54 protein-coding genes, 1 tRNA gene and 1 pseudogene (2 of these 56 cut by a window edge) are annotated in these 56447 nt (G+C 67.5%); 26 read left to right on the top strand and 30 right to left on the bottom strand.

Features of this window, described 5'->3' with window-relative positions:
* The 3 genes from mfd to ACIA8C_RS01520 all read right to left on the bottom strand — a co-directional run.
* A protein-coding gene (mfd, locus tag ACIA8C_RS01530; RefSeq protein WP_397130292.1) for a transcription-repair coupling factor crosses the window boundary here: on the bottom strand, positions 1–1851 show its 5' portion. It extends 1764 nt beyond the left edge of the window; the window shows 1851 of its 3615 coding nt (coding positions 1–1851); it begins with the start codon at positions 1849–1851; the stop codon falls past the left edge of the window.
* 81 nt (positions 1852–1932) lie between these two features.
* Positions 1933–2580: a TetR family transcriptional regulator gene (locus ACIA8C_RS01525; RefSeq protein WP_397130291.1), complete on the bottom strand. Its 648-nt coding sequence runs from the start codon at positions 2578–2580 to the stop codon at positions 1933–1935.
* Positions 2581–2762: 182 nt separating this feature from the next.
* Entirely contained in the window at positions 2763–3377 is a 615-nt protein-coding gene (locus ACIA8C_RS01520) for a TetR/AcrR family transcriptional regulator (RefSeq protein ID WP_396994391.1), read from the bottom strand.
* A gap of 262 nt (positions 3378–3639) precedes the next feature.
* On the opposite strand from ACIA8C_RS01520, the gene ACIA8C_RS01515 reads away from it, so the two are divergent.
* From ACIA8C_RS01515 to ACIA8C_RS01490, 6 genes are all read left to right on the top strand, one after another.
* Positions 3640–3710 (top strand) — tRNA-Gln (locus ACIA8C_RS01515).
* Between the two features lie 111 nt (positions 3711–3821).
* Complete coding sequence (glmU, locus tag ACIA8C_RS01510) at positions 3822–5309, top strand: bifunctional UDP-N-acetylglucosamine diphosphorylase/glucosamine-1-phosphate N-acetyltransferase GlmU (protein ID WP_397130290.1); 1488 nt, start codon at positions 3822–3824, stop codon at positions 5307–5309.
* The gene (locus ACIA8C_RS01505) at positions 5309–6289 is read left to right on the top strand and encodes a ribose-phosphate diphosphokinase (protein WP_357381568.1); all 981 of its coding nucleotides are present in this window, start codon (positions 5309–5311) and stop codon (positions 6287–6289) included. Before glmU ends, ACIA8C_RS01505 begins: the two co-directional genes overlap by 1 nt.
* A gap of 225 nt (positions 6290–6514) precedes the next feature.
* Positions 6515–6775, top strand: coding sequence for a hypothetical protein (locus ACIA8C_RS01500; protein WP_397130289.1), 261 nt, complete (start codon positions 6515–6517; stop codon positions 6773–6775).
* A gap of 162 nt (positions 6776–6937) precedes the next feature.
* Positions 6938–7858 (top strand): hypothetical protein, encoded by a 921-nt coding sequence (locus tag ACIA8C_RS01495; protein WP_397130288.1) that lies wholly within the window; start codon positions 6938–6940, stop codon positions 7856–7858.
* A gap of 27 nt (positions 7859–7885) precedes the next feature.
* Positions 7886–8548, top strand: a complete 663-nt coding sequence (locus tag ACIA8C_RS01490; protein WP_397130287.1) for a DUF2461 domain-containing protein — start codon at positions 7886–7888, stop codon at positions 8546–8548.
* Here ACIA8C_RS01490 and egtD read toward each other — a convergent pair.
* From egtD to egtA, 4 genes are all read right to left on the bottom strand, one after another.
* Positions 8545–9516 (bottom strand): L-histidine N(alpha)-methyltransferase, encoded by a 972-nt coding sequence (egtD, locus tag ACIA8C_RS01485; protein ID WP_397130286.1) that lies wholly within the window; start codon positions 9514–9516, stop codon positions 8545–8547. The two genes, ACIA8C_RS01490 and egtD, sit on opposite strands and share 4 nt — an antisense overlap.
* Positions 9513–10403, bottom strand: a complete 891-nt coding sequence (locus ACIA8C_RS01480) for a class II glutamine amidotransferase (protein WP_397130285.1) — start codon at positions 10401–10403, stop codon at positions 9513–9515. Before ACIA8C_RS01480 ends, egtD begins: the two co-directional genes overlap by 4 nt.
* A gap of 25 nt (positions 10404–10428) precedes the next feature.
* On the bottom strand, positions 10429–11775 hold the full coding sequence (gene egtB, locus ACIA8C_RS01475; RefSeq protein WP_397130284.1) for an ergothioneine biosynthesis protein EgtB: 1347 nt from the start codon (positions 11773–11775) through the stop codon (positions 10429–10431).
* A gap of 136 nt (positions 11776–11911) precedes the next feature.
* Positions 11912–13261: an ergothioneine biosynthesis glutamate--cysteine ligase EgtA gene (gene egtA, locus ACIA8C_RS01470; protein ID WP_397130283.1), complete on the bottom strand. Its 1350-nt coding sequence runs from the start codon at positions 13259–13261 to the stop codon at positions 11912–11914.
* Positions 13262–13464: 203 nt separating this feature from the next.
* Here egtA and ACIA8C_RS01465 point away from each other — a divergent pair, with 203 nt between their 5' ends.
* Entirely contained in the window at positions 13465–14649 is a 1185-nt protein-coding gene (locus tag ACIA8C_RS01465) for an aminotransferase class V-fold PLP-dependent enzyme (protein ID WP_397130282.1), read from the top strand.
* A gap of 85 nt (positions 14650–14734) precedes the next feature.
* Here ACIA8C_RS01465 and ACIA8C_RS01460 read toward each other — a convergent pair whose 3' ends face one another.
* Positions 14735–15286, bottom strand: coding sequence for a TetR/AcrR family transcriptional regulator (locus tag ACIA8C_RS01460; RefSeq protein WP_397130281.1), 552 nt, complete (start codon positions 15284–15286; stop codon positions 14735–14737).
* Positions 15287–15416: 130 nt separating this feature from the next.
* Between ACIA8C_RS01460 and ACIA8C_RS01455 the strand changes: the two genes are divergently transcribed.
* The 3 genes from ACIA8C_RS01455 (at position 15417) to ACIA8C_RS01445 (ending at position 18534) form a co-directional block, all read left to right on the top strand.
* The gene (locus ACIA8C_RS01455; RefSeq protein WP_397130733.1) at positions 15417–16085 is read left to right on the top strand and encodes a lysophospholipid acyltransferase family protein; all 669 of its coding nucleotides are present in this window, start codon (positions 15417–15419) and stop codon (positions 16083–16085) included.
* Positions 16086–16311: 226 nt separating this feature from the next.
* The gene (locus tag ACIA8C_RS01450; protein ID WP_396994272.1) at positions 16312–17958 is read left to right on the top strand and encodes a fatty acyl-AMP ligase; all 1647 of its coding nucleotides are present in this window, start codon (positions 16312–16314) and stop codon (positions 17956–17958) included.
* A gap of 66 nt (positions 17959–18024) precedes the next feature.
* On the top strand, positions 18025–18534 hold the full coding sequence (locus ACIA8C_RS01445) for a pyridoxamine 5'-phosphate oxidase family protein (protein ID WP_397130280.1): 510 nt from the start codon (positions 18025–18027) through the stop codon (positions 18532–18534).
* Positions 18535–18583: 49 nt separating this feature from the next.
* Here the strand turns inward: ACIA8C_RS01445 and pth are convergent, their stop codons facing one another.
* Entirely contained in the window at positions 18584–19165 is a 582-nt protein-coding gene (gene pth, locus ACIA8C_RS01440) for an aminoacyl-tRNA hydrolase (protein ID WP_396994273.1), read from the bottom strand.
* A gap of 23 nt (positions 19166–19188) precedes the next feature.
* The gene (locus ACIA8C_RS01435) at positions 19189–19806 is read right to left on the bottom strand and encodes a 50S ribosomal protein L25/general stress protein Ctc (RefSeq protein ID WP_397130279.1); all 618 of its coding nucleotides are present in this window, start codon (positions 19804–19806) and stop codon (positions 19189–19191) included.
* Between the two features lie 306 nt (positions 19807–20112).
* Between ACIA8C_RS01435 and ACIA8C_RS01430 the strand changes: the two genes are divergently transcribed.
* A complete protein-coding gene (locus tag ACIA8C_RS01430) occupies positions 20113–21732 on the top strand; it encodes a peptide chain release factor 3 (protein ID WP_397130278.1) in 1620 nt (539 codons plus the stop codon).
* A gap of 27 nt (positions 21733–21759) precedes the next feature.
* On the opposite strand, the gene ACIA8C_RS01425 is transcribed toward ACIA8C_RS01430, so the two are convergent.
* Both ACIA8C_RS01425 and ACIA8C_RS01420 read right to left on the bottom strand, forming a co-directional pair.
* On the bottom strand, positions 21760–22281 hold the full coding sequence (locus ACIA8C_RS01425; RefSeq protein ID WP_397130732.1) for a nuclear transport factor 2 family protein: 522 nt from the start codon (positions 22279–22281) through the stop codon (positions 21760–21762).
* A gap of 359 nt (positions 22282–22640) precedes the next feature.
* A complete protein-coding gene (locus ACIA8C_RS01420; protein WP_397130277.1) occupies positions 22641–23534 on the bottom strand; it encodes an Abi-alpha family protein in 894 nt (297 codons plus the stop codon).
* A gap of 21 nt (positions 23535–23555) precedes the next feature.
* Here ACIA8C_RS01420 and ACIA8C_RS01415 point away from each other — a divergent pair, with 21 nt between their 5' ends.
* Both ACIA8C_RS01415 and ACIA8C_RS01410 read left to right on the top strand, forming a co-directional pair.
* Positions 23556–25121, top strand: coding sequence for a hypothetical protein (locus ACIA8C_RS01415; RefSeq protein WP_397130276.1), 1566 nt, complete (start codon positions 23556–23558; stop codon positions 25119–25121).
* Positions 25112–25993: an Abi-alpha family protein gene (locus ACIA8C_RS01410; protein WP_397130275.1), complete on the top strand. Its 882-nt coding sequence runs from the start codon at positions 25112–25114 to the stop codon at positions 25991–25993. Before ACIA8C_RS01415 ends, ACIA8C_RS01410 begins: the two co-directional genes overlap by 10 nt.
* 8 nt (positions 25994–26001) lie before the next feature.
* Here the strand turns inward: ACIA8C_RS01410 and ACIA8C_RS01405 are convergent, their stop codons facing one another.
* On the bottom strand, positions 26002–27783 hold the full coding sequence (locus tag ACIA8C_RS01405) for an ABC-F family ATP-binding cassette domain-containing protein (protein WP_397130274.1): 1782 nt from the start codon (positions 27781–27783) through the stop codon (positions 26002–26004).
* A gap of 285 nt (positions 27784–28068) precedes the next feature.
* Between ACIA8C_RS01405 and ACIA8C_RS01400 the strand changes: the two genes are divergently transcribed.
* Positions 28069–28917 carry an LLM class flavin-dependent oxidoreductase gene (locus ACIA8C_RS01400; protein ID WP_397130273.1) on the top strand — a complete coding sequence of 283 codons (849 nt, stop codon included), beginning with the start codon at positions 28069–28071 and terminating at the stop codon, positions 28915–28917.
* 62 nt (positions 28918–28979) lie between these two features.
* Here ACIA8C_RS01400 and ACIA8C_RS01395 read toward each other — a convergent pair whose 3' ends face one another.
* Together ACIA8C_RS01395 and ACIA8C_RS01390 are read right to left on the bottom strand one after the other, a co-directional pair.
* Positions 28980–29915 (bottom strand): 4-(cytidine 5'-diphospho)-2-C-methyl-D-erythritol kinase, encoded by a 936-nt coding sequence (locus ACIA8C_RS01395; RefSeq protein WP_397130272.1) that lies wholly within the window; start codon positions 29913–29915, stop codon positions 28980–28982.
* A gap of 76 nt (positions 29916–29991) precedes the next feature.
* Positions 29992–30744, bottom strand: coding sequence for an SDR family oxidoreductase (locus ACIA8C_RS01390; protein ID WP_397130271.1), 753 nt, complete (start codon positions 30742–30744; stop codon positions 29992–29994).
* Between the two features lie 78 nt (positions 30745–30822).
* On the opposite strand from ACIA8C_RS01390, the gene ACIA8C_RS01385 reads away from it, so the two are divergent.
* The 5 genes from ACIA8C_RS01385 (at position 30823) to ACIA8C_RS01365 (ending at position 33913) form a co-directional block, all read left to right on the top strand.
* Positions 30823–31446 carry a TetR/AcrR family transcriptional regulator gene (locus ACIA8C_RS01385; protein ID WP_397130270.1) on the top strand — a complete coding sequence of 208 codons (624 nt, stop codon included), beginning with the start codon at positions 30823–30825 and terminating at the stop codon, positions 31444–31446.
* A 52-nt stretch (positions 31447–31498) separates the two neighbouring features.
* The gene (locus ACIA8C_RS01380) at positions 31499–32317 is read left to right on the top strand and encodes a CPBP family intramembrane glutamic endopeptidase (RefSeq protein ID WP_397130269.1); all 819 of its coding nucleotides are present in this window, start codon (positions 31499–31501) and stop codon (positions 32315–32317) included.
* Positions 32318–32418: 101 nt separating this feature from the next.
* Positions 32419–32625, top strand: coding sequence for a heavy-metal-associated domain-containing protein (locus tag ACIA8C_RS01375; protein WP_397130268.1), 207 nt, complete (start codon positions 32419–32421; stop codon positions 32623–32625).
* Positions 32625–33524, top strand: a complete 900-nt coding sequence (locus tag ACIA8C_RS01370; protein ID WP_397130267.1) for a hypothetical protein — start codon at positions 32625–32627, stop codon at positions 33522–33524. Before ACIA8C_RS01375 ends, ACIA8C_RS01370 begins: the two co-directional genes overlap by 1 nt.
* Positions 33525–33571: 47 nt before the next feature.
* The gene (locus ACIA8C_RS01365) at positions 33572–33913 is read left to right on the top strand and encodes a cation transporter (RefSeq protein WP_397130266.1); all 342 of its coding nucleotides are present in this window, start codon (positions 33572–33574) and stop codon (positions 33911–33913) included.
* Between the two features lie 200 nt (positions 33914–34113).
* On the opposite strand, the gene rsmA is transcribed toward ACIA8C_RS01365, so the two are convergent.
* The 4 genes from rsmA to ACIA8C_RS01345 all read right to left on the bottom strand — a co-directional run bounded on the left by rsmA (position 34114) and on the right by ACIA8C_RS01345 (position 38530).
* Positions 34114–34995, bottom strand: a complete 882-nt coding sequence (rsmA, locus tag ACIA8C_RS01360) for a 16S rRNA (adenine(1518)-N(6)/adenine(1519)-N(6))-dimethyltransferase RsmA (protein ID WP_397130265.1) — start codon at positions 34993–34995, stop codon at positions 34114–34116.
* 34 nt (positions 34996–35029) lie between these two features.
* Complete coding sequence (locus ACIA8C_RS01355) at positions 35030–36193, bottom strand: alpha/beta fold hydrolase (RefSeq protein ID WP_397130264.1); 1164 nt, start codon at positions 36191–36193, stop codon at positions 35030–35032.
* 142 nt (positions 36194–36335) lie between these two features.
* Positions 36336–37463 carry a transglycosylase family protein gene (locus ACIA8C_RS01350; RefSeq protein WP_397130731.1) on the bottom strand — a complete coding sequence of 376 codons (1128 nt, stop codon included), beginning with the start codon at positions 37461–37463 and terminating at the stop codon, positions 36336–36338.
* A 242-nt stretch (positions 37464–37705) separates the two neighbouring features.
* Positions 37706–38530 (bottom strand): TatD family hydrolase, encoded by an 825-nt coding sequence (locus ACIA8C_RS01345; RefSeq protein WP_397130263.1) that lies wholly within the window; start codon positions 38528–38530, stop codon positions 37706–37708.
* A gap of 110 nt (positions 38531–38640) precedes the next feature.
* Between ACIA8C_RS01345 and metG the strand changes: the two are divergent.
* Together metG and ACIA8C_RS01335 are read left to right on the top strand one after the other, a co-directional pair.
* Positions 38641–40209, top strand: a pseudogene (metG, locus tag ACIA8C_RS01340) (methionine--tRNA ligase); the annotation flags it as partial.
* Between the two features lie 231 nt (positions 40210–40440).
* Positions 40441–41109: a TetR/AcrR family transcriptional regulator gene (locus ACIA8C_RS01335; protein WP_397130262.1), complete on the top strand. Its 669-nt coding sequence runs from the start codon at positions 40441–40443 to the stop codon at positions 41107–41109.
* Positions 41110–41120: 11 nt separating this feature from the next.
* On the opposite strand, the gene ACIA8C_RS01330 is transcribed toward ACIA8C_RS01335, so the two are convergent.
* Positions 41121–41873: an isocitrate lyase/phosphoenolpyruvate mutase family protein gene (locus tag ACIA8C_RS01330; RefSeq protein WP_397130261.1), complete on the bottom strand. Its 753-nt coding sequence runs from the start codon at positions 41871–41873 to the stop codon at positions 41121–41123.
* A gap of 67 nt (positions 41874–41940) precedes the next feature.
* Positions 41941–42801, bottom strand: coding sequence for a 16S rRNA (cytidine(1402)-2'-O)-methyltransferase (rsmI, locus tag ACIA8C_RS01325; protein ID WP_397130730.1), 861 nt, complete (start codon positions 42799–42801; stop codon positions 41941–41943).
* A 215-nt stretch (positions 42802–43016) separates the two neighbouring features.
* Here rsmI and ACIA8C_RS01320 point away from each other — a divergent pair, with 215 nt between their 5' ends.
* Positions 43017–44639: a dolichyl-phosphate-mannose--protein mannosyltransferase gene (locus ACIA8C_RS01320; RefSeq protein ID WP_397130260.1), complete on the top strand. Its 1623-nt coding sequence runs from the start codon at positions 43017–43019 to the stop codon at positions 44637–44639.
* Here the strand turns inward: ACIA8C_RS01320 and ACIA8C_RS01315 are convergent.
* Positions 44636–44995 (bottom strand): GntR family transcriptional regulator, encoded by a 360-nt coding sequence (locus ACIA8C_RS01315; protein ID WP_397130729.1) that lies wholly within the window; start codon positions 44993–44995, stop codon positions 44636–44638. The two genes, ACIA8C_RS01320 and ACIA8C_RS01315, sit on opposite strands and share 4 nt — an antisense overlap.
* 7 nt (positions 44996–45002) lie before the next feature.
* Positions 45003–46301, bottom strand: coding sequence for an arginine deiminase (gene arcA, locus ACIA8C_RS01310; protein WP_397130259.1), 1299 nt, complete (start codon positions 46299–46301; stop codon positions 45003–45005).
* Between the two features lie 173 nt (positions 46302–46474).
* Here arcA and soxR point away from each other — a divergent pair, with 173 nt between their 5' ends.
* Positions 46475–46960, top strand: coding sequence for a redox-sensitive transcriptional activator SoxR (gene soxR, locus ACIA8C_RS01305; RefSeq protein ID WP_150402090.1), 486 nt, complete (start codon positions 46475–46477; stop codon positions 46958–46960).
* On the opposite strand, the gene ACIA8C_RS01300 is transcribed toward soxR, so the two are convergent.
* The 6 genes from ACIA8C_RS01300 to ACIA8C_RS01275 all read right to left on the bottom strand — a co-directional run bounded on the left by ACIA8C_RS01300 (position 46929) and on the right by ACIA8C_RS01275 (position 52698).
* Positions 46929–47768 (bottom strand): SDR family oxidoreductase, encoded by an 840-nt coding sequence (locus ACIA8C_RS01300; RefSeq protein ID WP_397130258.1) that lies wholly within the window; start codon positions 47766–47768, stop codon positions 46929–46931. The genes soxR and ACIA8C_RS01300 overlap by 32 nt on opposite strands.
* Before the next feature lie 92 nt (positions 47769–47860).
* A complete protein-coding gene (locus tag ACIA8C_RS01295) occupies positions 47861–48988 on the bottom strand; it encodes a glycosyltransferase (RefSeq protein ID WP_397130257.1) in 1128 nt (375 codons plus the stop codon).
* 165 nt (positions 48989–49153) lie between these two features.
* A complete protein-coding gene (locus ACIA8C_RS01290) occupies positions 49154–50971 on the bottom strand; it encodes a putative bifunctional diguanylate cyclase/phosphodiesterase (protein WP_397130728.1) in 1818 nt (605 codons plus the stop codon).
* A 300-nt stretch (positions 50972–51271) separates the two neighbouring features.
* The gene (locus ACIA8C_RS01285; RefSeq protein WP_397130256.1) at positions 51272–51508 is read right to left on the bottom strand and encodes a hypothetical protein; all 237 of its coding nucleotides are present in this window, start codon (positions 51506–51508) and stop codon (positions 51272–51274) included.
* A gap of 253 nt (positions 51509–51761) precedes the next feature.
* Positions 51762–52196 (bottom strand): effector binding domain-containing protein, encoded by a 435-nt coding sequence (locus tag ACIA8C_RS01280; RefSeq protein ID WP_357381642.1) that lies wholly within the window; start codon positions 52194–52196, stop codon positions 51762–51764.
* A gap of 58 nt (positions 52197–52254) precedes the next feature.
* Positions 52255–52698, bottom strand: coding sequence for a GyrI-like domain-containing protein (locus tag ACIA8C_RS01275; protein WP_397130255.1), 444 nt, complete (start codon positions 52696–52698; stop codon positions 52255–52257).
* A gap of 248 nt (positions 52699–52946) precedes the next feature.
* On the opposite strand from ACIA8C_RS01275, the gene ACIA8C_RS01270 reads away from it, so the two are divergent.
* The 3 genes from ACIA8C_RS01270 (at position 52947) to ACIA8C_RS01260 (ending at position 56217) form a co-directional block, all read left to right on the top strand.
* A complete protein-coding gene (locus ACIA8C_RS01270; protein WP_397130254.1) occupies positions 52947–54074 on the top strand; it encodes a M20 family metallopeptidase in 1128 nt (375 codons plus the stop codon).
* 5 nt (positions 54075–54079) lie between these two features.
* Complete coding sequence (locus tag ACIA8C_RS01265; protein WP_397130253.1) at positions 54080–54811, top strand: uracil-DNA glycosylase; 732 nt, start codon at positions 54080–54082, stop codon at positions 54809–54811.
* A gap of 146 nt (positions 54812–54957) precedes the next feature.
* A complete protein-coding gene (locus ACIA8C_RS01260; RefSeq protein WP_397130252.1) occupies positions 54958–56217 on the top strand; it encodes a cation:proton antiporter in 1260 nt (419 codons plus the stop codon).
* On the opposite strand, the gene ACIA8C_RS01255 is transcribed toward ACIA8C_RS01260, so the two are convergent.
* Positions 56194–56447: the final stretch of an epoxide hydrolase family protein gene (locus tag ACIA8C_RS01255; RefSeq protein ID WP_397130251.1), read on the bottom strand. It continues 967 nt past the right edge of the window; 254 of the gene's 1221 nt are visible here — the last part of the coding sequence; its start codon lies beyond the right edge, outside the window; its stop codon occupies positions 56194–56196. The two genes, ACIA8C_RS01260 and ACIA8C_RS01255, sit on opposite strands and share 24 nt — an antisense overlap.

Here is a 56447-nt window from a genome sequence, read left to right as displayed (position 1 = left end):
CGCGTGCCCCGGCGCCGCCTGGCGGGCGGCGTACAGCTGCACCAGCTCGCCGGCGATCTCCCGAACGGCCTTGCGCGCCTTACGTTTCGTGTTCGCCCAGTCGGACCCGCCGAGCTTGGACAGGCTCGGTAGTTCGCCGCCGACGTAGCGGGACAGTTGATCCAGCGACTCCATCGGCACGAACAGCCGGTCGCCCGGCTGGCCGCGCTTGCCCGGCGCGTATTCGATGACCAGGTATTCGCGACGCGCGCCGCCGATGGTGCGCTCGATCATCTCGACGAATCGCCCGATGCCGTGCTGGTCGTGCACCACCATGTCGCCCGCGTTCAACGCGAGCGGGTCGACCTGGTTGCGGCGCTTGGCAGGCAGCCGCTTGCCGTCGCCCGGCGCGGTCATCCGGTTGCCGGTGAGGTCGGATTCGGCGACAACGACAAGGCCCGCGTCGTCGAAGATCAGGCCGTCGTGCAGCGAGCCGCACAGCACGCCGACGACCCCGTTGCTCGGTTCGGCGCCGGGTTCGAGCGTCGCGGCGGGCACGTCGGCGTCGGCGAGTCGTTCCAGAATGCGTTGCGCCGTACCGTGTCCGGCGACGACGACCACGGCGCGGCCGCCGGTGGCCACGTGCGCGCGCAGCGAGGCGAAGATGGTCGCCACGAGTTCGTCGGAGCCGCGGGCGGTGGGCCCGGCCAGCACCGGAAGTACCACCTCGGCGGGGACGCCCGCGGTGAGTGGGCTCAGCGTCCACCAGGGCAGGTCGCGCTCGTCCGCGCTCGCGTGCACGTCGGTCAGCGCCTGATAACCGGACGCGGCCAGATCCAGACCGTGTGCGCCGAGCGGCGCGTCGGCACCGAACGAGGCAGCGGTCCAGGACGCCTCCAGGAACTCCTCGCCGGTGCGCACCAGATCGGCGGCGCGGGTGCGGATCTTCTCCGGATCACACAGCAGCAGATGGGTGCCCTCGGGCAGCACCTCGGTGAGCAGCCGCAGTTCGCCGGGCTTCAGCACCGGAAGCAGCGCCTCCATGCCGTCCACCGGGACGCCATTGGCCAGCTTCTCCAGCATCTCCACCAGGGCCGCGTCGGCCGCGTAGTCGACGGCGACCTCGGCGGCCCGCTCGCGCACCGCCGCGGTGAGCAGCAGTTCGCGACAGGGCGGCGCGACAACGACATCCACCGACACCTCGCTGAGCGAGCGCTGATCGGCGACGGCGAACGGGCGCAGCTCGGTGACCTCGTCACCCCAGAACTCCACGCGCACCGGATGATCGGCGGTCGGCGGGAATAGGTCGAGAATGCCGCCACGCACCGCGAACTCGCCGCGCTTGCCGACCATGTCGACCCGGCTGTAGGCGAATTCGACCAGGCGCGTGAGCAATTCGTCGAAGTCGAGCTCGGCGCCGACGCGCAGCACGATCGGCTCGATGTCGCCGAGGCTGCCCGGCATCGGCTGCATGAGCGACCGCACGGTGGTGACCACCACGCGCAGCGGTTCGGGGAAGGCGGGATCTTCGGGATGGGCCAGCCTGCGCAGCACCTCGAGCCTGCGCCCGACGGTGTCGGCGCCCGGTGACAGCCGCTCGTGCGGCAGGGTCTCCCAGGACGGGAACTGGGCGACCGCGGGGCCGAGCATCTCTTCGAGCTCGACCGTCAGATCGTCCGCCTCGCGCCCGGTCGCGGTCACCACGACCAGCGGCCGTGTCGCCACGATCGTCGCGGCCACGAAGGCCCGCACGCCGGACGGCCCGACCAGCTCGACCGGGGACTTACCGACCAGCTCGGCGACGGTCCGCAGCGCGGCATCGGCACCGGCGACCGCCGCGAGTCCCGCAAGCGGTGGACGATGGGTCGGCATCACAACTCCTGAGCTCAAGCCGGGTATTTCGAGCAGCGAGCCGAGTCTAGTCAGTGCCGCCGACACATCGGGCTTGGGCTGCTAGGGCACGTAGCGACGCAAGCGTCTCGCCGCGAATTCGCGGAAGTAGGCGAGCTTCTCACCGGGGACGATCGACGGGAGCAGGAAGTACCAGACGCGTTCCATCCGGGTCGCCATCTGATCGATCGACTCGGTGCCGACGGCGACGATGTGCACGCCCGCGGTCATCTCCTGCAGCAGCATGCCGATCACCTCGGCGTCGAGCTCGGGCTGCAAATCGCCCTGGGCGATAGCCCTTTCGGAGAGCACGCGGTAGGTGTCGCCCCACGTCTTGGCGATGTTGTCGCCCTGCGCGCCGCGGTAATCACCGATCTGATGGGTCAGCTTGAGCATCGCGCCGACCATCGGATCGTTCATGGATAGGTCGGCAACGACATAGGTGATGCCGATGCACGCCTCGAGCGCGGGCACTCGGGGATCGAAGAAACCCTGACACGAGCTGACCAGCCGCTCGTTGCCCTGGTCGACGACCGCGCGCGCCAGCTCTTCCTTCGAGCCGAAGTGAAAGTACAAGGCGCCCTTGGTCACATTGGACTGCGCGATGATCTCGCTCAGACTCGCGTTCGCGTAACCCAAGCGCAGAAAGACATCGGCAGCGCCCGCAAGAACGGAGTCGCGGGTGATCTCCGCGCGCGCTTGCCTAGCCATCAGATCCGCCTGTCATCCTAAAAACCAGCCATCCTGAAGTAGACCGACATCACGAAGTAGACCGACTTACCGCCCGAACAGCACCCAAAGGATGGGTGAACCGTACCACCAGGCGGGCCCTCGGCAGTCAATTCGAGCATTCGACTGGACCCGCTTCGCAATTCGCTGGTTAACAACCCGAGTCACTCCTCGATACCGGCGCGCCACTCCGAGCTGAGATGTGGGTCGGCCTCCAGATGGCTCAGCCCGTTCCAGCACAGATTCACCAAATGCACGGCGACAACCTCTTTCGACGGTTTGCGTTCGTCCAGCCACCAGGTGGCGGCGGTGGCGACCTGCCCGACCAACGCCTGGGCATAGAGGGTGGCCAGGCTGGTGTCGAAACCGCGGCGCTCGAAATCCCCGGCGAGGATGTGGGCGACCTGGTTCACGGCCTCGTTGAGCAGGCTGGAATAGCGGCCCTCGGCATTGCCCGCCGGCTGATCGCGCACCAGGATGCGGAACCCGTCGGTGCGTTCCTCGATGTAGGTCAGCAGCGCGAGCGCGACCTGTTCGAGCCGGATCCGCGACCTGTTCTGGGTCAGCGACGACACGATCATGTCGAGCAGCATCGACATCTCGCGATCGACGACGACCGCGTACAACCCCTCTTTACCGCCGAAGTGTTCGTACACCACAGGTTTGGAGACTTGGGCCCGCTGCGCGATCTCCTCGATCGAGGTGGCGTCGTAACCGCGCTCGGCGAACAGCGCGCGACCGATCTCGATGAGCTGCTGTCGCCGCTGGGTACCGGTCATCCGTGGACGCGGCACTTTGGGCGGTTCACTAGCCGACATCGCTCCCGCCTCCCTTCACCACACGACCGTCCAGTGCCTTAACTGTTCCAGACAGCTCGCAAGATCGCCCCGTCAACCCCGGGCGTGCCTTCGATCAACTCCGGCCCCGGCGCTCTCGACGCTCCAACTACCGGCAAGAATCGCGGAGAGGCGTGGGTGTATGCGAGGATCTTTCCCGTGCCGTGGCACAGCGGCGGGAGTTCCCGATCCGCCGATGTGGCAATCCGCCGTGGTGTAATGGCAGCACCTCTGATTTTGGTTCAGATAGTTCAGGTTCGAGTCCTGGCGGCGGAGCTCGGCAGCACGATGACCTATCGTTGGCCCGCACATCTGCGCCCAGCACAGCAGGCCCGAGCAGGATGAGCAGAGCCCAGCAGCACGATGACAGGCAGCCGAGGGAGATCCATGCCACAGCAGACCGCCGTCGTCGTTCTCGCAGCCGGTGCCGGGACGCGAATGCGGTCGAAGACCCCCAAAGTGCTGCATTCGCTGGCCGGTCGAAGCATGCTCGCGCACGCGCTGCATGCGGCGAACGAGATCGACCCCGCATATCTGATCACCGTGGTCGGACACGACCGCGAACAGGTCGGCGCCGCAGTCGACGCGGTGGCCACCGACCTCGGCCGTGAGATCACCTCGGCAGTCCAGGAAGAACAGCTCGGCACCGGTCACGCCGTGCAGTGCGCACTGGCCGCGCTGCCCGTCGGCTTCACCGGCGACCTGCTCGTCACCTCCGCCGACGTGCCGCTGCTCGACGGGCACACGCTGTCCGCGCTGCTCGACGAGCACCGCTCGTACGCCGAACGGTCCGCCGTGACGGTGCTGACCTTCGTGCCCGACGACCCGAACGGCTACGGCCGCATCGTCCGCGACGCCGACGGCCGGGTATTCGAGATCGTCGAGCACGCCGACGCTACCCCGGCGCAGTCCGCGATCACCGAGGTCAACTCGGGTGTGTACGCGTTCGACGTGAATGTGCTGCGCACCATGATCAGCCGACTGTCCACCGCCAACGCCCAGCACGAGCTGTACCTGACCGACGTGCTGCGGCTGGCCCGCGAGGCCGGGCATCCGGTGCACGGCGCCCGCCTGGTCGACGCGGCCAAGGTCACCGGCGTGAACGACCGGGTCCAGCTGGCCAACGCGACCAGCAGGCTCAACCGCTACATCCTGGAACGGCACATGCGGGCCGGTGTGACGATCATCGATCCGGCCTCCACCTGGGTGGACGCGAGCGTGCGGATCAGCAGGGACGCGGTGCTGCGCCCCGGCGTTCAGCTGCTCGGCGACACCATGATCGGCGAGGACGCCGAGATCGGGCCGGACAGCACGCTGACCGATGTGGTCGTCGGCGACGGCGCCCGCGTCATCCGGACGCACGGCGAAGGCGCGATGATCGGCCCCGGCGCGACCATCGGCCCGTTCAGCTATCTACGACCGGGCACCGTGGTCGGCAATTCCGGCAAGCTCGGCGCCTTCGTGGAAACCAAGAACGCCTCGATCGGCGCGCACTCCAAGGTGCCGCATCTGACCTACGTGGGCGACGCCACCATCGGCGAGCACAGCAACATCGGCGCTTCCAGTGTTTTCGTGAACTACGACGGAGTGACCAAGCATCACACCACTGTCGGCTCGCATGTGCGAACGGGGAGCGACACGATGTTTGTCGCACCGGTAACGGTGGGTGACGGCGCGTATACGGCGGCGGGTACTGTACTGCGCAGAAGCGTTCCGCCCGGGGCACTCGCGGTTTCCGGCGGGCCGCAGAAGAATATCGAGGGCTGGGTGCAACGTCACCGTCCTGGAACGGCCGCGGCGCGCGCGGCGGCAGAAGCCAACGCCGCCAAAGAGGACTCCGGTCGGGCAATCGAGCAAAAGGATGGCAAACAGTAGTGACCGCGTCATGGATCGATAACCAGAAGAACCTGATGCTCTTCTCGGGACGCGCTCATCCTGAGCTGGCCGAACAGGTCGCCAAGGAACTCGACGTCCACGTCACCCCGCAGACCGCGCGCGACTTCGCCAATGGCGAGATCTTCGTCCGGTTCGAAGAGTCGGTCCGCGGCTCCGACGCGTTCGTGCTGCAGAGCTTCCCCGCGCCGCTGAACCAGTGGCTGATGGAACAGCTCATCATGATCGACGCGCTCAAGCGCGGTTCGGCCAAGCGGATCACCGCCGTGCTGCCGTTCTACCCCTACGCCCGCCAGGACAAGAAGCACCGCGGCCGCGAACCGATCTCGGCTCGCCTGGTCGCCGACCTGCTGAAGACCGCGGGCGCGGACCGCATCATCACCGTCGACCTGCACACCGATCAGATCCAGGGCTTCTTCGACGGCCCGGTCGATCACATGCACGCGCAGCTGCAGCTCGCCGAGTACATCCGCACCAACTACACCCTCGACCACATCACCGTGGTCTCCCCCGACTCGGGCCGTGTGCGCGTCGCCGAGAAGTGGGCCGACTCGCTCGGCGGCTCGCCGCTGGCGTTCATCCACAAGACCCGCGACCCGCTGGTGCCCAACCAGATCAAGGCGAACCGCGTGGTCGGCGATGTCGAGGGCCGCACCTGCATCCTGATCGACGACATGATCGACACCGGTGGCACCATCGCGGGCGCGGTCAAGGTGCTCAAGGATGCCGGCGCCGGTGACGTGGTCATCGCCGCCACGCACGGCGTGCTGAGCGACCCGGCCGCCGAGCGGCTCGCCGCCTGCGGCGCCAAGGAAGTTGTGGTCACCAACACGCTCCCGATCACCGAAGAGAAGAAGTTCGCGCAGCTGACGGTGCTTTCCATCGCGCCGCTGCTGGCCCGCACCATCCGCGAGGTGTTCGAAAACGGCTCCGTCACCGGCCTTTTCAACGGCAACGCTTGAGCTTGCTTGACCGCCTCTCCGAGTATTCAGGCCAGACTCAGGTGCGATTACGGTCGCGTTGGCGGCTGGCGGTGACGTTGTAGGTGGGTTCGCCCGTACCCGGTGAGTTACCCATGTGCTCACGAGATCAGGGCGTATGTATGAAAGCCGCCATGACTACTGTCTTGGCGGCTTTCTCTTTCGCTGGGTCCGTTAGTGATCGCGATCCGCGGGGATACTGGGGGTATGGACCGTGAATCGCTGGACACAGACATGGGGGACGACGACCAGGCCGACGAGATCCGCGCGTACGAGCGCAATATCGAGGATCCGCCGGATGACCTGCGCATTCGCTATCACGAGAACGACGATGACGGCAGGCTCGGCATCGCGGATGAGCTGGCGCAGGAGCCCACTCCGCGCGAACAGCGCGCCGAGAAGGCGCAGGACGACGAGCGGCCCGCCGAGGTGGTGGCCATGGACATCGTGGACGACACCGATCTCTGACGCCCGGTCGAAGCCGAGCCGCGCCACCTAGCGCAATCGGCTATGACAGCTCTACCGCCGTGGTACGCATAACGGACAAGCCGGACGCAGACCGTCCGCCGCGCGCGGACGGTCGCGTCGGAGGTACGCAGCGGTGCCGACCGGACGACACGAGGAGGCGCGATGAGCACGCCGCAGAATCCGAACCCCACCGGCGGTACACCGGAGCCAGCGGGCGAGGCGCCGAGCGAGTCCGGGTCGGCGGATCCCGCGGCGGACGCCGCAGCCGCGCCGACCTCGGGCGACTCCGCGCAGTCCGCGGACGCGAGTGCCGTCCCTTCGTTGTCGAAAGATGTTGGTGCGGCAGAACCTTCGAGTGAGCCGTATGCGGCGCCGGCACCTTCGGCGGGCGAGTGGTGGCAGCCGACAGACGCGCCCGCCGGACCGTTGGGCGGGCAAGCGCAACCAACGGGCGGCCAGCCGTCATCGGGCAGCGGATCCGCCGGGCCGCCTACCGATCACCCTTCGCCGGGTAACGGGCCCGCTGGAGCAGCAGCCGGTAACCAGCCGTCTTGGGGTGCGGATCCGCAGGGGCGGGGTGCGCCGACCGATCAACAGCAATGGGGTGCGCAGCAGCATCCGTCGAATCAGCCGCAGTATCCCGGCAGTGGCCCTCAATACCCGGGCAGCGGACAACCTCAGTACGCGAGCGATCAACCGTACTATCCAGGCAGCGGCCAACCGCTGGATTCTGGTAGCGCGCCGCAGTATCCGCAGGGCGGGGTGTACAACTATCCGCAGGGCGGCGGCTACAGCCAACAGCCCGGCGGCTACGGCAATTACCCGCCACAGTCCTACGAGCCCTACACCACACCGCAGCGGTCGTCCGGCACCCAGGTGTTCTCGATCATCGGTTTCGTCTGCGCGGTGATCGCGGTGCTGTTCTGCCCCATCCTGTTCGGCCCCGCGGGCATCGTGCTCGGCATCGTCGGCCACAGCAAGGGCGAGTCGCTCGGCAAGTGGGCCGCGATCGCGTCGGCTGTCACCATGATCATCGGCTTCCTGGTGGGGTTCCTTATCTTCAACGGAGACCTGAGAACGTAGATTGCTCTGTATGAGCGAGGCACAGTCATGACCAAGTTCGGCGGCTTCCCGCTGGCGGGGCTGGATTTCTACGAGGATCTCGAGGCCGACAACTCGAAGATGTTCTGGACCGCGCACAAGGATGTGTACGAGTCGGCGGTGAAGGCGCCGATGCTCGCGCTGACCGCCGAGCTGGAGCCGGATTTCGGTGCGGCCAAGATCTTCCGGCCGTATCGGGACGTGCGCTTTTCCAAGGACAAGACGCCGTACAAGAATCATCAGGGCGCGTATGTGTCCGTTGCGCCGAGCACCGGCTGGTACGTACAGGTCGGCGCTGCGGGGTTGTACGTCGCGGGTGGTTTCTACGGCGGTTCGTCGGAGCAGATCGCGCAGCTGCGCGCCACCATCGATCACGATGTGCGCGGCCCGGAACTGGTCGCGATTCTGGCGAAGTTGCGCAAGGCGGGTTACACGATCGGCGGCGAGCAGCTCAAGACCAAGCCGAAGGGTTACGACGCCGACCATCCGCGCATCGACCTGCTCCGGCACAAGGCCCTGGTCTGCAACAAGGAGATCGGGGCGCCGCCGTGGCTGGACAAGCCTCGGGCCGCCAAGGAGATCCGCACCGCCTGGGAGACGATGCGGCCCCTGGTCGACTGGCTCGCCGCGGTGGTGACCGGAGCGACTACCCGATCACCGCTGCTCGCTTAATCGCGGGCCGCGAGCACGAGCGCGAAGCGGCTGTCGGGGTCGGTCCACACCTCCTCGGTACTGAACCCGGCGGCGGACAGCTCCGCGTTCAGGCCGTCGACGCGGAACTTGGCGGAGATCTCGGTGCGCATCTGCTCACCGGCCGCGAACCGCACGGTGAGATCGAGGTCGCGAACGTTGACGGTCATGTCTTCGGTTGCCGCCAAGCGCATTTCGATCCACTCGTGCTCGGCGTCCCAGCGCGCGATGTGCTCGAACTTCTCCGGCGCGAAGTCGGCGTTCAGGCGAGAGTTCAAGACGAGCAGCACATTCCGATTGAACTCGGCGGTGACACCGGCGGCGTCGTCGTAGGCGGGAACCAGCACGGCCGGATCGATCACCAGACCGGCACCGAGCAGCAGCTGCTCGCCCGGTTCGAGCACCTCGTAGATGCTGGCGAGGAATTCGGCGCGTTCGGCCGGGACCAGGTTGCCGATGGTGCCGCCGAGGAAGGCGATCATTCGACGCCCGCCGCCGGGCAGGTTGTGCAGGGTGTCGGTGAAGTCGCTGACCACACCGTGCACGGCCAGCCCGGGGAACTCGGCCGCGATCTCGTCCGCCGCGGCCCGCAGCGCCGAGGACGAGACATCCTGCGGGACATAGGTCTTCAACGGACCCTCGGCCGTGAGCGCGGAGAGCAGCAGCCTGGTCTTGGCGGCCGAGCCCGCGCCGAGCTCGACGAGCACCTCGGCCTGCGCGACCCGGGCGATCTCGCCGACCACTCGCTCCAGTAGCGCGCGTTCGGTGCGCGTCGGGTAGTACTCGGGGAGCTCGGTGATCTGCTCGAACAGTTCACTGCCGCGAGCGTCGTAGAACCACTTGGGCGGCAGCCACTTCGGGTCCGCGGTGAGGCCGAGCCTGGCGTCCGCGCGCAATGCCGAGGTGAGGTCGTCGTCGGACAGGTGGATCTCCAGCGTCGGTGCGGTCATCGTGAGGTGCCTTTCGTGCTGTCGGGCAGCGGATCGATGGTGAGCTTGCCTGGACGGGCGGCAACCAGGCTGCGGTCGGGGATCGACTGCCAGTTCGGGTTGTCGTCATAGGGTTCGGAGGAGAGCACGGCGAAGGTGTCGGTGACCAACGCCGACAAGGCGTGCTGCACCGTGGTGGCCCAGAGGGTTTCGCCGTCGCCGAGCAGGAAGTTGAGTCGCGCGGTCGGCGCGTGTTTCAGCACGGCGGTCACGAGCAGCTCGAGGGCGGTACCCGGGGAATCGACGAAACCGTCCGGAGCCACCGCGGTGAGCAACTGCCGCAGCAACACCCAGAGTGTCGCGGCGTCGGTGGGCGATTCGGCGTCGAGCAGCTGAACCGTCTCCAACAGCCGGGTCGCGCCGAATTGGGTGGCGGCCATATCCAAGTCCGACGATGCCGCGGTGACGACCTTGCGCCAGTCGGGCACCGACCCGTTGTGGCTGAACGCCCAGCGGGCGCTGGTGAACGGCGCGCATGCGGCCCGCTCGACGGGCATGCCGACGGTGGCGGACCGGATCGAGGCCAGCACCGCGGTCGAACGAAGTTGCGGCAGTACCTCTTCCACCGCGGGGTCGGTCCAGATGGGGGCGGGGTTGCGGTATCGGCTGGCGAACAGTGTGCTGCCGGCCCCGGCTTCGCCGGGAAATGCACTGGTCGCCAACGGGTTCCGAGTGCCGTCCGAGTCGACGACCCGCCACCAGGCGACGCCGAAACCGTCGGCGTTGATCGTGCCGCCGCCACGCATGTCTCGCGGCGCCCACGCTTGGGTACGCAGGGAATGCGTACCGGCCGTGAGCATCTCGCCGACACTGACCGGCGGACCGACATAACCGAGATGTCTGCACATCAGCGCGCACCTTCCGTTGGTCGGCTCATTCGCCCTCCCCCGGACGCAGGTCGCGGGCGAGCCGGAATCCGGAAAAGATCTGACGGCGGATCGGGTGATCCCAGTTGCGGAAGGTGCTGCGGCAAGCCACCGGGTCGGTGCCGAACGAGCCGCCGCGCAGGACGCGATAGTCGCCGCCGAAGAAGACCTCGGAGTACTCCTTGTATGGGAAGGCGTGGAAGCCCGGGTAAGGGTCGAAACCCGATGCGGTCCACTCCCAGACGTCGCCGATCAGCTGGTGCACACCGGCCGGGGTCGCTCCGGCCGGATAGGCGCCGACGTCGGCCGGTTCCAGGTGGCGCTGGCCGAGATTCGCGGTCGGCGCGTCGGGTTCGGTGTCGCCCCAAGGGAATCGGCGGGCGGCACCGGTGGCCGGGTCGTGCCGCGCGGCCTTTTCCCACTCGGCCTCGGTGGGCAGTCGCTTGCCTGCCCAGTTCGCGAACGCCTCCGCCTCGAACCAGCACACGTGCACCACCGGCTGATGCGGGCGCAGCGGGGTGAGCACGCCGAAGACGCGACGCCACCACTGCCCGGCGGAGTCGCGCTCCCAGAATTGCGGCGCGACCAGGCCCGCCTCCTTCCGGTGCGCCCAACCGCGTTCGGACCACAGCTCTTGGCGGTCGTAACCTCGATCGTCGAGGAAGGCGAGGTACTGCTCGTTGGTTACCGGCGCGGCGTCGATCGCGAAGCCGGGCAACCGAACTCGGTGCGCGGGGCGCTCGTTGTCCAGCGCCCACGGTTCGGTGGAGGTGCCCATGGTGAATTCGCCCGCGGGAACGACGACCTCGCCGGTGACGGGTGCCGCGGTGGCCGGAACGGCGAGCGCCGTCAAAACCGGGGCGCCGGTGCGCAGCTGGTGGGTGGCCAGCATGGTCTCGTCGTGCTGCTGTTCGTGCTGGGCGATCATGCCGAAGGCGAAGCCGCCGTCGACCAGCGGCGAGCCGCGTAAGTCGCTGCGGCCCAGCACATCCCACACCTTGTCGCGGACGGTGCCGACGTATCCCCTGGCCTGGGCCGGGTCGAGCAGTGGCAGGGCGGGGCGGTTGGAGCGGGCGTGCTTGAACGCGTCGTACAGCTCATCGATGTCGGCGCGCACCGCCTCGCGGCCGCCGACATCACGGACCAGCCATAGTTCTTCTTGATTGCCGATGTGTGCGAGATCCCACACCAACGGGCTCATCAGCCGCGAATGCTGCGCGACCAGCTCGGCCTCGTCGATGCAGTCGGTGAGGGTGAGGGTGCGTTGTCTGGCACGAGTTAGTACTTCGGCGATCTGCTCGCGTAACTGCTCGGTGCCGGAATTGTCCGTGGCAGGCGAATGCTGAATGGTCACGTTGGTTCTCCGGTGCTAGTTCTTGTCGGGGTCGGCGCAGCTCTGTACGCCGGGCCGGATCGGCAATGCAGACAAGCTCGTCGCGCGACCGCGCCACGCGGGCGCTCGCGCACGACCCCGTCTCGCCGGGGTTCATTCACGAGACGACTCCGGAACCGCCCGCCCTGGCACCGTCCATGGCGGATTCCGCCACGGGTCCCTGGCCGCTGCGACATCGCTCGGCGGCGGATTCGATCTCCCGGGTGGCCGCTGCCGACGCCGCGTTGGCCGCGGCCAGGCCGAGGAGCTCGACCGCGACGGCCCGGATCTCCAGCTCGGCCAATCCATAGCGAGCGGCATCGAGCCAGCGCCCGGCGAGTGGTGCGGCGACAGCGATCGCCTCGGCCACGACGGTGCGGCTGGACATGAGCGCGTCAAGGACGTGGATGGGGACGGTCCAGCTGTCGCCGGGCTGGGCGTCGATGTAGCGGACCTCCAGATATCCGGACGCGCGTACCGGCGGGAACAGCGTGGTCAGGTGATAGTCGAGGTCGTTGCGGTCTGGTCTGCGGCCGACCTCGTCGTCCAAGGCACCGGAGAGCCAATCGGCGAAGGTGGCTCCCGGCGGCGGGGACCAGCCGGTGTCGGCACCGTGCCCATTCGCGCCGAGCCCGTCACCGTCCGGTCTTCGGACACACAGCAGCGGCACGTCGAGCGCCCATCTGCTGTAGCCGACGATCGGATCCGCCCAATCCATCAGCGGCGGCCTGGTTCTGGCGTTGTCGAGGCGCAGCCAAGCCCGCATCCGCTGGGAGGCCCACTCGCCGGCCGGTGCACCGCGCAAAGCGGGCGAGCAGGCGAAGGCGGCAAGCATGGCCGGGCCGATGGCATAGAGCGCGGTCCAGCGGGCGGCGATGTCGGCGCGATCGGCGCCCGCATCGACGCTGACCTGGGTCGCGGCGGTATTGCACATCATGAGCTTGCCGTACGGGCCGATACCGGCGAAGGTCTGTTCCATGGCGCGATAGCGCGGCAACTGGAGCAGCCGCTTGGGGCGGCGGTCCGCGTCGGCGGCAGCGGAAACGGTTCGGATGGACCGGGATTCGAGAAGTTCCCGCAAGAGGCGGGCATCGTCGCGGAGCGAGGTACTCAGCTGCGCGGCATCAGCGAATGGTGCGCTGGATAGTTCGATCTGACCGCCGGGTTCGATGGTGACCCGGCTGCCCCCTGGTAATGCCTTTTCCGGCGAATCGGGGGCGATGGACCGTGGTGCGTAAGGTCCGAGGGCATCCGCAAGAGCAGTCAATTGCGGACGCGGGGCGGCCGAGGGGCCTGACGCCTGACACTCACCCTGCACGGTGAGCCATTCGAGCTCGGCGCCGATCAGCGTGGGTGGTCCCTGCTTGAAGCAGACACCACCGATATACGCTTCCGCGGCGGCCCGCGAATTGAGATCTCGGTCGTGAATAACCCGACTGACCAGCTCTGATTCCAGCGTGACCGCCATGCCAACCTCCACTGTGCGTCCGAGTTGCTGTGGTTTCGTGTCCGCCGTCGATCTGTCACCACCGCGTGGCCGTGCTGTGATCCGCTCGCGGCGGTCCATCCAGAGTAGCGAGCGGGACCGACAAGAAATCGACAAGAATCCGAACTGGGGACCAGCCAGGGACGGGCGGACTCCGCCCGGCCGTGCCCGTTAAAGTCGAAATCATGCTGGATGAAGAGCGTGTCCGAGCCGACACTCCGGGTTGTGCGTCCAGTGCCGAGCCGGGTTCGGTTTTCCTCGACAGTGCCGGATCGTCACTGCCGCCGCGGGTGGTCCTCGATACCGCCATCGACCATCTGCGGCGCGAAGCCGAGATCGGTGGCTACCGTGCCGCGAACGAACGCCTCGGCGATCTCGCCGCGGTGAAAACCGCGATCGGCACGCTGATCAACGCGGCGCCGAGCAGCATCGCGTTGAGCGACAGCGCGACTCGTGCGTGGGCCGACTTCTTCTACTCGATTCCACTCGCCGCGGGCGACCGGGTATTGATCTCCGAGTCCGACTACGCGAGCAACGCCATCGCGGCGTTGCAGCGGGCCCGCGCCACCGGGGCGACGGTCGAGCGGATCCCGAGCGACGGCACCGGGCAGCTCGATCTCGACGCGCTGACGGCAATGGTCGACGAACGGGTCAAGCTGGTCTCGCTGCTGCACGCGCCGACCAACGGCGGCCTGGTCAACCCGGTCGCCGAGGCCACCAGGATCGCGCATTCGGTGGGTGCGCTGGTGTTGCTGGACGCGTGCCAGTCGACGGGGCAGCTCGCGATCGATGTGGCCGAGCTCGACGTCGACGCGCTGTCGGCCACCGGCCGTAAGTGGCTGCGCGGACCGCGTGGCACCGGATTCCTTTACGTCCGACCGGCATTGGTGGAGTCGCTCGAACCGGGACGCCTCGACCTGCACAGCGCGGAATGGATCGGACCGGACGACTACCGCCTCGCGCCCGACGCCAGACGCTTCGAGTTCTGGGAATGCGACGTGGCCGGGCGCCTCGGCCTCGGCGCGGCCGTGCAATACCTGCTCGACCTCGGCCCGGAAAACGTGTACGACGCCATCGCCGACCGCGCCGCACACCTGCGCAAGGCGCTCCCCGAGATTCCCGGAGTAACGGTGCGCGACATCGGCATTCGGCATAGCGGCATCGTCTCGTTCACCGTCGACGGCATCGACGCCATTACCGTCCGCGATCGGCTGGCCGCCCAGCACATCACGGTAACCGTGAGCCACGCCAGCTCCACCCTGCTTGACATGACCGGCCGCGGACTGCGTTCCGTAGTCCGCGCCTCCCCCCACTGCTTCGTGAGCTTCGACGAGCTAGACCACTTCATCACCACCGTAGCCGCGCTGTAGCCCCATCGACGTGAGTCATATGGTCGTTAAATGCTCTTGTAAAGCGACCATTTGACTCACGTCAACAAGGCGGACGACCTCGCTGTCAGGTGAGGTGTAGGTCGAGGGCTCGGTCTACTAGGGAGCGGGTGTCGGTGGCGGGGGCGACCAGGCGCAGGCTGCGGTTTGCCTGGAGGGCGGCTATGCCGTGGAGGTTTGTCCACAGGGCGATCGCGCGTTCAGCCGGGTCCACGGGTCCGGGCTGGGCGGCCTCATCGACCAGGGCGGCGAATCGCGCGAAGAGCGGGAGTGTGGTGGCTCGCAGGTTTTCGCCGGAGCCTTCGAGGAGGTCGTGGCGGAACATCAGGGTGAACATCTCGGGGCGTTCACCGGCGAATTCGACGTATGCGACGCTCATGCGCGCCAAGCGATCTCGCGGGCTCGTGCCGGGATCGACTGCGGCGAATCGGTCGATCAGATCGACGAATCCGCGCGACGCGATGGCGGCCAGCAGCGCGCGATGGGTCGGGAAATGTCTGCGCGGTGCCCCATGTGAGACACCTGCGGCCCGGGTGATGGCGCGAAGTCCCAATTGCGCCGCGCCGACCTCTTCCAACAGGTCCACACCCGCGTCGACCAGGCGTTCCCGCAGCGGCACTGTTCCGCCTCTCCGTATCAGTTGTCGCGCCCGAACATGACTTTCTCGGCAATATCTCACGGAATCGTAGACACTGTCTACAAGGATGCGGTAGACAGTGTCTACACATTCTTTTTCCCCGGAGGTCTACGTGTGGTACTGGCTCTTCAAGTACGTGTTTCTCGGCCCCATCTTGCGGGTGCTGGGTAGACCGGAAGTCGAAGGGCTCGAACAAGTTCCGCGCACCGGACCGGTGATCGTCGCGGCCAACCACCTCGCGGTGATCGACTCGCTGTACCTCGCGCTCGTGCTGCCCCGTCAGGTCACCTTCCTGGCCAAGCAGGAGTACTTCACCGGGACCGGCCTGCGCGGCCGCTTCAAGCGCTGGTTCTTCTCGGCGGCGGGCCAGGTGCCGGTCGACCGGACCGGCGGCAGCGCCGCGGCCGACGCGCTCGCCGCGGCCACCCGGATTCTCGAGGCGGGCGGTGTGTGGGCCATCCACCCCGAGGGGACTCGTTCGCCGGATGGACGGATTTATCGCGGCCGCACCGGCACCCTGCGGGTAGCGATGGCCACCGGCGCCCCGGTGATCCCGGTCGTGCTCGCGGGCACCGACCGCGTCAACCCCCGCGGCACCCGGCTGCCCCGTTTCGGCAAGGTCCGGATCAGCTTCGGCACTCCGCGCTACTACCTGCCCGCCGAGCAGCGTCATGTCGCGCGCACGAACACCGACGAGCTGATGCGCGAGCTCGCGGCCCGCTCCGGCCGCCACTACGTCGACCAGTACGCCACCACGTTCCGGAGTCCCGCAGCCAAGTAATGCGCTACGCCACCTCGGCGAGATAGATCACTGCCGCACCGATACGCCGGTTCGGCTACTGACCCATCCGCCGCCGCTACTGCCGCGAATAAGCTCATCGAACCCGCTACTTGCGACACTCCAGCAAACATCGACACGCGGGAAAAGGGTTAACGCCACGCCGGAATGGCGGGATAGTTGATTCAGGTCGACAGGCGGCCCGAAGCTGGTGATGAGGGAGTTGACGTTGAGCAGGTTCACCGACGAGATGTATGCGACGGCGCAGGCGTCGACCCGGGGGCTGGTGACCGGCGAGCCGGACGCACCCCGGCGCCAGAGTTGGGGCGAGATCCATCGGATCGCCCGGCGGATGGCGGGCGGCCTCGCGGCGGCGGGTATCGGACACGGTGACGCCGTCGGCGTGCTGGCCGGCATGCCGGTCGATATCGCGCCGGCCTGCCAGGCCATTTGGATGCGCGGGGCGTCGATAACCATGCTGCACCAGCCGACCCCGCGCACCGATCTCGTCGTCTGGGCCCGCGACACCGAGACCGTGCTGACCATGATCGAGGCGCGCGCGGTGGTGCTGGGCGCCCCATTCGAGGCGGCCGAGCCGCTGCTGCGCGAGCGCGGCATCACCGTGGTGCGGATCGACCAGCTGCACGACGGCGCGGACACCGACCCGGTGCCGACGGCCGAGGACGATATCGCCCTGCAGCAGTTGACCTCTGGCTCGACCGGATCGCCCAAGGCGGTGCGGATCACGCACGGCAACTTCTTCGTCAACGCCTACGCCATGTTCGACCGGGTGAAGTTCCAGCTCGACGACGACGTGATGGTCAGCTGGCTGCCGCTGTTCCACGACATGGGCATGGTCGGATTCCTCAGTGTCCCCATGCAAATCGGCGCCGAGGTGGTCTGCGTGACGCCGATCGACTTCCTGATGCGCCCCTTGTTATGGGCTGAGCTGATCGCCAAATATCGCGGAACCGTCACCGCCGCACCGAATTTCGCGTACTCACTGCTGGCTCGCCGGTTGAAGCAGGCCGACGACGGCGCGTTCGATCTGAGCAGCGTCCGCTACATGTGGAACGGCGCGGAGCCGGTCGACCCGGACACCATGGAGACGTTGGCCGCGGCCGGAAAACGCTTCGGGCTCAGCCCGATGGCGCTCACCCCGGTGTACGGCATGGCGGAAACCACACTGGCCGTGTCGATTCCGGATCCAGGCCTGGGCCAGGTGATCGATGTCATCGACGCCGACCTGCTCGAGGCGCTCGGCAAGGCCGTGCCGGTGCCCGACCCGCACGGGCATCCCGGCAATGTCCGCAGGCTGCCGACACTGGGTTACCTAGTCGATCATCTGGAGGGCCGGGTCGTCGACGCGGAACGCCAGGAACTGCCGAGCCGATCCGTCGGCGTCATCGAATTACGCGGCCCGGCAGTCACTTCCGGCTACGTCACGGTTAACGGCTTCCGACCGGCGCAGGACGACGCGGGCTGGCTCGACACCGGCGACATCGGCTACTTCACCGACGAGGGCCTGATCGTGGTGTGCGGCCGGATCAAGGACGTCATCATCATGGGCGGCCGCAACATCTACCCCACCGACATCGAGCGTGCCGCCACCAGGGTGACCGGCGTGCGACCCGGCAACGCGGTCGCCGTGCGCCTCGACGCCGGGCAGAAGCGCGAGAGTTTCGCGGTGGTGGTGGAGAGCAACGAATACCAGAATGCCGAGGCGGTCAAGCGAATCGAGCGCGAGATCGTGCACGCGGTGTTCTCGGAGGTGGGTTCTCGTCCGCGTACCGTGGCCGTACTCGGACCCGGCGCGCTGCCGAAGACCTCCTCCGGCAAGCTCCGGCGCGCCGCCACCGCCGTCCACCTGCGCTGAGCGGCGACCGATGAGCTTCTGTCGCCGGCGTCGTCTGTATTGATATCCAGCGAATAGGAGACAGCTATGCCCGAGCTCGAGCCGACCGTCGAACTGAACGAAGGCTTCAGCAGTCCCGGTGCCACCACACCGGAGTGGTCCGCGGTGCGGGAGGTACTGACCGCGTCGGAAATGTTCTGGCTGAGCACGACTCGGCGCGATGGACGCCCGCATGTCACGCCACTGCCCGCGATCTGGCATGACGGCGCCCTGCACATCTGCACCGGGGCTCAGGAGCAGAAAGCGGTGAACCTGGCCGCGGAGCCGCGCTGCATTCTCACCACCGGCACCAACGAGATGAACTCAGGACTCGACGTGGTGGTCGAGGGCACCGCCGTCCGGATCACCGACCAGGCCACGCTGCGGCAGCTGGCCAAGTTGTGGAAGTCCGAGCTGGACTGGGATTTTGCGGTGGTGGATGACGGATTCGACGACGGTGCGGGACATATCGCCCTCGTCTATGCCATCGCACCGGCCAAGGTGCTGGCCTTCGGCAAAGGCGAGCCGTTCAGCCAAACCCGTTACAGCTTCAGCTGAACGGCGGCGCACAGCGAAAGGCATTGACAGCGCGGCGAATTCGCGGCGCTCAGTGCACCCGGTTCTGCGCGGCTTCCAGCCCGACCCGGAGCAACAGCTCGACGGCGTCCGCGGCCTGCTCGACAATGACCGGCACTTCCTTGCGCTCCGGCGCCGAGAACGGCTTGAGCACGTAGTCGGCCGGATCCTGCCGACCGGGCGGACGGCCGATCCCGATCCGGGTGCGCAGGTAGTCCTTGGTGGTCAGCGCGCTCGACACCGAGCGAAGGCCGTTGTGCCCGCCCTCGCCGCCGCCGCGCTTGAGCCGGATCTCGCCGAACTGCAGGTCGAGCTCGTCGTGCACGACGATCACCTCGGTCGGCGGCACGGAGAAGAACTTCGCCAGCGCGGCGACCGGGCGCCCGGACAGATTCATGAACGAGCGCGGCTTGGCGATCAGCACCTGGCGGCCGTCGAGCCGGGCCTGCAGCAGGTCGGCACCGGACTTCTTGTGCACGGTAAAACGGCCGCCGACGCGCTCCGCGAGCACGTCGGCGACCAAAAACCCCACGTTGTGCCGGGTCCGCTCGTATTCGGTGCCTGGGTTGCCCAGTCCGACAACGAGCGCGGGTCCGGTGGTGGATTCGGTCATCGACAACCGATTCCCGGTACTACTTACTCGGCGCTCGCGGCGTCGGCGGCGGCGGCGGCAGCAGCCTCGGCGGCTTCCTCGACCTCGGCCTCGGACTGCGGGGCGGTGATGACGTTGACGATCAGGGTCTCGGCGTCGACGTTCAGGGTGACGCCCTTGGGCAGGGTGAGCTCGCCCGCGTTGATCTGGGTGCCCGCCTCGACGCCCTCGACCGAGACCTCGATGGAATCGGGAATGTTCATCGCGTCGGACTCGATGGAGATGGTGTTGGCGTCCTGGGTGACCAGGGTACCGGGGGCGGCGTCGCCGGTGACGATGACGTTCACGTCGGCGGTGACCTTCTCGCCCTTCTTGATGATGAGCAGGTCGGCGTGCTCGATGTAGCGGCGAATCGGGTGCACGACAACCGATTTGGTGAGCGCGAGCTGCTTCTTGCCGTCGATGACGAGGCTGAGCACCGCGTTGGTGCCGTGCTCGCGCAGGATGGCGGAGAAGGCGCGGGCGTCGAGCGAGAGGTGCTGCGGGTCGGCCTGGTGGCCGTACAGCACGGCGGGGACGTTGCCCGCGCGACGGGTACGGCGGGCGGCACCCTTACCGAACTCGGTGCGTACGGCGGCTTCGAGAAGGTTGGCGTCGGACATGACTGGATCTACTCCCTACGGCTGTTCCGGGCTGTCAACAGTGCGCCAGGGTCTGTTTCCGCCCTGGCTAGGTTGGTCTACTCGTCCGACGAAAGAACCAACGGGGACGGCCGGAAGCCGAGCCGCGTCGATCACGGTGAACGCAAAATCAGGTCTGCGGTCACCCTCGCCGAGACAACCCGAACACCATACCGCAATGGTTATGCGCAGTTTGAATCGGGTGGTCAGGCACAGGTCGTGTCGTGGCCTTGTCGATCGCGTAGATTAGACAGGTTGCCGATCGGTCGTCTGTGAAAGGTTGTTCCGTTGACCGCCTCCCCTGAGGGACTTCCCGCCGAGGTTTCCCGACGGCGCACGTTCGCGGTGATCTCGCACCCCGACGCCGGCAAGTCGACGCTCACCGAGGCGCTCGCGCTGCACGCCAGGATGATCTCCGAAGCGGGCGCGATCCACGGTAAGGCAGGCCGCCGCTCCACCGTCTCGGACTGGATGGAAATGGAGAAGGCGCGCGGCATCTCGGTCAGTTCGACCGCGCTGCAGTTCAATTACCGCGCCGAGGGCTCCGACGTGGACAGCGTGATCAACCTCGTCGATACGCCCGGCCACTCCGATTTCTCCGAAGACACCTATCGGGTGCTCACCGCCGTCGACGCCGCGGTGATGCTGATCGACGCCGCCAAGGGCTTGGAGCCGCAGACGCTCAAGCTGTTCCAGGTGTGCCGCCACCGCGGCATCCCGGTCATCACCGTGATCAACAAGTGGGACCGGCCCGGCCAGGCGCCGCTGGAACTGCTCGACGAAATCAACGAGCGGATCGGGCTCACCCCGACACCGCTGTTTCTGCCGGTCGGTATCGCCGGTGACTTCCGCGGGCTGCTTCGCCGCGGCGAAGAGGGTGCCCCGCTCGAATACATCCACTTCACCCGCACCGCGGGCGGTGCGACCATCGCGCCGGAGGAGTCGCTGACCCCGGCGCAGGCCGAGGCGCGCGAGGGCGAGCCGTGGACCACCGCGGTCGAGGAGAGCGAGCTGCTCTCGGCCACCGGGCAGGACCACGATCAGGAAATGTTCCTCGCCGGGCAGACCTCGCCGGTCATCTACGCCTCGGCAATGCTGAATTTCGGTGTGCGGCAGTTGCTGGAGGCGCTGGTCTCCTTGGCACCGGCGCCCGGCCCGCGTCCCGACGTGCACGGCGGCGCGCGTGAGATCACCGAACCGTTCAGTGCCGTGGTGTTCAAGGTGCAGGCGGGGATGGATGCCGCGCACCGGGACCGGCTGGCGTTCATGCGAATCGTGTCCGGCGAGTTCGAGCGCGGCATGGTGGTCACGCACGCACAGACCGGTCGGCCGTTCGCGACGAAATACGCGCTGACCGTGTTCGGCCGAGAACGCAACACCGTCGACACCGCCTACCCCGGCGACGTGGTCGGCCTGGTGAACGCGACGGCGCTGGCCCCGGGCCACACGCTGTTCGTGGACAAGAAGGTGGAGTTCCCGCCGATCCCGTCGTTCGCGCCGGAGCACTTCGCGGTGCTGCGCGCCGAAAGCGCGGGCAAGTACAAACAGTTCCGCAAGGCCATCGATCAGCTGGACTCCGAAGGCGTTGTGCAGGTGCTGCGCAACGACATTCGCGGCGACGCGTCCCCCGTGCTCGCGGCCGTCGGCCCGATGCAGTTCGAGGTGGTCACCGCCCGCATGCTGACCGAGTTCAACGTCGAAACCAAGATGGACAACCTGCCCTACACCCTGGCCAGGCGCACCGATGCCGCGTCGGCGGACGAACTCGGCAAGCAACGCGGCGTCGAGGTATTCACCCGCAGCGACGGCGCCCTACTCGCGCTGTTCAGCGACAAATGGCGCCTGCAGTACATCGAAAAAGAATTCCCGAAGCTGACCCTGGAGCCACTGGTCGCGACAGCGGACTAACCGACCGAAGGGGGCCTTCGGCCGGGGTCAGCCTGCTTCTGGTTCGCGCCGCACGGGTGGTGCGCCGGGGTCGCGTTCGACGGAGGAAATGATGCCGTCTTCTCGGGAGATCAGACCCCAGCGACTCGAGGTCAAACGCAGGCTCGGCAGATCGCTCAGCGAGAGCACCACTTCATACGTGCGTTCGTAACCCGTGTGCGAAATGCGCCAGCGGCCGTCGTCGCAGCGCACGTATTCGTCGGAATAGAAGGCCGCGCCGCGCAGCAGCATATTGTGGCCGGGGATGAGCACGGTGTCGGCGAGGTACCAGGTGCCGGTCGCGGAGTCGCCGTCGACGTCGATCTCGGGGTGGTCGCAGCGGTGTTCGGTGATGACGTGCGGGCCGAGGGTGTTGCGCATGAACGCGAGGAAGGCGTCGCGCGACTCGAACTGGAGGTATTCGCTGTAGGTGGCGGTCGCGTCCGGAATCATGGTGTCCGCGAACTCATCCCAGGACTTCGTGTCGAGGCTGCGTAGGTAGCGGAACTTCAATCTGCTGATGGCTGTGATGTCGTCGAGCCCGCGATCGTCGACGCGCGGTTTCCCCTCGCGGCGTTCCTGCTCGCCTGCGTTCGCCCCAGGGTCGCCGCGTTCCAGCCGACCGATGTCGATCCGGGGATTACCCCGCTCCTGCCCGCCACCCGCGCTCGGGTCGCCGCGGCCTTGCCCGCCGGTTCCCTGATCCATACTTAACAATCCCATCCGAAGGCCCATGGCTTCACGAATTGGGAGATTTGTACCCTTCGTGTCTGCTTTCCCGGAGCACGGCGACTCCGGCCAACCGTTGTTCTTAGTGATACGCCCCGCGATGGTTTCCCACAGGTACACGCAGTTGACCTAGGCAGCAGCTCGAATATCCAACTTTTGGTTCAGTTGGCGATGGTGAAGCAGGTGCGGCAGAAGTCCTCGCCGAACTCGGTGAGACGCAGACTCTTGCGCACGATTTTCGGGGCGCGACCGGCCTTCTTCAGCGCGGCCTCGACCACCGGCTGCACCTCGAGCACCATGTATCGGCTCAGCACCACCGGGTCGTCGGAGATCCGCGTCAGCCCGAGCCTGCCGAGATTGATCAAGTAGGGGCGCGACCGGTCCGGGTAGCGGACGCCCGCCTGCTCGGGCACCGAGGTCAGATCGCCTTGGACCAGTTCGGAGCCGATGCCGAGCGGCCGGTTGGTCCGCACATCGACCGAGGGTTGCGGGCCGTTCTGCGCCATGAAGCGCAGGATGCGCGCCTCGTCGGGAGCCAGTTCGTCGAGGATGCGGTCGTAGGCCGGGTGCACATCTTCGGTGAAGTAGACGTCGGCCGAACGCGCGAGCAGCGCGTCGCCGCGGCGGCGTAGCTCATCGATACTCGCCGAACGAAGATAAGAGCCCACGGCGAGCGCCTGCTGCTGCGCGCCGCTGTTGTTGCCCGGCCCGTTCGGCGTCGGCACATAGCTGACGATCTCGCGCACCGAACCTTCGGTGACGCCGAGGGCGCTACGGGCTATAGAACGCAACGCATTTCCGGTTCGCTCCGCGATATCGGCGGACGATTCGCCGTCCAGCGCGGCCTGGGTGATCTCCTTGGTGACCTCGAAGGTGGTGCCGACCGCCCACTGACCGCCGCGCACCACACTGCCCGCCGCGACACCCGCCGCGCGGAATACGCCGCGAATCAACCGTGCCTCGTTGCTGATCTGCCGCTGTTCGACATCCGAGCTGCGCTCAACGGCGCGGGAACCGGCTCGAATGATGTCCTGTCCGGCCCTGTCGTCTGCCACGTCATACTCCGATATCGCCAGGTGAACGAATCCCGCCCCACAGATTACTGCCCCCTGTGTCGGTGGTCATTGTTGCCGTCGGTCTCGGCAGATGCGGCATTCCACTCGAACACTGTGACCGATATCTCGGCATGCGCCACTGTGGCGCCACACACTCGAGGTGGACCCAGCTGTTCCCCTCACAATAAGGTCCCGGTGCCGACATGGTGCTACTTTGATGATCCGGTGAGGCGGCGGTCACCGGTGCGTCGGCAGGAGGGTGTCGTGTTAGAGAGTGTGTTCGGTGTCCACCCAACAATCCTGCTAGAGCTTCTGACTATCCCCCTTTTCACGGGAATCATCGGATACATCACCAACTGGACCGGCGTGCTCATGCTGTTCCAGCCGATCGCGTTCCACGGCTTCCGACTACCCGGACTTCGCGCGCTGTATCCCTTCCTGCCCAAAAGAATTCAGGTGCTTCCGCTACTGAGTTACGACGGGAGATTCGGCTGGCAGGGCATCGTCCCCTCGCGCGCGGACAAGATGGCGAGCATCGCGGTCGACAAGGGCCTGGCGAAACTGGGCAGCGTCGCCGATTTCTATCGCGAGCTGGAGCCGGACAAGCTCGCCGAACATCTCGCGAGCATCGCCGACGAACAGATCGAGACGATCGTCGAAGATATTCTCAAGCGCGAACATCCACAGCTCTGGTACAACCTGCCGAGCCAAGTGCGGGACATGGTGCAGGCCAGGGTTCGTCAGCAACTGCCGGATATTCTGCGCGAGCTGACGGATGAATTAGGCGCGAATATTGATCAACTGCTCGACGTGAAGCAGATGGTGATTCGCTACTTCCAGGGCAGGCCGCAACTGCTCAACACGCTGTTCCAAGTGCTCGGCGCGAAAGAACTGCGGTTCATGATCAATTTCGGCTTCTACTTCGGCGCACCGATGGGCGTCGTATTGGTCGCCATCCTGCATCTGACCGGTTGGTCGACGCTGGCCGTGCTGCCGATCGGCGGCGTAGTGATCGGCTGGGTGGTCAACTGGGTCGGTATCAACATGATCTTCGCGCCCGCCTATCCGAAGTGGTGGTGCCCGTGGCGGCAAGGTCTGCTGATCAAGCGGCAGTCCGAAATCACCGACGGCTACGCCGAATTGGTGTCCAGTCAGGTGCTGACGGTCGCCAATATCGGCGACGAACTGCTCAACGGCCCGCGCTCGGATCGCACCATCCAGATGCTCGAGGACACCCTCCGGCCCGCCGCCGACCTCGCCCTCGGCCCGGCCAGGCCCGCCGTCAAGTTCATGCTCGGCAGCCGCGACTACGACACGCTGCAGGACACCTTCACCGCCGAGGCCATGGCCATCGCCCCGATCGCCTTCGCCGACCCGGAGTTCAACGTCCGCCAGGGCCGCCAGATCAACGCCTACATCGCCAAACAGATGGCGGCACTGCAGCCGCCGGACTTCGTCGACATGCTGCGATCGGCCATCAAGCAAGATGAGTGGCTGCTTTTTCTCCATGGCGGCGTGCTGGGCCTGTTCGCCGGATACGCTCATATTCTGATATTCGGAACAGGAGTGGCGACCACATGGCTGTAGCGAAATCCGGCGACGATGCCGGGGACGTCGAGCACACCGCCGGGGAGGTGGCGCCGTCGACGGAGCTCGCTCGACGGTCCGGCAGCCAAGTCGTCCGCCACAACGAATCACCTTCGCGGGTGCCCTATCCGGTCGCGGGCGTGCGCGCGGCCACCGGCGTCGCCAAGGTGGCCTTGACCGCGGCGACCGGTATGACCGCGTGGAGTCTTGGGACCGCGCTAGGCGTCACCTCGACGGTCGTGCGCCGCAGCATCCAGGGCGTGCCGCCGCGAGAAGTGCTGGCCGAGGCCGAGTCCGAGGTGCGCGACCGGCTGCGCCAGGCACTCGGCTTCACCGAGGCGCCGAATGAGCCTGCCGCGCAAGCCGTTCCCACCCTGCGTGAGCAAGGTGCCGCGCTGCTGCGGTTGTCGGCGAGCACGCACGGTGACGACGAGAACCATCCGGCGTTCGCGGGCATGCTTGCCGAACTGACCCCGGACGAGGCGCGCATCCTGCGGTTCCTGCACCTGGACGGCCCGCAGCCCTCGATCGATATCCGCACCGGCCGCCCGCGCGCGCTCGGCGCGGAACGCGTCGGGTCGATGCTGACGCTGGTCGGCGAGCAGGCCGGGCTGCGCTTTCCGAACCGGATCCAGCAGTACCTGACCAACCTGCGCAGGCTCGGCCTGGTCGAGCACGAGCGCGAGCCGGTCGGCAATCCGCACCGGTACCAGCTGCTGGAGGCGCAGGGCCCGGTGCGCGAGTTGCTGAAACGCGCCGGCTTCGGCACCAAGGTGATCTACCGCAGCGTGGCCCTCACCGGCTTCGGCGCCGACTTCGTGCGGACCTGTCTGCCGGTGACCATCCAGGACCACCGCGCCGCCGGGCACTGACGGACCGGTTACCCGTCCGCCAGCTCCATCCAACGTTCCTCCGCGGCTTCCTTTTCCGCGACCACCTGCTTGAGTTCGGCGTTGAGCTTGACCAGCTTGTCCGGGTCGGTCGCGGCCTCGGCCAGCGCGGCGTGCAACTTGCGCTCGCGCTCGTCGAACTTCTCGATGGACCGTTCCAGTTTGGACAGTTCCTTGCGGGCCGCCCGCTGCGTCGCGGCATCGGTCACCGGGGCGGCCTTCGCATCGCCCGAGCGAACCACGGCACCACCCTGTGCGGCACGCTTTTTCAGGTACTCGTCGATGCCGCCGGGCAGGTTGGTGAGCTTGCCGTCGCCGAACAGCGCCCAGGTCGAATCACAGATGCGCTCGATCAGGTACCGGTCGTGGCTGATCACGACCAGGGTGCCCGCCCAGTTGTCGAGCAGGTCCTCCAGCTGTTGCAGGGTGTCGATGTCAAGGTCGTTGGTCGGCTCGTCGAGCAGCAGCACGTTCGGCTCCGCCATCAGGATGCGGGTCAGCTGCAGCCTGCGCCGCTCACCACCGGACAGGTCGCCGACCGGCGTGCGCTGGCGAGCCGGCGTGAAGCCGAGCCGCTCGGCGAGCTGACCCGCGGATATCTCCTTGTCGCCGAGCATGATTCGCTGCGCGACCTGCTGCACCGCCTCCAGCACGCGCATATTGGTCGGCAGATCGTCGAGTTCCTGACGCAGCCAACCGATCTGCACCGTCTGGCCCTGAATGCGCTTGCCCACCGCCGGTTCCGTCTCGCCGGCCAGCGTGCGGAGCAGCGTGGTCTTGCCGGAGCCGTTCACCCCGACCAGGCCGACCCGCTCCCCCGGCGCGAGCCGCCAGGTCAGGTCGCGCACCAACTCCCGGCCGTCCGGGGTGGTGAGGGTGGTGTCCTCGAGCTCGATAACGACGCGTCCCAAGCGCTTTCGCGCGAACGCGGCCAGCGAGACGCTGTCGCGCGGCGCGGGCACATCGGCGATGAGCGCCTCGGCGGCCTCCACCCGATAGCGCGGCTTGGAGGTGCGGGCCTTCGCGCCGCGACGCAGCCAGGCCAGTTCCTTGCGGGCCAGGTTCGCGCGGCGCGCCTCGGAGGCGTCGGCCTGCCTGGCGCGCTCGGCGCGGGCGAAGATCCAGTCGCCGTAGCCGCCCTCGTAGGTTTCGACCTTGCCGCCGACGACCTCCCAGGTGTTGGTGGCGACGGTGTCGAGGAACCAGCGATCGTGGGTCACCACCACGAGCGAGCTGCGGCGGTTGAGCAGATGCTCGGCCAGCCACTGCACGCCCTCGACGTCGAGGTGGTTGGTCGGCTCGTCGAGCACGAGCAGATCGAGATCGCGGACCAGGGCGGCGGCCAAGGCGACTCGGCGGCGCTCGCCACCGGACAGATTGTCGATCGAGGTTTCCAGGCCGAGCCCGGCGATGCCGATGCCCTCCATCACCGAACGAATACGCGGATTGGCCGCCCACTCATGCTCGGCAACGTCGTCGGTCATCGCGTCATCGGCCAGACCGGCCAGCACGACATCGCCGACTGTCGAACCGGGGGGCAGCACACCGCGCTGCGTCACCGTGGCGATCCGCAGCCCGCCGACCCGGCTGACCCGTCCGCTGTCCGGCGGCTCGAGACCGGTGAGCACCTCGAGCAGCGTGGTTTTACCGCCACCGTTGAGACCGACGACGCCGATACGTTCGCCCGCGTGGACGCCCATCGATACGTTGTCCAGCAGCGGAGTGATCCCAAAGCTCTTGGAGACCTGCTCGAGGTTGATCAGGTTGGACATGAATCCTTCCGGTTCTTGCAGCGGCGGGCGAGTCGCGCGCCCTGAGCCAGCGTACTGAGCTCCCTCGACCCGCTCGTCCACCTCCCCGCGTGCGGAGCTCGACAAGTGCCTCTTGCGGAACGAACGGCGTTCGTCTACATTGTTGTCAACGAACATCGTTCGTTACGAACAAAGTTAGTAAAACAGGTGCTCTCCGGAATAAAGCCGCAGTATGGGAGCCCCACCTCCGAGGCGGAGGTGAGAGGGCGGCACGATCCAATTCGCTTCTCTCATGGAGGTTCTCCCATGCACGTCGGTCTCGGTCTGCCCATCTCCGACCCCACCGTCCTGCTCGACTGGGCCCGCCGCGCCGACGCGGGCCCGTTCTCCACCCTCGGCCTGCTCGACCGGCTCGTCTACGACAATCCCGAACCGCTCGTCGCCCTCGCCATCGCCGCGGGCGCCACCTCCCGGATCAAGCTGCAGACCGAGGTGCTCATCGCGCCGCTGCGCGAGCCGTCGCTGCTCGCCAAGCAGGCCGCGACGCTGGACCGGATGTCCGGCGGGCGCTTCGTGCTCGGCCTCGGCGTCGGCGGTCGCGAGGACGATCACATCGCCTCCGGCACCGACCTGAAAACCCGCGGCCGCCGCCTGGACGAACAGATGGAGATCATGCGCCGCATCTGGTCCGGTGCGCCGTACGGCACCGACTGCGGGCCGATCGGCCCCGCGCCACTGCTTCCCGCAGGCCCCGAGGTCCTGTTCGGCGGCTTCCAACCCGCCGCGCTCGAACGCGTAGGCCGTTGGGGCGGTGGCTTTCTCGCCGCCGCCCCCGCCGCCTGGGCAGGCCGGTTGTTCGACACCGTGCGCAAATCCTGGACCGACAACGGCCGCTCCGGCGCGCCACGCATCGTCGCCCAGGTCAACGTCGTCCTCGGCGACCAGCACCTGATCGACGAGGCCCGCGCCTCGATGGGTGGCTACTACGAATTCAGCGGCCGCGCCGACTACATGCTCGACGGCATGCTCACCACCCCCGACGCAATCCGTTCCGCCATCAAGCAATTCGACGACCTAGGCGCCGACGAAGTCATGCTCTACTGCTACGGCACCGACCCCGACCAGGTCGACCGTCTCGCCGACGTCATCGCCTGAGCCGAACCAACCGACCGACCGAAGGCGACCTTTGGTAGATCCGGCGGGGTGAAGCTGGGCGGTCAGCGTTTGATGGGGGGGTCGCTGGTGAGGACACGGGCGCCGGGGACTGGGCCGCTTGCGGTGCGGATGCTGCGGCAGACGCCCGCGCCGGCCAGTTCGGCCGCCACCGACACCGCGGATTCCTCACTCTCGCACAGGAATGCGCAGGTGGGGCCGGAGCCGGAGACCAAGCCCGCGAGCGCCCCGGCGTTGACGCCTGCGCGCAAGGTACGACGCAACTCCGGTTTCAGCGAAAGCGCGGCCGCCTGCAAGTCGTTACCAAGCAGCGGCGCAAGCTGTTTCGGATCGCCGAAGGCCAAAGCCTGCATCAGCTGTTGCGGTTCGCCGAGCCGCGGCGGTGAACCGTGCTCGCGCAACCGGTCGAGCTCCGCGAACACCGCCGGAGTGGACAGCCCACCCTTGGCCAGCGCAAGCACCCAGTGAAAGCTGTTGCGGGACAACACCGGAAGCAACCGTTCACCGCGTCCGGTGCCGAGCGCGGTGCCGCCGTGCAGCGCGAACGGCACGTCACTGCCGAGCTCGGCTGCCACGGCGGTGAGTTCGTCGCGAGTGAGTCCGAGATCCCACAGTTCATTGAGACCTACCAGCGCCGCCGCGCCGTCGGCGCTACCACCCGCCATCCCGCCCGCCACCGGAATGCCCTTGGCGATAGCGAATTCCACCAGCGGCGCCCGGCCCGCCAGATGCGCGAGCCGCACGGCCGCCTTCCACACCAGATTGGTGCGATCGGTCGGCACGTCGGCGGCGCCTTCGCCGGAGACCCGCACGGCCAGCGAGCTCGCCGGGGTGATCTCCACATCGTCACTGAGCGACAGCGCCTGGAACACCGTTGTCAGGTCGTGAAAGCCATCGGCACGCAGGTCGCCGACTCCGAGGTGGAGGTTCACCTTCGACGGCGCGCGCACGGTGATCGGGCTTGGCACAACTGACAGCACGGTGCCCTAGCCTAATGGGTGGCCCTGACGGTCGCGCGGCGCTACATCGGCCTTTCACTCGATGTGAATCATTCGGTTACAGCAGCCCCCCGCCGGTGGCGTCGATCCACTGCCCGGTCACCCAGCGGGCGTCGTCGGAGGCGAGAAATCCGACGATATCGGCCACGTCGGCGGATTGGCCGAGCTTCTTCAGCGGGGACATGGCCGCCACCGCGGCCACCGTCTCGGCATTGTTCAAGAAGCTGGCGTTCATATCGGTATCGATGATGCCGGGGGCCACCGCGTTCACGGTGATGCCGCGCGCGCCGACCTGCTTGGCCAGCACGCTGGTGAAGGCGTCGATCGCACCCTTGGTCATCGTGTACGCGATCAGCTGCGGCATGTACGCGCCGTGGGTGAGGCCGGTGGAGAGATTGACGATCCGGCCGCCATCGCGCATCCGGTCGAGGCCGAGCTTGGTGACGAAGAACGGCGCCTTGGCATTGACCGCGAAGACCCCGTCGTAGGCCGCCTCGTCGGTGCCTTCGATCGGTTCGCGGATGCCGTCGATGCCCGCGTTGTTGACGAGGATGTCGACCCCGTCGGCGTGCGCGTCGAAGGCCGACCACAGCGTCGCGGCGTCGTCGGGTACGCCGAGTTCGGCACGGATCGCGAAGGCCGAACCGCCCTCGGCCTCGATCACCGCGACGACTTCCTTGGCCGCCTGCTCGTTCCCGTTGTAGTGCACCGCCACCCGCGCCCCGTCCCGGCCGAGCCGTTCAGCGATGCCGCGGCCGATGCCGCGGCTACCGCCGGTCACCAATGCCGTCTTGCCTGTCAGTGCGCCCATAGCGGGCCCCTTTCTCTAGCGATCACTACAGAACTGGGACACTAACACATTATCTAGCGATCGCTATAGAATGATTTGATGAGCACCACGACCCGAGGCAGGCCGCGTTCGTTCGACCGGGACGCCGCGTTGAACAAGGCGATACGGCTGTTCTGGGCACGTGGCTACGAAGCCACCTCGATCGGCGACCTGACTACCGCGATGGGCATCGGCGCGCCGAGCCTCTACGCGGCGTTCGGCGACAAGGCGACGCTGTTCAAGGAAGCGGTCAAGAGCTTCGGTGCGCAGTACGGCAATTTCATCGAGCGCGCACTCACCGAGGCGGCGACCGCCGAGGCGGCGATGCGGCGCACCTTGCACGAAGCGGCGGCGGAGTACACCCGGTCCGACTGCCCGCGCGGCTGCCTGGTGATCAGCGCGGGCCTCAACACGAACAGCGGCGAGGTGGCCGACCTGCTCGGCGAGCTGCGCAGCCGGAATCTCGGGCTGTTCGCGGAACGGATTCAGGCCGATATGGACGCGGGCGTCCTGGTCACCGACGACGACGCGCCGACGCTGGCTCGCTACATCGGCACCGTGCTGCAGGGGATGTCGCACGCCGCCAGAGACGGGGCGAGCCGAGCGGAACTGGAGAAGGTAGCCGAACTGGCTATGTATGGCTGGGGACGGACGCACCAGAAGGATGACGGCCCCGCGCGATAAATGGCCCTGAAGACTGAACCGCCCAATGCCACCACGATGTGACGATTTTTGTGTGATAGCTCAGCCTGAAATTCCCACCAGTCCAGCCGCCGACGCGGCCCGGATCGAGCAGTCGAATTCGGCGCCGCCCGGCCGAATCTTCTGGACATTCATCGGTATCTACGTCCTGACCACCCTGCTCGGCTCGGCCGCAATGCTTGCGCTGCAACCGGTTTCGGGCATCGATCGGGCGGCGTTGTCGCTGGTCCAATTCGCCCCCGCGCTAGGCGCGCTGGCCACCTGGCTCATCGGCCGCAAAGTTCTCGGGCCGCTGTTTCCCGCACCGGTATCCACCCGGCAGGTTCGCGCGAATCTCGGCTACCTGGTGGCGGCCTGCCTGCTGTTGAGCGCCTTGATCGCCTGTGCGACGGCAGTGGCGGGGCACGATCTCGTCGGCGCGGTCCCGGTTGGCGGGGTGCCGTTCGTGGTGTTCTTCGTGGTCCAGCTCGTCGGCGCGACCGGCGAGGAGATCGGGTGGCGTGGCTTCCTGCAACCGCTACTGGAAACGCGACTGCGCCGGTTCGTGGCGATCGCGGTGACCGGCGCGGTGTGGGCGCTGTGGCATGTGCAGTCGTTCGGCGCCGGCCCGGTGGTCGCGGTGTCGTTCTTCGTCTCGACCATGGCGTTCGCCGCATTGCTCGGCACGCTCGGCACCGGCGGTTTCTGGCAGCGAGTGCTGGTCGCGGCGGTCGGGCACTGGTTGATCAATGTCGGGATCTACCTGACGGCCGGTGACGCGACGCTCGACCGGCCGCAGATCGTGATCGTCGCGCTCGGAGCGGTTTTCGTCACGGCGGCGACGCTGGCAGTACGGTCGTTGCGCACGCGATGAGTGGCGATTCGACCACTTGCGCGCAGTACCCAGCGGGGGTACCTTCGCAGTTGTCGGGTACCCCCCGCCCGTATGATGGAGAATGAGCGAAGGAGTCGGAGATGCCCAGTTCCACCTACACCGTCACGGGGATGACCTGCGGGCATTGCGTGAGCTCCGTAAAGACGGAGATCGGCAAGATCGACGGTGTCACCAGCGTCGACGTCGATCTCACCAGCGGCGCGGTCACGGTCGACAGCGCGGCCCCGGTCGCCGATGCCGCTATCATCGCCGCCGTGGACGAAGCGGGCTACGAGGTCGCGGTCTGATGCAGGACCGGCTGAAGTTCGCCGCCTTCGGCGGTGCGCTCGTCGTGTTGTTCGGTGTCGCGCTCGGCATCGGCGCCCTGGTGGGCGATCCGGCCGGGCCCGCGCCGGATGGCATGGCGCACTCGGCCGGGTCGGATACGGGACTGTCGGAGACGCGCTCCGGCTACACCCTCGCCGATCTCACCGCGCCGACGGAGCCGAATCAAGCCGGCGCCCTGCGTTTTCGGATCACCGGACCCGACGGTGCGCCGGTCGTCCAGTTCCGCACCCAGCACGACAAGAAGTTGCATCTGATCGTCGTCCGGTCCGACGCCACGCAGTATCGGCACGTGCATCCGACGATGGACGCGGCGGGTACCTGGTCGATTGATTGGACGTGGGCACAGCCGGGCACGTATCGCGTTTTCACCGACTTCTTACCGGAGGCCAACGGCACCGGGCTGGTGCTCAGCCGGACCGTCACCGTAGCGGGAACTGCTGAGCCGCAACCACTTCCGCCGCCTTCGCGAACCGCGACGGTGGACGGCTACCAGGTCACCGCGACCGGCGATCTCAGCACGGCCGGCAGTGAACTGCGGTTCACGATCACCCGGAACGGCACACCGGTCACCGATCTCGAACCGTATCTCGGCGCCTACGCGCATCTCGTCGCGTTGCGCGCGAACGACCTCGCCTATCTGCACGTGCATCCGGAGGGCGAAGTCGGTCGCACCCCAGCGGGGCCCGATGTCGCGTTCCATGCCCAGGCCCCGAGTGCGGGCGGATATCGGCTGTATCTAGACTTCTCGCACGGCGGCACGGTACACACCGCCGAGTTCACCATGGAAACAACTATGGTCGAATCATCCACAGGCCCATCCACATCCGGCGGCGCACCGCATCAGGGTGGCGGGCACTGACGTCCACACCCGCCGACCTGCGCTCGATCGAGCTGGAGATCGGCGGGATGACCTGCGCTTCCTGTGCCGCGCGGATCGAGAAGCGGCTCAACCGAATCGACGGTGTCACGGCGACCGTCAACTTCGCCACAGAAAAGGCAAAAGTACGTTATCCACAATCCGTATCGCCGGATTCGCTGGTAGAACATGTTGCCGATGCGGGGTACGCGGCGCACATATTCAGTTCCGCCGCAACACAAACCGACCGGTACGCCAGCCACGCTGCTGCGCCACCGACTGCTGATCAGCCTGGCGCTCGCGCTGCCGGCGATCGCATTGGCGTGCCGCCTAGTCATCGGAAGTGCCTGTGCCGCAACCAGTTATGGTCACTCAACCGAGCGCCTGGGTGAAAGGTGCCAGCAGCATCGCGCGATTTCCGGGCAGATCTTCGCCGTACACCATGAGTGGAGATGGCGGCTGCGCTGTCAGCCCCCGCTCGACCAACCAACCGCTGAGCTCGGCGCCCGCACGAGCGCACACGTCAACCCGGGTCGTCGAATTCTCTTCCGGTAGTTGCGGCATCGAGCAATGCCGTTGTCGGCGGCTCGGACTAACCCTGGGCGGCGAGGCGGACGAAGGCTGCGGTGTCGAGGGTTTCGCCGCGGGCGGTGGGAGCGATGTCGGCGGCGAGGAGGCGGCGTTCGGCCTCGGCGGGGGAACCGGCCCAGCCGGCGAGGGCGGCACGGAGGGTTTTGCGGCGTTGGGCGAAGGCGGCGTCGACGACTTCCCAGACGCGGCGACGATGGGCGTCGTCGATCGGCCAGGGTGGTTCGGGGTAGCGGTCGACGCGGACCAGGCCGGAGTCGACCCGCGGGACGGGCCAGAAGACCTGGGTGCCGACGGCGCCCGCGCGGCGGACGGTGCCGAAGAAACCCGCCTTCACGCTGGGGATGCCGTAGGTGCGGCTGCCGGGGGCAGCGGCGAGGCGGTCGGCGACCTCCGCCTGCACCATCACCAAAGAGACTGCGATGCTTGGCAATTCGGCGAGCAGGTGGAGTAACACCGGTACCGCCACGTTGTACGGCAGGTTCGCGACCAGCGCGGTCGGCGCGACCGGGAGGTCCGCGGCGGTGACGCGCAGCGCGTCGGCCTCGACCACCGTCAGGCGGTCGGCCAGCTCCGGCGCGCGGTCCGCGACGGTGACCGGAAGGTGCCCGGCGAGCACCGGATCGATCTCGACCGCGACCACCGAATCGACCACGTCGAGCAGCGCCAACGTCAGCGAACCCAAGCCGGGCCCGACCTCGAGCACCACATCGTCGCGCCCGACCCCCGCCGCCGCGACGATTCGCCGCACGGTGTTGCCGTCGTGCACGAAGTTCTGCCCGAGCTGCTTGGTCGGCCGCACGCCGAGCCGCTCGGCCAGCACCCGCACTTCGGCGGGCCCGAGCAACGCGGCACTCCCACGAGCGGCAACTTCGGGTTCGGACACCTGAAGAACCTATCAACTCGCGGGGTTGTCCCTACTACTGAGACGGGGTGGCTTTGATGCGGTCGAGGAAGGCGTCGATGGCCGCTTGCATGGCGGGGTTGAGCTGGGTGTGCTTGCCGGTGCCGGTGACCGTGTGGAAGTCGACGCCGTTGGCGGCGAGCTGGGCGGCGAGGGCGGCGTGCAGCGGGGCGGGGACGGTGGTGTCGGTGAGGTTGAGCAGCAACAGGATCGGGGCGTTGTAGCCGGACGTCGGCACGGTGAGGTAGGCGTCGAGGGCGGAGCGGATGGGTTCTTCGGCGAGCGGCCTGGCGAGCAGGTCGCCGACGCCTAGGCCGTGCACGGTGTCGATGATGCCGTCCAGGCACTGGGTACCGACGCGGTCGAGGACCGCGCGCCCCTGCGGGGTGAGGTACTGGTCGACGTGCACGTCGGGACGGGCCGCACGCAGGCCGGCCAGGATGCTGACGAAGAAGCTCAGCGCGCCGTCGTTGCCAGGAATCGTGGGGATGACCGGCCCGGCCAGCGGCAGAATTTTCTCCACGTCGGATTCCGGATCGATCGCGATAGTCCCGCGAAAGTCGAGATCGGGTGCGTCGACGGCCTGCCGGTGGCCGGTACCGAGCGCGGCCTGACCACCCTGCGACACACCGAGCACGGCCCAGGTACGCGACAGATCGGGGTTGGTGGCGCGGGCGGCGCGTAGCAGGTCGATGGTGGCGCTCGCCTCGGTGGCGATCTCCAGGTACGGGTGCGGACCGGTGTCGAAGCGGCCGAGCCCGAGGTAGTCGGGCGCGACCACGGCGAAGCCCTGCGCGAGCAGGCCCTGGATCAGCTGGTCTTCTTTGGACCGAATCTGCTGGTACGGATGGCCTGCCGGATCGGACTGCCCACCGCAGCCGGCGCCGAGGCCGCTGGTGCCGTGGTCGTAGGCGATGACCGGCCAGCCGGTCGCGGGCGCCGGGCCCGGCGGGACGAACAGCGCGCCGCTGGCCTGCCGCGGGGTGCCGTCCGAGCCGCGCATCCAGTATTCGAGCACCGAGCCGCCCGATACCCCGTGCCATCCGTCCGGCTGCGCTTCGACCGCGATCAGCGTCCCCGCGGTGTCCGCCTGTGCCGGTGCGACATTCACGAACAACGCGGCACTGGCCGACATCGTGGCCACGGCCACCGCACGCCTGCACACCTGAACAACCCTCATCGACCACACCTCACTGACCCGACCCACACCGCCACAAACCTGGACGAGTGTACAGATCAGCGAGATACTGCCAGCTCAGCGTGACCGGCTAGCGAATCGAAGGCAACACCGAGAAGTTCCGCGCAGTAACCGCGCGCACAGCTCAGCTGAGGCCGAGGCGACTGGTGCAGGCGGGCCATGCGCCCCAGCCCTGCCGGGCCCGGGTGATCTCGGCGATGGCGATCTGCTCCTCGCGGGTCGCCAGGTCGGCGCGGGGCGCGTACTTCGTGCCACCCTGGCGCTCCCAGGTGCCCTGGTCGAACTGGATGCCACCGTAGTAACCGTTGCCGTTGTTGATGTTCCAGTTGCCGGTGGATTCGCAGCGGGCCAGCGCGTCCCAGGTCGAGCCGTCGCGCACGGGCGGCACCTCGGTGCCCGGCTTGGCGCCCTTGCGGACGGTCTTCGGCTGCGCGGTCACCGTCACGGTGGACGCGATCGGCTTGCGGTCCACTTCCGTGCCGTTGACCATGGTGACCGCGAAGGTGACGTCCTGGACGCCGGGCGCACCCTCGGTTTCCACCACCGAGCGGCTCATGTTCATGGTCGGGTCTTCGATCACGTTCTCCGGCGGGTCGAGCGGCAGCGTCTCGGTCCGCTTCTCGATTCGCTTGCGGGTCACCGTGATTCGCGTGCCATCGGTGAGCGGGGTGGACGCGGCGGGCTCGACGGTGTCCTGCTCGATCAGCGGAATGCCCGCCACCGCAAGGAGTTCGCCGACCGTCGGGGCGGCGAGCCGGACGTCGACCGGTGCGCCGATGCCATCGAGCAGCGAGACCGATCGCGGCGTCGCGACATTCAGCGCGGCGCCTTCCAGCGGCAGCTTCTCGTCGCGCGCGGGCGATACGTACACCTCTTTGGGCAGGCTCAACTGCTCGAGCGCCTCGCCCGCGGTCAGGCCGGTGGTCCATACCGTGCGCGCCTGGCCGTCGACCATGAGCTTGACCTCACGTGCCCGGTTGAGCGTGATGGTGGCGCCGTCGCCGATCTTCGCGGCGAGCGCGGGGGCCACCCGGTCGCGCTCGGTCACGGCGAACCCGGCGGCCCGCAGCGCGCCGCGGACGTTGAGCGACATCGTCGTCTCGACGCGCTTCTCACCGTCGACGACGACCGTCACCGTCTTCCGGTTCACGATCGCCAGCCCGGCGCCGACGATCAGTGTCATCAACAGCGCGCCGACCGCCGCATACAGCAGCGGCGATCGAGAGTGGTTGATTCGCGCAAGTGGCCACAGCATCGCGGAGTGATCCCGCGAGGGGCGGCGGTCAGGTGACGGATGGGCCATGGTCACAGTACGATAACGAGGGGTTTGGGGGTAGACAACCTTCACTTGCTTCAGCTGGGTCTTTCAATATCACGAACGGATATCGCTACCGCAGGTTGATCACGAAATATACCGACCACTGTGACCTAGGACACACCCCGCATATCCAGGCCCCTTACGGGTACTCAAATTGCCGGAAAATAGCGGATTGCTCAGATTCCGTAGACGCGTCGCGCGTTTGCCGTGGTGATCTTTGCCAATTCGGCCGCGTCCGTTTCGCGCAGTTCCGCCAGAGCGCGCACGGTATAAGGCAGGCAATACGATTCGTTGGGCGCACCACGGAATGGATGCGGCGTTAAATACGGTGCGTCCGTTTCGACCAGAATCAACTCGTCCGGCACGACTTTGGCGGCCTCGCGCAGCTCATGCGCATTCTTGAAACTCACCGTGCCGGAAAAACTCAGCACATAACCCTCGGCAACGCAGGCCAACGCCATGTTGGTGTCCGAGGAGAAGCAATGGAAGATCACGGTGGCCGGCGCACCCTCGTCCAGCAGCACCGTCAGCAGATCGTGGTCGGCCTCGCGATTGTGGATCATCAGCGGCTTACCCAGCCGCTTGGCCAGGTCGATGTGCCAGCGGAAGCCCTCGATCTGCGTCTCGATGTCGGCACAGCCGTCCAGCTTGCCCGACCAGTAGTAGTCGAGACCGGTCTCGCCGATCGCGACAACGCGGGGGTCGGCGGCGAGGCGTTCCAGTTCGGCCTTCGCGGCATCGTCGAGCGCGTTGGCGCGGGTCGGGTGCAGTGCGACCGCGGCGTACACGCGGGCGTCCCAGTGCGCGGCCTGTACGGCCCACTGCGCGGCGGCGAGGTCGTCGGCGACGGTGACCACCTGGCCGACGCCGACCGAGGCGGCGCGGTCCACGATCACGGCGGTGGCGGCCGCGTCGGTGGCGCCACAGGCATCGAGGTGGGTGTGCGCGTCGATGAGGGGCGCGAGCGGCTCCGGCAGGTCCGGCGCCGGACGCTTACTCATCGAAGACCGCCGCACGCAGTGGCATCGGCACCGGTCGGCAGAGCCGAGGTGACCAGCGAATCGACTAGGCGGATATTCGCGTGAAGTGAGGAAACCACGGCCATTACAGTAGACACACCATGAGCGAAGCTGACCGCCCCGCCTTCTATATCACCACGGCCATCGCCTACCCGAACGGTGCGCCGCACATCGGCCATGCGTACGAGTACATCTCGGCCGACGCCATCGCCCGCTTCAAGCGGCTCGACGGCTACGACGTCTTCTTCATGACGGGCACCGACGAGCACGGTCAGAAGATGCAGCAGGTGGCCGCGGCGGCGGGCGTCCCGGTGGAGGAGCTCGCGAGCCGCAACTCCGACGTGTTCGAGGCGCTGGACAAGACCCTCGACATCTCCCTCGACCGGTTCATCCGGACCACCGACGAGGACCACCAGGCGGCCTGCGTCGCGCTGTGGGAGCGGATGCTCGCCAACGGCGACATCTATCTCGGCAACTACTCGGGCTGGTACTCGGTGCGCGACGAGGCCTTCTACACCGAGGAGGAGACCACGCTGCTCGAGGACGGCACGCGGATCTCCACCGAGTCGAAGACGCCGGTCACCTGGACCGAGGAGTCGAACTTCTTCTTCAAGCTCTCCGCTTACCAGGACAAGCTGCTCGCGCTTTACGAGGAGCATCCCGAATTCATCGCGCCCGCAACGCGTCGCAATGAAATCGTCAGCTACGTCAAGGCGGGGCTGAAGGATCTGTCCATCTCCCGCACCACCTTCGACTGGGGTGTGCCGGTGCCCGGACACCCCGAACACGTGATGTACGTGTGGGTGGACGCGCTCACCAACTACATCACCGGTGTCGGCTACCCGGACACGGAATCGGCTGCGTTCCAGAAGTTCTGGCCCGCCGACGTGCACATCATCGGCAAGGACATCACCCGGTTCCACACCGTGTACTGGCCGGCGTTCCTGCTGTCCGTCGGCGTCGAGGTGCCGAAACGCGTTTTCGTGCACGGGTTCCTGTACAACAAGGGCGAGAAGATGTCCAAGTCGGTCGGCAACGTGGTCGACCCGCTGGAACTGGTCGAGACCTACGGCGTCGACGCGGTGCGTTTCTTCCTGCTGCGCGAGATCTCCTACGGTCAGGACGGCAGCTACAGCCACGACGCGATCGTCGGCCGGATCAACTCCGACCTGGCCAACGAGTTCGGCAACCTGGTGCAGCGCAGCACCAAGCTGGTCGCGCGCGACTGCGGCGGCGTGGTGCCGACGCCGGGTGAGTTCACCGACGCCGACCGCACGCTGCTCGATTTGACGAACGGGCTGCTCGACCGCTGCCGCGCCGAATACGACGCGCAGCAAATGCATCTCGCGCTGGAGGCGATCTGGTTGACCCTCGGCGAGACGAACAAGTACTTCTCCGCGCAGGCGCCGTGGGCGCTGGCCAAGTCCGGTACGCCGGATGATCTGGCCCGCGAGGCGACGGTGCTGTACGTGACGCTCGAGGTGCTGCGGATCGTCGCGATCCTGGTGCAGCCCGTGGTGCCCGCTTCGGCGAGCAAGATCCTCGATCAGCTCGGTCAGCAGGATCGCACGTTCGCCGACATCGCGACGCCGATCGTGCCGGGTGTGGTACTGCCCGCGCCGGAACCGGTGTACCCCAAGTTCATCGAGCCCAAGGACTGATCCGCGCGGCTCGAGCACTCGACCTACGCGGCCGGGCGGCGCCGAATCAGGCTGCGCCCGTGCCGCGTTCGCGTTGACCGGGCGCACCGTGCCGTCCCACTGCCGGATCATGGAATAGCGCGGCACCGTCCGTCCGAGTCGGTTGTGCCGCACCGGCGCGTATCCCGCTGGCGCACAGTCGCATAATGCTGGGTTACCGATGTTCATGTTCGCCGAACAGGGAGGGCACCCATGCGCCGACAACAGGCGACCGACTCGACACCTATGCCGCAGAACACCTTTGCCGACCGACACCGGGCGGCCCGCGATGCCGTCCTGGTCTCACAGCGCGGACGACTCATCGAGGCGATGGTCGAATGTGTCGACAGCAAGGGATATTCCGGTACCACGCTCACCGATATCGTTGCCCGAGCACGGGTCTCGCGCAGTACCTTCTATGAACACTTCGCGAACAAGGAAGAGTGCTTCGTCGAGGCGGTGCACACCGGCGTCGATATCGTGGCCACCCGGATCGCCGACGAGCTGGCACAGCTCACGCCGGCAGCCGGCGCGCACGCCAGGATCGAGTCGATCGTCGGCACGTTCTGCGAAACCGTTGCCGCCGAACCGGATTTCGCCCGCCTGGTGCTCGTCGAATCGTTCAAGGTGAATCAGGCCGCCGTCGACTACCGCGACCTGGCCGTCGACCGCTTCGCCGCACTGTACCGCCTGTTCTATGACGAAGCGCGCCAAGCGGATCCGACGCTACCCGAGGTGTCCGACGACCTGATCGCGCTGATCCCGGACGCGATCGGCGAGCGGACCCGTCGCGTCATCGTGTCCGACGGTCCCGCTCGCGTCCCCGCGCTGATTCCCCTGTTCGTCCAGTTCGTCAGCGCGACACTGGGACTGCCCGCCTGAAACCGTTCGAGCTACTTCCAGCGGGCGAGCAGGCGCTCGATCTCGGTGGTCAGCGCGCGCTGCAGGAACGGGCCGAAGCTGATCCGGGCCACGCCCTGGTCGGCCAGCACCGCCTTGTCGGACTTGTCGGGCAGGCCGACCATGCTGATCGGCAGGGTCAGCTCGCTGGTCAGGCGGCGCACATCGGCATCACCCTGCGCGCCAGCCGGGAACAGCACGTCGGCACCCGCCTCCGTGGCGAGACGCAGCCGCTCGATGGCGCGGTCGACCCGGTCCGCCTCGTCGCCGTCCTGCCGCATGAACATGTCGGTCCTGGCGTTGACCACCACGTGCACCCCGGCCGCGTCGGCGAACTGACGCAGACCGTGCACTAGGTCGGCGTGCTCCTGCGCCGAGCGCAGCCGCTTGCCCTCGCTGTGCACGGTGTCCTCGATGTTGAGGCCGACCGCACCCGCCTCGAGCAGCCCCTCGATCAATTGGGCCGGCTCCAGACCGTAGCCCGACTCGATATCCACCGACACCGGCACCTCGACGGCCTCGGTGATCTGCCGGACCCTGGTGAGCGACTCGGCGAAGGTCATGCCCTCACCATCGGTACGGCCGATCGAGTCGGCAACGGGATGACTCCCCACGGTGAGCGCCGCGAACCCGGCCTCCACCGCGACCTTCGCCGACCACGCGTCCCACACGGTGGGCAGCACGGCGGGATCGCCGGGGCGGTGCAGCGCGAGGAATGCCTTGGCCTTGCTTTCGAGAGAACTCATAGGACGATCATGCCGCGTCGCCGCGGCGCGCACCATGGCGCGTGCGCCAAGCCTTTACGACAGTTGGTCAGTCCTCGCTCGCACGGCGGGCAACCAGCACCGCGTCGTAGAGTTCGTTGCGGGAGACGCCGTTCGCGCCCGCGATCTGCGCGCAGGCGTCCTTGAGCCGGATGCCGTCGGCGGTCAGCGCCTCCACCTCCTCGACCAGATCGGTCGGATCGGCGGATATGGGTTGCGCGCCTTCGAGCACGACGGTGATCTCGCCGCGGGCGCCGTCAACGGCCCAGGCGGCCACCTCGGCGAGGGTGCCGCGGATGACCTCCTCGTAGGTCTTGGTGAGTTCGCGGCAGACGGCGGCGCGGCGGTCCGGGCCCAGCACCGTGACGGCGTCGGCCAGGCAGTCGGCGAGGCGGTGCGGTGCCTCGAAGAAGACACAGGCGCGCGACTCGGTCGCCAAGGTGCGCAACCACTCTCGGCGCTGACCACCCTTGCGCGGCGCGAAGCCGTCGAAGCAGAACCGTTCCACCGGAAGGGCGGACAGCGCGAGCGCCGTGGTGACGGCCGACGGACCGGGCAGACAGGTCACCGGCAGGTCCCGCGCAGCGCAAGCCGCGACCAGCCGATAGCCGGGGTCGCTGACCGACGGCATGCCCGCGTCGGTCACCAGCAGCACCGTGCGCCCGGCCTCGATGTCGTCGAGCAGCGCCGGAATCCGCGCGATCTCCACGTGGTCGTAGAAGCTGACCACCCGTCCGGTGATCGCCACCCCAAGCGACTTCGCGAGCGACTTGGTGCGCCGGGTATCTTCGGCCGCGACGATGTCGGCCGAACCGAGCGCGTCGCGCAGCCGCTGCGACGCGTCGCCGATGTCGCCCATCGGCGTCGCCGCGAGCACCAGCCTGCCGGGCCCTGTCGCCTCGTCCGCCACCGCACTCCCGTCTCGACCACGCCCGGCACGCACCGAACCTCCGCAGCCTATCGACTCGCCCCTTCCGCCCTCGCAGCCCGACTCGACCACGCGCGCGAGGCGCTGTTCGGTATGTGATCGTGACCACTGAGCGGCGGGCCGCGTGCTATGAGATTCACACTGTGTCGGGGTCACCGCTGCGGGACCTGAGCGCTCGCACAGCATACGATCGGAGCGTGACACAGGTGACCGACCAGCGCGCGACCGCTCCGTTCGGGGCCGTGCCCTCCCGGTCGGGCCCCGCGCCGCGGCGGCCATCCCCCGATTTCGGGCCGACCGATACGCTGCGCGGCTGGCTGGTCACCGCGTTTCTCACGGCGATCGCCGCGGTGACGCGGTTCACCATGCTCAACTATCCGACCGACGCGGGCACCCCGGTGTTCGACGAGAAGCACTACGCGCCGCAGGCCTGGCAGATGCTCAATGGTGGCGGGGTAGAAGACAATCCCGGCTACGGGCTGGTGGTGCATCCGCCGGTCGGCAAGCAGCTCATCGCGATCGGCGAGGCGATGTTCGGCTACAACGGCTGGGGCTGGCGCTTCGCCTCCGCGATGGTCGGGACCGTGCTGATCCTGCTGGTGATCCGCATCGTGCGGCGGATGGCGCGGTCCACCCTGATCGGCGCGATCGCGGGCATCCTGCTGATCGCCGACGGCACCACCTTCGTGTCCTCGCGCATCGGCATGCTCGACATCTTCCTGGCGTTCTTCGCCACCGCGGCCTTCGGTTGTTTGATCGTCGACCGCGACGAGGTGCGGGCCCGGCTGGCGCGGGCCGATGCCGAGGGCCGGATCGACGAGACCCCGTGGGGTCCTCGGCTCGGCGTGCGCTGGTGGCGCTTCGGTGCCGGGGTGCTGCTCGGATTCGCCTGCGGGACAAAATGGTCCGGCGTCTACTTCATCATCGCCTTCGGCCTGCTCAGCGTCCTTTTCGATGTGGCGGCGCGGCGCACATACGGCGTGCGCAACCCGTGGTTCGGCACCGGGATCCGCGATGTCGGACCCGCGCTGTACGCGCTGGTGCTGGTGCCGCTCGGGGTGTATCTCGGCACCTACTGGGCCTGGTTCGCCAGCGAGACCGGCATCGATCGGTACATGGTCGGCAACCCGTCCGCCCCGACGAAGCCGATCGGCACCGGTGGATACTTCAGCTGGGTCCCCGACGCGTTGCGCTCGCTCTGGTATTTCAGCGCGAGAGCCCTGGAATTCCATGAGGGCCTGACCAATTCCGCGGGCAACCATCACCCGTGGGAATCCAAGCCATGGACCTGGCCGATGGGTCTGCGGCCGATGCTCTACTACTACGCCGACAACGGCGTCAGCGGCTGCGGGCAGACCCAGTGCGTCAAGGCCGTCATGCTGATCGGCACCCCCGCCATCTGGTGGCTCGCCTTCCCGGTGATCGCGTGGATGGTGTGGCGCAGCGTGGTTCGCCGCGATTGGCGGTACGCCGCGGTGCTCGTCGGCTACGGCGCGGCGCTGCTGCCCTGGTTCCTGACCCTGGACCGGCAGATGTACTACTTCTACGCCGTCGCCCTCGCGCCGTTCCTGGTGATGGGCGTGGCCCTGGTGCTCGGCGATATCCTCGGCCCGTCCCGTCGAATACCGGTGCCGCGCAGTCCCGCCGGCACCTACCTCCCGGTCTCCCCCGACGAACGACACGCCCTCGGCCTGCTCGCGGTCTGCCTGTACCTCGGCTTGGTGATCGCCAACTTCATCTGGCTCTGGCCGATCCTCACCGCACTGCCCATCACACCGGGCAACTGGCACGACCACCTCTGGCTCCCCAGCTGGCGCTAACCTTCTAGTGCCGCTTGGACATAACGCAGCGCGGCCGCGTCGTCGAGGCCTAGGCGGCGGACCGTTGACACGTAGGCGGTGGCGGCGCGGCCCGCGACATCACGGGTCGGGTCGCCCGAGGAGGCGATGAAAGAGCCTTGCCTGCCCCGGGTTTCGACGACGCCGTCGGCCTCCAGCTCGCGGTAGGCGCGGGCCACCGTGTTGGGGGCGAGGCCCAGTTGCGCGGCCAGCGCCCGCACGGTGGGGATCTTCGTGCCCGCGGTCAGTTCGCCGGAGCGCACCTTGGCGATGATGCCCATGCGTAACTGCTCGTAGGGCGGGACAGCCGACTCATGCGACACGGTGATGTTGAACATGATTGGATCACAACTCATCCCGGGAGAGTGGACAGGACAGACAGCGGGGTCCGCCTCTACCGGAACCCAATTCGGAGCCGGGGATGCGCAGCACCTCGATGCCCGCGTCTTCCAGGCGTGCGTTGGTCATCTCGTTGCGCTCGTAGGCGGCGACCACGCCCGGCGCCAGCGCGAGCGTGTTGTTGCCGTCGTCCCACTGTTCGCGTTCGGCGGTAACGCCGTCCAACCCGGTGTCGATCACTCGGAGCTTGTCGATGCCCATCGCCTTGGCCGCGGCGACCAGGAACGGATCGGGTCCGCTCATCGCCACCTTGCCGTCGCCGTTGCGCGCGCTGTAATCGTCTTCGCGTTGAATGGTGAACGCGCACAACGAGTCACGCACCGCCGGGTACATCACCAGCGCGTCGCTGTCCACCATCGTGCAGACGGTGTCCAGATGCATCGTCGCCCGGTTCTGCGCGATCGGGACGACCAGCACGGTATGCGCGAGGTCGTCGTCGAACAGGCTGCGCGCCAACGCTTCCGCGCCCGCGGGCGAGGTGCGTTCGCCGACGCCCACCGCGACGACGCCCGGCGCGAGCAGCAGCACATCGCCGCCCTCGATGGGCGCGGTGTGCGATTCGTAGGCGCGGCGCACGCCGAGGAAGCGCGGATGGAAGGCATAGATCAGATCGGTGAGCGAGGTCTCCCTGATCCGCGCGGGCAGCGCCAGCGAGGTGATCGCGACCCTCGGCCCGATCCAGAACGAAGAGTCCCTGGTGAACAGCAGATTGGGCAGCGGATCGATGACGAAGTCGGCGCCGTGATGCATCCGCCGCACCAGCGAGGTGGCGTCGGGCCCGAACGGCAGCTCGTCGAAGGTCATCCCGGCCATCAGGATGTTGGCCAGGTCCCTGGCCCGCACGCCGCGCAGGAAGGCGGCGAGCTGGTCGGCCAGTGCATGCCCGAGCCTGCGCGCGTCCACGGCGGCCGAAATGCCCTGGATGCGGGCGGCGCCGCTGACCGCGAGGGTCTCGGCGAGCAGGTCGGCGAGCAGCAGCACCTCGACGCCGCGCTCCCGAAGCACACCGGTGAACGCGTCGTGCTCCTGTTGCGCCCGCTCCACCCACGGAATGCCGTCGAACAGCAGCTGGTCGTTATTGCGCGGGGTGAGCCTGCGCAGTTCGTCGCCGGGCCGGTGCAGCAGCACCGTACGCAGCGTGCCGACCTCGGAGGTCACCGTCAACCGCGTGCCCGAACTGTCGGGGTCCAGCCCGTCCGCGTCCGAGTCCTCTCCGTGCCGCGCGGGCACAGCGTCTGCTCCCATGCTCAGACCGTAGTTCGCCGCGGCCACAAGAGCACGTAATTCGGGCCTTCGTTGCCGTCTTGCCGCGTGTGAAGTCGCTCGCTACCGGATTATCGGGCCGACTTGCCGTTGGCCGATTCTTCCCCGAGCGCACCCTAACCTCAAGTATTGTTGAGGGGAATGGAGGAGCGTGCATGTCGACAGCCGATTGGCGAGCAAAGGAGCTGACCCCCGGGCAGCTTTCCGAGCGTAGCGGAGTAGCAGTTTCCGCGTTGCACTTCTACGAACGCGAGGGACTCATCAGCAGCCGCCGGACCAGCGGGAATCAACGCAGATATGCGCGAGAGACATTACGGCGGGTCGCCTTCATCCGTATCTCACAGCGGGTCGGCATACCGCTCAGTGAAATTCGCGACGCGCTCGATCAGCTGCCGGAGGGGCGCAACCCCACGCGGCGCGATTGGGAGACGCTCTCCACCACTTGGCGCGCGGACCTCGACGACCGCATCACTCAACTGATTCGGTTGCGCGACAACCTCACCGGCTGCATCGGCTGCGGCTGCCTGTCACTCGGCAGCTGCAAACTCGTCAACGAACACGACCGGCTCGGCACCGAGGGTCCCGGCGCCCGCGTGCTCGACGTGCAGCTCAACTGCTCCGCGCGGCCAGCAACCGGCTGAAGCGGGCGCTCGCGCGGCGCATCACGATCTCGTAGGGCAGCGCGAACTTTCGCGCCCACCAGTAGCCGAACCTGATGTCGAAGGACGTGTAGATCAGGAACCGGTTGCGGGTGACGCCGCGCAGGATCGAGGCGGCCACGTGTTCCGGCGACACGGCGTGCTTGGTGAACGACTGGGTGAGTCGCTGGATCTTCGGCGACTCCCGGTCGACACCGACCAGTTCGACGCTGTGCACCAATGGCGTGTCCACCGCGCCGGGCACCACCAGGTGCACCGAGATGCCGTGCTGGTCCAGGTCGAACCGGAGCACCTCGGAGACGCCGCGGATGCCGTACTTGCTCGCGCTGTAAGCCGCGTGCCAAGGTAGCGCGAGCAGGCCGGCCGCCGAGGAGACGTTGACCAGCGAACCGCCCTTGCCCGCCCGCACCATCGGCGGCACAAAGTTCTCGATCACGTGGATCGGGCCCATCAGGTTGACGTCGACCATTCGCCGCCAGTGCTTGTGCTCGAGGTTCTCCACGGTGCCCCAGGCCGAGGTGCCCGCGACGTTCATCACGATGTCGAGGCTGCCGTGCGCGGCGTGCACCTTCTCGGCGAAGGCGGTGACGGCGTCGTAGTCGGTGATGTCGAAGGCCTGCGCGACGAGCACCACGCCACCGGACCCGCGGATATCGGCCACCGTCGCGTCCAGCCCGGTTGCGTTGATATCGGTGAGTACCAGCTCGGCGCCCGCCGCCGCGGCGGCCAGCGCGGTGGCCCGGCCTATTCCGCTGGCCGCGCCCGTGATCAGCACCTTCGCGTCTCGCACTGTCCTGCGGCCTGGTCGCCCATTACCTCGCACTGCGCATCCCCATCTCGAATTGCTCGAATCGGCTCACCGCAGGGTACTTGGGGTGACGGTCAACGGCCCAGTACGGCGAGCATTCCGGCCACCGCCCGCGGCCAGGTGTATTGCTCGGCGCGGTTGCGGGCGGCCCGCCTGCGCCCGGCCGTCGGCAACGCGAGCACCTCGGTGACGGCCTGCGCGAACGCGGAGCCGCGATCGTCGGCGACCGCGCCACACTCGGCGGTCACGATGTCCTTGAGCGCCGAGGATCGGCTCGCCACCACCGGCGTGCCTGCCGCGAGTGCCTCCAGCGCGGCGAGGCCGAAGGTCTCGTGCGGGCCTGGCGCCAGCGAAACATCCGCGGTGGCAAGGAGTTTCGCCACCATCGCGCGTTCGGAGATGAAGCCGGTGAAGTGCACGGCGGCCAGCCCGCCGGCCAGGGCGGGTAGCGAACGCGCCCGCCGTTCCAGCGCCTCGCGCCGCGGCCCGTCACCGGCGACGACCAGCCGAACCTCGGTGCCCGCCTTACGCAGTGCGGCGACCGCCTCGATGCTGCGCTCCACCCGCTTCTCCACCGACAGCCTGCCGCAATGCACGAGCAGCGGGTGGCCCGGCGCACCAAGATCGGCGCGCAGCCGGTCGTCCTGCCGACGCGGGCTGAACAGCTCCAGATCCACGCCGAGCGGCACCAGTTCGACATTCGGCGCGCCGATCCGCAGGAACTCCTCGCGCGCGAATTCGGTAGTGCAGACCACGATGTCGTAGTCGGCGGCGGTGCGCCCGTTGGCCACGTCGGCGCAGCGCCGGGCGGCCTGGCGTGGCATGAACTGACCGAGCAGCCGGTCGAGTCGTTCGTGCGAGATCATCACGCCCGCCACATCGCGCCGCCTGGCCCAGCGGCCGAAGCCGCGCAGCGTCAGCCGGTCGGAAACCTCGAGTACGTCGGGGCGCAACCCGTCGAGCACGTCGGCCACCCGCCGCGGATCGGCCGCGCGGTAGCCGCCGGTCCACGGAATGGCCAAGGCGGGCAAGGTTATCCGCACCACGCCGGTCGGCAGTATCTCCTCGGAACGGCGCGCACCGGGGACGATGAGCACCACTTCGTGCCCGGCCGACGCGTATCCCTCACCGAGATGATGCAGGGCAGTGCGCAGCCCACCCGAACGCGGGCCGTAGAAGTTCGCAAGCTGAACTATGCGCACATCGCCGATGGTGCAGCTAGTCGGGTTATCTTCGGGACCGATGCGCCCAACGCGGCATGAACAGCCGTGAAAGACCCGGCGAAGCGGCTTGTCAGCCCGGTTCGGTCGCATTGAAATGAGCCGGTGCCCGCATTCGGCAGTCACCGGCGATCGCTGCGCCGACGGTCAAATTCCCGCGGTACCGCGACTGGCCCGAGGCAGATCGAGGTCAAGCGGGATGCGGCCGACCGCGAGATGGGCTTCCACTTCGTCGGCGGGCATCGGTCGCGCGATCAAAAAGCCTTGTGCCCGATAGCAACCGAGCCCAACCAGGGTGCGCGCCGCCACCGCGGTCTCGACCCCCTCGCCGACCACGCCGAGGCCGAACGAACCGGCAAGCCCGATAATAGATTTCACGATCGCGAGATCGTCCGTGCTGGCGCCGAGCCGCTGCACGAAGCCGCGGTCGATCTTCACCGCGTCCACCGGCAGCGCCTTCAGGTGCGACAGCGAGCTGTAGCCGGTGCCGAAATCGTCGATCGCGATCTGCACGCCCATTCGCTTGAGCCCGCGCAACGTGACCTGGGTGCGCGCCAGATCCTGCACGACCACGTGCTCGGTGATCTCCAAGCAGATCGAGCTACCGTCGATGCCGAACAGCCGCAGAATGTCCTCGATCCGCTCTACGAAGTCCAGGCTGACCAGCTGCACCGGCGAAACATTGATCCGCATCACCACATTCGCGGCGAGGCCGCGCCTGCGCCACTCGGCGAACTGCGCGCAGGCCGACCGGATCACCCAGCGGCCGAGCTCACCGGCCAGGTTGGTCGCCTCCGCCACGGTGACGAACGCCGCGGGCGGCAGCAGGCCCCTGGTCGGATGCAGCCAGCGGACCAGGGCCTCCAGCGCGACGATCCGGCCGGTCCGCAGATCCACCTCGGGCTGATAGTGCAGCAGCAGCGAGCCGTCGGACACCGCGCCGCGCAGGTTGAGTTCCACATCGTCTTGCAGTTCGAATTGGGCACGCATGGCGTCGGTGAACACCGCAACGCCATTGCCGCCACCCGATTTCGCCGAGAGCAGCGCGTGATCGGCCCTGCGCAGCACATCGGCGACGGTGGTCTCACCGGGGATGCCGACGGCGACGCCGATGCTGGCCGCCCGGCTGACCGATTCGCCGCCGACGGTGACCCGGCGCCCGATGAGCTGCTGGATCCGGGTGCCCTCCTCCTCGGCCGCGACCGCGTCCATCGGTTTGGCGGGCACGATGACGAACTCGTCGCCGCCGAGGCGCGCGATCATGTCGTCCGGGTCGAGGTGCTCGCGCAGCCGCGAGGACAACGTGCGGATGAAGTTGTCGCCCGCGGTGTGCCCGAGGAAGTCGTTGAGCGCCTTGAGGCGATCGAGGTCGAGGAAGAACGCCGCCACCGGGCCGGGGCTGCCCGGCGCGAGCCGCTCGTCCATGTGCTCGAGCAGCGCGCGGCGGTTGGCCAGGCCGGTGAGGTCGTCGTGCAGCGCGATGTAGCGCAGCCGTTCCTCGGCGACGACCCGCGCCTGCAGCTGGGCGAACAGCGCGGCGATCGCCTTGAGCACGTTGAGCTCGCGGGTACTCCACTGCCGATCGCCGGTCTTGATGAAGCCGAGCACGCCGGTCGACTCGCCGCGCGAGAGCAGCGGGACCGCGGCCGTGGTGACAACGGGGATGCCGGAGGCCCGGCGCATCGTCTCCTGATAGTCGGCGAATTCCGGCGTCGGGCGCGCGATCATCGGCTCGGTCCCGTGCTCGAACGCGCGGAACACCGGATCGGCGCCCTCGAAGTAGACGACCTCGAGCGGATCCGGATCCGGCACCTGTGGGCGGTGCGGCCACTCGGCGATCAGCAGCGACGCTCTGCGTTCGCGATCGGTGTGGCGCACGTAGCTGAAGTCGACGTCGAAGTATTCGACCAGCTGGGCCAGCACCCGCTCGGTCGCCTCGGCCATGGTCGTGGCGTCGACACCCATCAGCTCGGAGGCGACCTGAGTCACCAATGAGTCGAGCGTCCGCCGAGGCACCTTGTCTCCGATCACGCTATCCACGGATGTCCACGCCAGGCACCGGCCGCCGTCGGCTTCGAAGCCGTCGGCTACGACCCCGGGCTGCGGCCGAATCGCTCAGGCATAGCACCAACGCCATGGTCTCATGCTCACCTACCGAGAGCAGGTCCGAGAAACGAAGCGACGCCAGTGTATCCACGGAATCCGGGAAAATCGTGGCCGGTGCGCTGGGGAGTCGCGCTTTTCGGTCGCTCTCGTCACCCATCGTCACCCCACCAATCCGGGGTCGGTATCCGACGCGCGGCGCCCGTGCCGTCCGAGTTGAATCGGCGAGCCGCGCAATTCATCGGCAATTGCCCAACGAGACCGATTATCCCACCAGATCGGATCGGTCCGGTAGCGATCTTCCGAATCGGGGCCCGGCGGAAAATGACCTGCTACCGTCCCGCCGAAGCCGCCAGCAACCCGGATCGGCGCGGCGGCGCTGCTCGCCTCGACAGCCATACTGTTCCTACTCCGTTGCTCCGCATCCTTACGCGGTCGTCGAACCGGGGCCGACATCTTCACCCGAATCCTGCTTTCCGGACGAGTTTGCCTAGGGCAGTATCCGTCATCCGACAAGAATTGACCAGATGTCTGGTTAATCTTCCGAAAACTGGATGCCGCCTCGCAAATTCCCCCTGGTCAGAACCCGTCTTGCGGTTGAGCAAGATACCAGAGAGACCGGTCGGTTCTAGTGCAGCTAACCAACAGCAAGCTAGACGAGGATGGAGATGAACAGCTCCACCGAATCCGGTCCCTGCCAGATCTCGATCTCTTCCCGATAGGCCCTGGTGATCTCGGCCGATGCCGTCGCGTCGTCGACCTGGGCCCACACGTCCTCGACCGGATCGTGATAGTCCCCGTTCGGCGCGAAGCGGGCATAGACGCCCTTCGGCACGCGCACCAGGACATCACCGATCGGCACCGACTCTGGCTCGCGGTACTCGAAGCAGACCACCGCGTTGTAGTTACCCGCCGGGTCCGGCACGTACACCGTGAACATCGGACGGTCGGCGCCTTTTCGGTCGCGCAGCCGGTCTTTGAGGAACTCGATCAGGTCGCTGTTGCTGACCTTGAAACTCGGGCGCACCCGTGGCACCACCAGGCCGCCGTAAATCGCCTCACCACGCACCGCGATCGCGTAACTCATGAGCGTGCCCCGCTGCTGCTCGGCTCCGTCACGCACACGGGGCCCATTGCTCGCTCGCTCATCGGGCGTCTACCGCCAGGTAGAGCTCGATCTTGTAGGCGTGCGGATAACACTCGAAGTCCCCGGTGTAGGTCCGCTTGATCCGGTTGTGTTCCTCGGCGTACGCGATCTGGGTCCAGAGGTCGGTCATCACCTGCGGGAAGTTACCGACCGAGGAGAACCTCGCATAGGTGCCGCGCGGCAGCCGGGCCACCAGATGGCCGCGGGTGACATCGGCGAAGGACGCGCACTCGTAGCCGACGATCTGCGTGTTGTAGGTGCCGAGCTCGCCGGTGTAGTCGGTATAGGCACTGGCGAGCGGGCCGCCGAGCTCCTGGTGCAGTACGGTCGCCCAGGCGGCTTCCAGGTCGTGATCACGCAGCTCTCCGAGCGCACGTTTAGGGCTGCGCACCGGCAACCCGGCAACCCACGTTTCGTCCCGCTCGACGATTTCAAACTGCATGGAAAGACTCTTTCGAGATGAATCCGGGGGCGAAGCATCCGGTCGGTTAGAAAGGCCATGCTATCAACACAGACCGAGTGGTCACGATCACATGTCCCCGTTGTTCCGCACGGTCACGACGGTCCCGAACTGGACAAATGACCTGCGACGGCGAAAGCCGCGCCCACGGAAAGCCCGCTCATGCATAGTTGGCATGAGCCAGCTCGCTGATCACCTGCCCGCACCGGCGACACGGAACGGAGCCCCCGATGAACGACAGCTCGATCCACAACGAACTGGACCAGCGCGCCACGGCGATGACCGATCAGGTGATCGCCTGGCGCAGGCACCTACATCAGCATCCTGAGCTGTCGAACCGGGAGGCGAACACCGCCGCGCTCATCGCCGACCACCTGCGCTCGCTGAACCTCGACGAGGTGCGCACCGGCATAGCGGGACACGGCGTCGTTGGGGTGCTGCGCGGTGGACGGCCCGGCGACAAGGTGATCGCGCTGCGTGCCGATATCGACGCGCTGCCGGTGCCGGACGAGTGCGGTGCCGACTTCGCCGCGCACGTGGTCGACGACGACTACCCGGGCGGCCCGTTTCCGGTGTCGCACGCCTGCGGCCACGACTGCCACACCGCGATGCTGATGGGTGCCGCGAGTGTGCTCGGTGGCGTGCGTGATCGGCTCTCCGGCACCGTGCTATTCGTCTTCCAGCCCGCCGAGGAAGGTCCGCCGGTGGACGAAAAGGGCGGTGCCAGCGAGATGCTCGCCCAGGGCGCCCTCGCCGACCCGGTGCCGACCATGGCGTTCGGCTTCCATGTCACGCCATATCCCAAGGGCTACATCGGTTATCGCGTCGGCAACCAGTTCGGCGCCTCCTGTCTGGTCCGGATCACCGTCACCGGGCAGCAGGTGCACGGCTCGACGCCATGGCTCGGCATCGACCCGATGCCCGCCGTCGGCGCCGTGCTCACCGGCATCGGCCAGCTCTATCGGCAGGTCAACGCGTTCGAGCCGATCACCGTGTCGATCGGGCACATCGAGGACGTCGGGCGGTTCAACATCATCGGCCGGACCGTCACGCTGTGGGGCACCATCCGCTGCGCCGTGGAATCGGATATGGGCGAGGTGCAGAAGCGGCTCGCGACACTGGCCGAGCACAGCGCACAGGCCTACAACGCCACCGCGACAGTCGACTTCCTGCAGGATGTGCCCGCGGTGCACAACAAGAAGGAGTGGGTCGACGCCGCGCTGCCGACGTTCCGTCACGTCGCGGGCGTCGACCGGGTGGTGGAGACCGCGGCGACGCTTCTCGTCACCGGCGTCCGGCTGCACGCGCACGTGGCCATCGACCACCTCACCGGCGCCTTGGTGCCGCACCTACAGTGATCCCCGTGTGCCACACCATTGCCGAGCTGGACGCCGCGGTCGCCGACTGCTTCGCCTGCCCACGACTGGTCGCGTGGCGCGAACAGGTGGCACGGGAAAAGCGTGCCGCGTTCCGGGACGAAACCTATTGGGGCCGACCGGTTCCCGGATACGGGCCGGACGATGCGCGATTACTGGTGGTCGGGCTCGCCCCGGCCGCGCACGGCGGCAACAGAACTGGCCGGATGTTCACCGGCGATCGCAGCGGTGACGTGCTCTACGCGGCCATGCACGCGGTCGGTTTGGCCAACCAGCCGACGGCGACGCATCGCGATGACGGCCTGCGGCTGAACGGCGTTCGCGTCACCTCGCCGGTGCACTGCGCACCGCCGGACAACAAGCCGACTCCCGACGAGCGTGACCGCTGCAGGCACTGGCTTGCCACCGAATTCGCCTTGCTGGCGCCGACCGTCCGCGCCGTGGTGGTGCTCGGCGGGTTCGGCTGGCAGGCGCTGCTACCGGTGCTGGCGGACGCGGGTTGGCTCATTCCGCGCCCGCGCCCGAAGTTCGGGCACGGTGCGCACGTACAGCTCTCCCCCGCCGACGCGGGCCGCGCACCGCTGCACCTGTTCGGCTGCTACCACGTGAGCCAGCAGAACACCTTCACTGGCAGACTCACCCCCGCGATGGTCGAGGCGGTACTGAGCACGGCGGCACAGGCGGCGGGGCTCGAGGTCGACCGGCCGACGACCGGATAGTTCTTTCAAGGTCTTTCAAGAATCGCTGGCTGGCTGCGGCGCGCGTTATCGTTATTTCCGGGGAGTCGCCGAACCTGGCCGGGAGACCTTCGCGGCATGGTTTCGAGGGCGGGCTGCGGCACGCCCGTTTCGAAATGGAGCGGACCTTGTCCAGTAACCAAATGGTGTTCCTGCTAGTGGATCTCGTACTCATCGCGGTGGCTGCGCGATTGCTCGGCAGGCTGGCTCAGCGGCTCGGCCAGCCACCGGTAATCGGTGAAATCGCGGCGGGAATCATCGCGGGACCCACAATTCTCGGCGCGCATTTCTCCGGAATGGTGTTTCCCCAGGATGTCCGTTCGTATCTGAGCGCCTTCGCGAATGTCGGCGTGATGATCTTCATGTTCCTCGCCGGACTGGAGATCGATCGAAGCTCGTTTCACGGCAATCGCCGTGCCGTGGCCGGCGTTTCGCTGTCCGCGTACTTCGTGCCGTTCGCGCTCGGCTGCGGGGTCGCCCTCGTCGTGCTGCCGAGATATCACCAGGACAACCGGCTGACCTTCGCCTTGTTCATCGGCTGCGCGCTCGCGGTCACGGCGTTCCCGGTGCTGGCCCGCATCTTGATCGAGCGCGACCTGATGGGCACCAGGATCGGGCAGCTCAGCATGGCCAGCGCGGCCATCGACGACATCTTCGCCTGGACCGTGCTCGCCTTCGTCATCGGTCTTGCCCGGCCCGGCGCGAGCACGCAGTGGAAGCTGCTGCTCTTCGTGCCGTTGGTGCTGGCGATGTGGTGGCTGGTGCGTCCCTTGCTCACCCGCGCCGCGCGCTCCACCTCGGTGACCAGCAACAATACGATGATCTTCCTGGCCGTCTGCGGCGCGCTGAGCTTCGGCGCGGCGACCGAATGGATCGGCCTGCACCTGATCTTCGGCGCCTTCCTGTTCGGCGTCATCTTCCCGCGCACCCATCGGCCGGTGGTGGAAACCGGTGCGCAACTACTGAGTTCGGTTTTCCTGCCCGCCTTCTTCGTCATCGCGGGGCTCCAGGTGGACCTCACCTCGCTCGACCGCGCAGGCGTCGTCGAGATGCTGGCGATCCTGGCGACCGCGCTGGCCGGAAAGCTCGGCGGCACCTACCTCGCCGCGCGTGCCAACCGCATCCCACCGCGCGAGGCGGGTGCGCTGGCAAGCCTCATGAACACCCGTGGGCTCACCGAGCTCATCATCCTGAACATCGGTCTGACCACGGGACTCATCGGCGTGCAGCTGTATTCGATCCTGGTCATGATGGCTTTGGTGACCACGGCCATGACATCGCCGTTGCTGCGACTGCTCAAAGTGACGCCCGACCTCGGCCGCCTGCCGCTCCCGGTCACGGCGCAGACCCGGCCTGCGGCCCGATTAACGCCGGAAGGTGCGGCGTAGGTCGTCGATCCACGCATCGGGGACCTCCCACGGGATGAAGTGGCCGCCCGCTTCGTGCGCGGTGAGGTTCACGTGGTTGTACCAGCCTGCACGGTCGCTGCCGAGCCAGCTCTGCACTCGTTGCTCGGGAGTGCTTACGCCAGGCGGGTTTTCGTGGCCGACGAAGGTGATACCGGTGCGCGCCCGGACAATCGGGACGCGGTCGTGCGCGGGCGTCCATGGGTAGCGAT

The sequence above is a fragment of the Nocardia sp. NPDC051321 genome (assembly GCF_044455225.1).
GTDB lineage: Bacteria > Actinomycetota > Actinomycetes > Mycobacteriales > Mycobacteriaceae > Nocardia.
Note: the sequence above shows the minus strand (reverse complement) of the source record. Positions and strands in the feature narration are given on the sequence as shown.

Excerpts from the sequence above, each read along its gene's own strand:
- ACIA8C_RS01465 (WP_397130282.1), top strand. The coding sequence starts at position 13,465 with ATGCTGGATGAAGAGCGTGTCCGAGCCGACACTCCGGGTTGTGCGTCC.
- ACIA8C_RS01370 (WP_397130267.1), top strand. The coding sequence starts at position 32,625 with ATGCAGGACCGGCTGAAGTTCGCCGCCTTCGGCGGTGCGCTCGTCGTG.
- egtA (WP_397130283.1), bottom strand. The coding sequence starts at position 13,261 with ATGGCGGTCACGCTGGAATCAGAGCTGGTCAGTCGGGTTATTCACGAC.
- ACIA8C_RS01375 (WP_397130268.1), top strand. The coding sequence starts at position 32,419 with ATGCCCAGTTCCACCTACACCGTCACGGGGATGACCTGCGGGCATTGC.
- ACIA8C_RS01435 (WP_397130279.1), bottom strand. The coding sequence starts at position 19,806 with ATGTCCGACGCCAACCTTCTCGAAGCCGCCGTACGCACCGAGTTCGGT.
- arcA (WP_397130259.1), bottom strand. The coding sequence starts at position 46,301 with ATGGGAGCAGACGCTGTGCCCGCGCGGCACGGAGAGGACTCGGACGCG.
- ACIA8C_RS01285 (WP_397130256.1), bottom strand. The coding sequence starts at position 51,508 with ATGGCTGTCGAGGCGAGCAGCGCCGCCGCGCCGATCCGGGTTGCTGGC.
- pth (WP_396994273.1), bottom strand. The coding sequence starts at position 19,165 with ATGACCGAATCCACCACCGGACCCGCGCTCGTTGTCGGACTGGGCAAC.
- ACIA8C_RS01280 (WP_357381642.1), bottom strand. The coding sequence starts at position 52,196 with ATGAGTTACGCGATCGCGGTGCGTGGTGAGGCGATTTACGGCGGCCTG.
- ACIA8C_RS01500 (WP_397130289.1), top strand. The coding sequence starts at position 6,515 with ATGGACCGTGAATCGCTGGACACAGACATGGGGGACGACGACCAGGCC.
- ACIA8C_RS01330 (WP_397130261.1), bottom strand. The coding sequence starts at position 41,873 with ATGAGTTCTCTCGAAAGCAAGGCCAAGGCATTCCTCGCGCTGCACCGC.
- ACIA8C_RS01365 (WP_397130266.1), top strand. The coding sequence starts at position 33,572 with ATGACCTGCGCTTCCTGTGCCGCGCGGATCGAGAAGCGGCTCAACCGA.
- ACIA8C_RS01400 (WP_397130273.1), top strand. The coding sequence starts at position 28,069 with ATGCACGTCGGTCTCGGTCTGCCCATCTCCGACCCCACCGTCCTGCTC.
- ACIA8C_RS01315 (WP_397130729.1), bottom strand. The coding sequence starts at position 44,995 with ATGTTCAACATCACCGTGTCGCATGAGTCGGCTGTCCCGCCCTACGAG.
- ACIA8C_RS01345 (WP_397130263.1), bottom strand. The coding sequence starts at position 38,530 with ATGAGTAAGCGTCCGGCGCCGGACCTGCCGGAGCCGCTCGCGCCCCTC.
- ACIA8C_RS01410 (WP_397130275.1), top strand. The coding sequence starts at position 25,112 with ATGGCTGTAGCGAAATCCGGCGACGATGCCGGGGACGTCGAGCACACC.
- ACIA8C_RS01355 (WP_397130264.1), bottom strand. The coding sequence starts at position 36,193 with ATGAGGGTTGTTCAGGTGTGCAGGCGTGCGGTGGCCGTGGCCACGATG.
- ACIA8C_RS01390 (WP_397130271.1), bottom strand. The coding sequence starts at position 30,744 with ATGGGCGCACTGACAGGCAAGACGGCATTGGTGACCGGCGGTAGCCGC.
- ACIA8C_RS01490 (WP_397130287.1), top strand. The coding sequence starts at position 7,886 with ATGACCAAGTTCGGCGGCTTCCCGCTGGCGGGGCTGGATTTCTACGAG.
- ACIA8C_RS01520 (WP_396994391.1), bottom strand. The coding sequence starts at position 3,377 with ATGACCGGTACCCAGCGGCGACAGCAGCTCATCGAGATCGGTCGCGCG.
- ACIA8C_RS01335 (WP_397130262.1), top strand. The coding sequence starts at position 40,441 with ATGCGCCGACAACAGGCGACCGACTCGACACCTATGCCGCAGAACACC.
- egtD (WP_397130286.1), bottom strand. The coding sequence starts at position 9,516 with ATGACCGCACCGACGCTGGAGATCCACCTGTCCGACGACGACCTCACC.
- ACIA8C_RS01275 (WP_397130255.1), bottom strand. The coding sequence starts at position 52,698 with ATGCAGTTTGAAATCGTCGAGCGGGACGAAACGTGGGTTGCCGGGTTG.
- glmU (WP_397130290.1), top strand. The coding sequence starts at position 3,822 with ATGCCACAGCAGACCGCCGTCGTCGTTCTCGCAGCCGGTGCCGGGACG.
- ACIA8C_RS01445 (WP_397130280.1), top strand. The coding sequence starts at position 18,025 with ATGCCCGAGCTCGAGCCGACCGTCGAACTGAACGAAGGCTTCAGCAGT.
- ACIA8C_RS01480 (WP_397130285.1), bottom strand. The coding sequence starts at position 10,403 with ATGTGCAGACATCTCGGTTATGTCGGTCCGCCGGTCAGTGTCGGCGAG.
- ACIA8C_RS01385 (WP_397130270.1), top strand. The coding sequence starts at position 30,823 with ATGAGCACCACGACCCGAGGCAGGCCGCGTTCGTTCGACCGGGACGCC.
- ACIA8C_RS01270 (WP_397130254.1), top strand. The coding sequence starts at position 52,947 with ATGAACGACAGCTCGATCCACAACGAACTGGACCAGCGCGCCACGGCG.
- ACIA8C_RS01290 (WP_397130728.1), bottom strand. The coding sequence starts at position 50,971 with ATGGGTGTCGACGCCACGACCATGGCCGAGGCGACCGAGCGGGTGCTG.
- ACIA8C_RS01405 (WP_397130274.1), bottom strand. The coding sequence starts at position 27,783 with ATGTCCAACCTGATCAACCTCGAGCAGGTCTCCAAGAGCTTTGGGATC.
- ACIA8C_RS01495 (WP_397130288.1), top strand. The coding sequence starts at position 6,938 with ATGAGCACGCCGCAGAATCCGAACCCCACCGGCGGTACACCGGAGCCA.
- ACIA8C_RS01525 (WP_397130291.1), bottom strand. The coding sequence starts at position 2,580 with ATGGCTAGGCAAGCGCGCGCGGAGATCACCCGCGACTCCGTTCTTGCG.
- soxR (WP_150402090.1), top strand. The coding sequence starts at position 46,475 with ATGTCGACAGCCGATTGGCGAGCAAAGGAGCTGACCCCCGGGCAGCTT.